The organism is Corynebacterium sp. (genome assembly GCF_030535495.1).
GTDB lineage: Bacteria > Actinomycetota > Actinomycetes > Mycobacteriales > Mycobacteriaceae > Corynebacterium.
In genome coordinates this window covers 1-40,755 of record NZ_JAUNRW010000011.1, presented here as the reverse complement: position 1 = coordinate 40,755, position 40,755 = coordinate 1, and the positions used below count along the sequence as shown (strand labels likewise).

Genomic DNA, 40,755 nt, shown 5'->3' with positions numbered 1-40,755 from the left:
CGCGATCCGCCTTCGAGTCCGGAAGAGACGACGACGATGCACTGGCGCTGGAGCCCTAGCTGGTCCACCAATCTCTCACTTCAAACGCTCTAGTTAACCCCGAACAAGCTCGCCCGGATCCGGGAAAGCCCCTATTGGGCCGAGGAGCGCAATGACAATGTCGAACATCGCCACCCCGCTTATCTTCTCTACGAGCTGGGAGCTGTAGGCTGCAGACCCATACCTGAACGCTGTTCAGATTCCTGCAGAATCCCTGTTCGCGAAAAGTCTGGATGTAATTGTCTGCAGGGGGCCCAGGGATAGACGAACCCCGCCACCAATCGGGTGACGGGGCGTCGATAAGCGGGGGGCCTACACAGCCTTCTGGGCCTCGGCGGCAGCGACCTTCCGACGCCACTCCGGGGTGCGGCCGGAGAAGTTGAGCACGGCCTCCTTGACGGTCGGGCGCAGCTCGGCGAGCAGCGGCAGGCCGGTGCGCAGGCCGGCGCGGCGGCCGTGCTCATCGGCTCCGACGTGCAGCTTCTCCGAGACCTCGGGATACTTGGTGAAGGCCGCGTTGGAACGCACCTCAGGGGCGTTGTCGCGGTCGGCGGCCAGGAACTTGTTCGGCAGGGTCAGCTTGAGCAGGGTCTTCTGCACCTTGAGCAGCTGGGCCGGGAAGGAGTCGATGTTGTAGGGCAGATCGAACTCCTCGCAGAGTGCCTGGACTCGCTGGGAGATCTCCGGCAGACGGCTCGACGGCATGTCCGGGTAGAGGTGGTGCTCGATCTGGTTGTTGAGGTTGCCCGACAGGATGGTGAGGATCTTGCCGCCCTTGAAGTTGGCGGATCCCAGCATCTGACGCAGGTACCACTCGTCGTGGGTCTCGTTCTTCCACTGCTCCTTGGTGAAGGTCTCGGCCTCATCCGGGAAGTGGCCGCAGAAGATGACGGCGTAGGCCCACACGGAGCGCGCGAAGTTGGCGGTGGCGTTGGCCGTGACGGTGTGGAGGAAGTTCGGGCCGGACAGGGCCGGGAAGAGCACATAGTCACGCAGGCCCTGGGTACCGGCCTTGCGCATGGTCTCCCAGAACTTCGGGGCGGTCTCCTTCCAGGTGGCGCGGCCGGCGGCGACCCTGCCCAGTTCGACGTCGTAGAAGCCGACGGCCCACTGGAACAGCGAGGCCAGGGTCATGTTGATCACCGGCTGGAAGGCGTGCAGCGGGGTCCACTTGCGGTCACGGGTCACGCGGAGGACGCCGTATCCGACATCGGTGTCCATGCCGAGGATGTTGGTGTACTTGTGGTGCGTGAAGTTGTGGGTGTGCATCCACTGGGAGGAAGGGCACACGTTGTCCCACTCCCAGGTGGTGGAGTGGATCTCCGGGTCGTTCATCCAGTCCCACTGGCCGTGCATGACGTTGTGGCCGATCTCGAGGTTCTCGAGGATCTTGGACAAAGACAGCAGGGCGACACCGGCCAACCAGGCCGGGCGGTAGCCGGAGAAGATGAGGACACCGCGGCCGGCGATCTCGATGTAGCGCTGGGTGCGGATGAGCCCCTTGATGTAGCGGACGTCCTTCTCGCCGAGGTCCGCCTCGAACTCCTCCTTGATGGCGTCGAGGCGACGGCCGATCTCGCGGATGTCCTCGTCGGTGAGGTGGGAGTATGCCTTGATGTTGTCGATAGCCATTGTGAAGTCTCCTTTAGGCGTCGATGACGACGTCGCCGGCGGCCACGCCGACACAGGTACGGATGCGGGAGCCGGGCTCCTTGGTGTCGCCGGTGCGCAGGTCGTGGACGTGGCCGTCGACAAGCTCGCGGACGCAGGTCTGGCAGATGCCCATGCGGCAGCCGAAGGGCATCTGCACGCCGGCGGCTTCGCCGGCCTCGAGGATGGTGGTCGCCCCGTCGACGGTGGTCTCGATGCCCCGCTTCGCGAAGGTGATGGTGCCACCCTTGGCGTCGGAGGCGCGGTCGAGGGTGAAGCGCTCGACGCGGATCTCCAGGTCATGGTCGGAGGCCCAGGACTCGAGCTCGTCGAGCATGGTGGCCGGGCCGCAGGCGTAGACGACACGCTCGCGGAAGTCCGGGACGAGTTCCTCGAGGACCTCCGGGGACACGCGCCCGTCCTCCGAGGTGACCTGGATGTGGGAGTCGTAGGACTGCAGGACATCCTCGAAAATGAGATCGGAGCGGTTGCGCACCGAGTGGACGACCTTGATGTCGGTCTCTTCGCGGTGGTCCTCCATGCTGCGCAGCATGGCGATGACCGGGGTGACACCGGAACCGGCGGTGACGAACAGCAGCTTCTCCGGCAGCGGATACGTCAGGTGGAAGTCACCGGCCGGGGCCGCCAGGCGGACGTTGATGCCGGGGCGTGCGGTACCGATGAGGTGGGTGGACAACTTGCCCTTCTCCACCGCGCGGATGGTGATGGAGAACAGGCCGTCGCGGGTGTCCGGGGTGTTGGTCAGGGAGTAGGAGCGCCAGGTGTAGCGGCCGTCGACGCGCAGACCGATGCCGATGTACTGGCCGGCCTCGAAGGTGACGGGCACGCCCCAGCCGGGACGGATGACCAGGTGGATGGTGTCGTCCGGGAAGCGCTCGACGCTCTCGATCTTGCCGCGCAGCTCCCGCTTCGACCACAGCGGGTTGGCCAGGACGGTGTAGTCGTCGGGCAGCAGTGGCGTGGTGAATCGGCGCAGAATGCCGCGGAAACGAGCGAGTCCATCGGGCGATTCGGTCATCGGCCTCTCCTTAAAGTGTTGGTTACGTCCGCGTAGCCTACGCCAACGTAACCTAAATGTCCATGAACGGACACAACAACTTCAGAGCAATTCTACGAGGAAAGGCAGTTCAGTGGGGTCGTAGAAGGCCATGAAATTGTCCTGGGCATCACCGACGGTCAGCTCCGCGTCCTCGTCGCCCAGATCGGCGGCGTCGATAAGCTCGACCGCGGCCTTCGTCGCCTCCTCCGATTCCTGGATGTCGATGTGGATCGCGGCGATGTCCTCCACCCGGATCTGCGCCGGGCTCAGCGACACGACGGATTCCCCGTTCTCCGGGCTCAGGGTGACCACCTCGTCGGCGACATCCACGGAGACCACCACCCGGCGGTGCGGGAAGGTGTCCTCGTCCCCGATGGCCAGCAACCGCAGGGAGGCCTCCGCGGCGTCGAGGAATGCGGCGTATCCGATCTCATCCTCGTCCCCGGAGGTGTAGAACTCCAGGAGCGCGGGCGTCGCGGCGAACCCCCACCCGGAACGCGCCGCCATCACCCCCGTCTCGTTGAGGGCGGTGAGCATGCCGAAGGTCGCCGGCAGGTAGACGCGCACGCTAGAACTCGCCCTCGATGTCGAAGATGGAGCAGATCTCGATAACCGCACGATCGAACACCTGGTAGAGCACACCCACCAGGCCGGCCTCGACGGCGCCGCGGACGTTGAGGATGGAGTCATCGACGTGGACACAGTCGTTCATCGGCAGGTCGAGGGCGGCGGCGGCAGCGGCAAAGGCCTCCGCCTGCGGCTTCTCCGCGCCGATCTCCCCGGACAGGACGACCGCGTCGACGATGCCCTTGTACTCCCACTCGCGAATCCCCTCTGCCCCCGGGCCCCCCGGATCGTTGGACAGGATGGCGGTGGACACGCCGTTGGCTTTGGCGGCGGCGAACAACTCACGCCAGCGGCGCTGATCCTCCTCCGGCCCATCCAGAACCCCGACAAAGTCCACGATCAGTCCACGCACTCGCTGCTCCCTCATGTCATATCGCTGTCTACGTGCCACAATGATACCCAGCCCACCCTGCGTCTGTCCCCGGTGACTCACTGGAGCAGCCATGTTGTCCCCTGTCCCCGGTCTCACGCACCTCAAGGTGCTCACCCCCCGACCCCTGCTTATCGACGCCACCCCTCCCCCACCGCCCCCGGAAACCGGCTCCCAGCGGCGGGTGGAGGCACTCACCCGAATCGCCCTCGAGGCCTGCTTCGGGATTCGCCCGGTCCTCCATCTGGCACCGGACCGCTTCGCCGGCCCGGTGCGCCTGCACGTCGCCGCGCGCCAGCGGCAGGGGTTGCGGGGCACCGTGCGGATAGACACACTGCATCTGCGCTCCGGCGGCGAGGTCTTCGGCACCGCCGTCTCCGGCGGGCGTGCCTACGCCTTCACCGGGCGCGCCCAGGAGGGACGGCTGCTCAGCTTCCGCGTGCTTTAACGAACCCTCCGGCCACTTTCTGTGCCGCGGCCACGGCAGCTACCTGCGTTCGACTGTCCCCAGCGTGGGCATTCCCCGCTGCGCGCAGCTGTAGCGTGAAGGAAGACTCCTCGCCGACGGCGTGGCGCTACGCCAGATCATCCTCTTCGACTGACCCACCCTAGGAGCCTTCCATGACCATCAACACCGACGCACTCCTCTCCCAGGTCCCCACCGGCCTGCTCATCGGCGGGACCTGGCGCGAGGCCGCCGACGGGGCCACCTTCGACGTCGAGAATCCGGCGACCGGTGAGGTTCTGCTCACCCTGGCGTCGGCCGGGTCTGAGGACGCCCGTGCGGCGCTCGACGCCGCATGCGAAGTGCAGCACGAGTGGGCCGCCACGGCACCCCGGGAACGCGCGGAACTGCTCCGTCGCTCCTTCGAGCTGGTGCACGCGCGGGCGGAGGAGTTCGCCACCCTCATGACGCTGGAGATGGGTAAGCCGCTCGCCGAGGCCCGCGGCGAGGTCACCTACGGTGCCGAGTACCTGCGCTGGTTCTCCGAGGAGACGGTGCGCGACTACGGTCGCACGTTCCCCGCCCCGGAGGGCACGCTGCAGATGCTCACGCGACGCAAGCCGGTCGGCCCCTGCCTGCTCATCACCCCGTGGAACTTCCCGCTGGCCATGGCCACCCGCAAGATCGCCCCGGCGATCGCCGCAGGCTGCACCATGGTGCTCAAGCCGGCCAAGCTCACGCCCCTGACCTCGCAGTATTTCGCGCAGACGATGATCGACGCGGGCCTGCCCGCCGGGGTTCTCAATGTGGTCTCCGGCTCTTCGGCCTCTGCCATTTCGTCTCCGCTCATGGCCGATCCCCGCCTGCGGAAGATCTCCTTCACGGGCTCGACCCCCGTCGGCAAGCAGCTTCTCAAGGCCGCCGCCGACAACGTCCTGCGGACCTCCATGGAGCTGGGCGGCAACGCGCCGTTCCTCGTGTTCGAGGACGCTGATCTGGAGGCCGCCGTCGAGGGTGCCATGGGGGCGAAGATGCGCAACATCGGCGAGGCCTGCACCGCCGCCAACCGCTTCCTGGTCCACGAGTCGGTCGCCGAGGAGTTCGCCGCGCGTTTCGCCGCGCGCATCAGCGAACTCACCCTGGGCAACGGGCTGGATGAGGGCGTGACCTGCGGTCCGCTCATCGACGACAACGCCCGCGACTCCATCACCGAGCTTGTCGACGACGCCGTCGCCCAGGGTGCCCGCATCCTCACCGGAGGCGAGCGCGGCGAGGGACCGGGTTACTTCTACTCCCCGACGGTGCTTGTCGACGTCCCCGCCTCCGCCCGCGTCGCGCAGGAGGAGATCTTCGGACCGGTGGCCCCCATCATCACCTTCCGTGATGAGCAGGAGGCGCTCGAGATCGCCAACAACACCGAGTACGGGTTGGCATCCTACGTGTACACCGAGTCGATCGACCGTCTCTGGCGCCTCGCCGACGGCCTCGAGTTCGGCCTCATGGGTGCCAACGTCGGCGTCATCTCCAACGCCGCAGCTCCCTTCGGCGGAGTCAAGCAGTCGGGCATGGGCCGCGAGGGCGGCGCGGAGGGCCTGGCCGAGTACACCACTCTGCAGTACATCGGCATGCGGGATCCTTACGCTTCCGTGTAACCGCGACGACGGGCCCCGCAGGTGCATCAGCACCCGTGGGGCCCGTCGCCGTAGGCAGCAGCCGGGATTAGACCTCGGTGGTCTCCGGGGCCTCCTGCGGAGCGAACTGCTTGCGCAGCATGAACAGGTTGCGCACCGTGTCCTCCTTGATGCCCTCCTTCATGCCGTCGAACATGTCGCCGCCCTCCTTCTGGTACTCCACCAGCGGGTCGCGCTGCGCCATGGCGCGCAGGCCGATGCCCTCCTTGAGGTAGTCCATCTCGTAGAGGTGCTCGCGCCACTTGGTGTCGATGACCGGGAGGATGACCATGCGCTCGATGTTGCGCATCTGGGCCTCGCCTCCGATGGCCATGACGTTGGTCTCCAGTTCGTCGTACTGGGCGTTGGCGTCGGCGACGAGGGCGTCCCGGAGCTGCTCCGCGGAGACCTCGCCCCCGTGTCGCTCGAGCAACGACTGCCAGGTGAACGTCGGGCCGTAGAGGGACTCGAGGGCGTTCCACAGCTGATCCAGGTCCCAGTCCTCCACGTAGCCGACGGCGGTGGCGCCGTTGACGTAGGCGGTAACGGTCTCGTCGATCATGTTGCGGATGTACTGCTGGATGTCCCGGGCCTCGAGGATCGAGCGGCGCTCGGCGTAGATGACCTTGCGCTGCTCGTTGAGCACCTCGTCGTACTTGAGGACGTTCTTGCGCATCTCGAAGTTTTGGTTCTCCACCTGGGCCTGCGCGCCCTTGATGGAGTTGGTGACCATTTTCGCCTCGATCGGAACGTCATCGGGGACGTTGAGGCGGTTCATCATGTTCTCCATGGTCTGGCCGACGAAGCGGACCATGAGCTCATCACGCATGGACAGGTAGAAGCGGGTCGCTCCGGGGTCACCCTGGCGGGCGGAGCGGCCACGCAGCTGGTTGTCGATGCGGCGGGACTCATGGCGCTCGGTGCCCAGGACATAGAGTCCACCGGACTCGCGGACCTTGTCACCGAGCTGCTTGGCCCGCTCGCGGGCGCGCGGCAGCTCCTCGTCCCACGCGGCCTGGTACGCCTCCTCGTCCTCGAAGGGATCGAGTCCGCGCTCGCGCAGCTTGATGTCGAGGATGACCTCGGGGTTGCCGCCGAGGACGATGTCGGTACCACGGCCGGCCATGTTGGTGGACACGGTGACGGCACCCGGCAGACCGGCCTGGGCGACGATCTGGCCCTCCTGCTCGTGGTACTTCGCGTTGAGCACCTTGTGCGCGATGCCGCGGCGCTGCAGCAGCTCGGAGAGGTATTCGGAACGCTCGACGGAGGTGGTGCCCACGAGGATGGGCTGGCCGTTGGCCACGCGCTCGGCGATGTCGTCGGCGACGGCGGCGAACTTGGCCTCCTGCGTCTTGTAGACGCGGTCGGTGAGGTCCTCGCGCACGTTCGGGCGGTTGGTGGGGATCGGGACGACGTCGAGCTTGTAGATCTGGTGCAGCTCGGCGGCCTCGGTCTCGGCGGTACCGGTCATGCCGGCCAGCTTGTCGTAGAGGCGGAAGTAGTTCTGCAGGGTGACCGTGGCCAGGGTCTGGTTTTCGTTCTTGATCTCCACCTGCTCCTTGGCCTCGATGGCCTGGTGCATGCCCTCGTTGTAACGGCGGCCGCCGAGCACGCGGCCGGTGAAGGCGTCGACGATCATGACCTCGCCGTTGCGGACGATGTAGTCCTTGTCGCGGGTGAACAGCTCCTTGGCCTTGATGGCGTTGTTGAGGTAGCTGACCAGGGTCGAATGCTCCGGCGCGTAGAGGTTGTCGATACCCAGCTGGTCCTCGACGTAGCCGACGCCGTCCTCGAGCACACCGATGGTGCGCTTGCGGTGGTCCACCTCGTAGTGGATGCCCTCCTTCATGCGCGGGGCGAGCTGGGCGAAGACGTTGTAGAACTGCGAGGAGCCGTCCACCGGCCCGGAGATGATGAGGGGGGTACGTGCTTCGTCGATAAGAATCGAGTCCACCTCATCGACGATGGCGTAGTGGTGACCACGCTGCACGAGATCCGCCAGGGAGCGCGCCATGTTGTCGCGCAGGTAGTCGAAGCCCAGCTCGTTGTTCGTGCCGTAGGTGATGTCCGCGGCGTAGGCCTTGCGCCGCTGCTCCGGCTGCATCTCGGAGAGAATGACGCCGACCTCCAGGCCGAGGTAGCGGTGGACACGGCCCATCATCTCCGCGTCACGCTTGGCCAGGTAGTCGTTGACGGTGACGATGTGGACGCCCTTGCCCGACAGAGCATTGAGGTAGGCGGGCAGCACCGAGGTCAGGGTCTTGCCCTCACCGGTCTTCATCTCGGCGACGTTGCCGAAGTGCAGGGCCGCGCCACCCATGACCTGGACGTGGTAGGGCTTCTGGCCGAGCACCCGCCAGGCGGCCTCCCGGGCGGTGGCGAAGGCCTCGAGGAAGATGTCGTCGAGGGTCTCACCGTCGGCCAGGCGAGCCCGGAACTCCTCGGTCTTTGCCTTCAGCTCCTCATCGCTGAGCGCGGTGTACTCATCGTCGAGGGCGAGCACCTGCTCAGCCATCTTGTTGAGACGCTTGACGGTGCGCCCTTCACCGGCGCGAAGCAGCTTGGACAGTCCGAACACGTGCAGTCGTCCTTAGGGGTGAGATGATCATGAGGTTCTTCCGGGTCATTGTACGCAACGACGACGATGCCGCCGCCCCCGGGAGGGGAGCGGCGGCATCGGTACGGGTGTGACAGCGAGAACTACTTCTCCTCGTCAGCGAGGGAGATCAGACCGTAGTCGAACGCGTGGCGGCGGTACACCACGGACGGACGGCTGTTCTCCTCGTTGATGAACAGGTAGAAGTCATGTCCGACGAGCTCCATCTCCGACAGGGCGTCATCGACGCTCATCGGGGTGGCGGTGTGCTCCTTGGTGCGGACCACCTGACCCGGGACGACATCCTGCACGGACTCGGCATAGGGATCGACGTCGTACTGGTTCTCCTCGCGGGCCTTCTGGGCCTCCGCGACCATCTCGGCGGCGGCGACGCCGGTCGAGGTGGGGGCGCGGTGGCCGGAACGCGAGATGGAGCGACGTGCCTTGACCTTGCGCAGGGAACGCTCCATCTTGGCCAGAGCGGTCTCGAGTGCGGCGTAGAAGCTGTCCTCCTTCGCCTCGGCGCGTGCCAGGTGGCCCTTGCCGGTGGCGGTGATCTGGATACGGTCGGACTCCGACTCACGACGCGGGTTCGGCTCGTGCTGGAGTTCCACGTGGAAGAAGGTCAGGGTCGGGTCGAGCCGCTCGATCTTGGCGAGCTTGGAGTTGACGCGCTCGGCAAAGTGCTCCGGCACCTCAACGTTGCGGCCCGTGATAGTGACCTGTGCCTCGGGGCTCAGGACATCGGTGTTCTCAGCAGGTGATGTCATCTGCTTCCTCCCTACTAGTGGTGGGACAACTTCAGTAACCCCCATCGTACATCTGGTCATAACCGGGTGGCCATCACCCCCGCAGTTTCATGCGTGACAGATCACAATCGCCCCACTCACGGTGCAGCCGGCCGCGAAAAGCACCTCTGAGCTGGCAGCGAGCGTTGCCCCGGTGGTGGCGACATCGTCGATAAGCAGCACCGGAGCGCCCGGAACACGGCGCAATTCCACTGCTCCGGCGAGGTTGTCGCGGCGCTTATCGACGCCGAGTCCCACCTGGTCCGCGACTGAGTCCCGGTGACGCAGTGCGCTGCTCACCGTCCACCCGCTGGCGCGACACACGGCGGTGACCGGGTCACCGCCGCGTAGTCGCGCGTTCCGGGCGCGGGTCGGCGCCGGCACGAGAACGGGGGCCGGGAACCCCTCCAGCTCTCCCCGGGCAACCAGATGCCGGATACCCGCCGCGAGCACGGCACCCAGATGCGCGCGGACGGCCATGTTCTGCTGCTCCTTCATAGCGAGCACCACGCGGCGGTGGGTGTCGGCATAGGGTCCGAACGACCACACCGGGACATGCGGATCGATGCGGGTGTGGATGCGCTGCGGCGGGGTAGCCAACACCTGTCGGCACCGGGCACACAGGTGCGCGCCCGCAGCGCCGCACCCGGCGCACCGCCGCGGCAGGAGGAGATCCATGTCAGTTGGCGGCCACCGGCGCCGCACGCTGGCCCTGCAGACCGGAGACCTCACGCCAGAAGACGCTGTCCCCGCCGGTGGTGGGCAACTGGAGGGTGGCCTGCGCGTCGGTGAGGTAGAGCATCGACGGGGTGGCCGCCACCGCCACCACGGGGGCGGTGATGTTGCCCGAGGGCAGCGAGGTCGCCGCGGACCCGTCCTGCTCGACCCGCCACACCGGGGTCTCCGGCGTGGAGGTGCCCACCAGGAGTGACCCGTCCGGCTGCCAGTCCAACGACAGGGCGGTCCCACCCAGCTGCGGGGCCAGCTCCCGGACGTTGACCACCCGTCGCTCCGCCGGCCCCGGGCGCTCCACGACACCCACATGGACACGGCCTTCGATGATCATCGCGATTCGGGCGCCGGAGCCGGAGAGGCGGATGACCGAGATCTCTCCTTCGGCATCCGAATCGATGACGACCTCGGAATCACTGACTTCGCCCGAGGGGCCCGACTGCACCACCCGCACCAGCCGCTCGCCGTCGACGACCACCCATTGGTTCTTCGAGTCCACCTCGAACGTGGGACGGGAGATCGTCTCGGCCCGCAGGACCTCCGTGAGGTCACCGTCGAGAACTCCGGTGAGCAGCACCGACTCGTCACCCTCCCGCCGAACCACCGCCGCGTTGGCTTCCGCGGAGATGTCGACGGACTCGATCCCGCCGATCTGCCCCAGCTCCCCTTCGACTGCGGTGACCTGGTTGGAGGCGACACGGCTGACCACCCCGTCGGTAAGCGCGTACAACGGCACCGGAGCGGTCTGGTTGACCCGCGGGTTGAACTCGGCGACGTCATCGGTGCTCAGGGTCTCATACCCGGGCTCGAGGGGCTCCCCGTCCACCACGACGGAATAGGGTTCCGGCACGTTCGCCACCGCCAGTGTCCACACCAGCTGGGCGGCGAACAGCAGCCGGGCATCGGCGTCGACATCCGCGAAACCGGTGAAGTGGTACGCCCCGTCGAAGACACCCGCGAAGGTCGCCTCCGGGGGCAGCACCTCCCGGACGCCGGGCTCCAGCGAGGGCGAGGGCCCCTCCATGAACAGTGTCACCAGGGCGGTGTCCAGGGACTGGTGTCCGGAGTAGATCCAGCGGCGATCGGAGACGAGCACCTGACCGGTGGGGTCCAGGAAGAACAGCCGCTGCGGCTGGAACTGGTTGCGCAGCTCCGTGCGCTCGAGCACCACACCCGAGGGCAGCGACTCAATGCGCCACTCCCCGTTCGCCCGCACCATCTCGACGGTGGCCTCATAGACCCCGTGCTCCGGTTCATAGGCCCCACCGGGGGCGATGCGGCCGACGACCGCGCCCCGGACATTAAAGGTGCGTTCCTCGCTGGTGGCGCCGGCCGCAGTGACCAGATCGATGCGGTTGACCACCAGGACGGAATCATGCGGGTTCCACTGCTGGGCGGTGTCCTTGGCCAGGTAGGAGCGGGCCACCTGATAATCCTGGGTCGGATGGGCGTTGGCGGTGTAGAAGTCACGCAGCAGCAGATCAGGCTCCCGCCCGGGCTGCGGGCCGAGGTTGGAGTCCTCCTCGATCTGCGGCTCGAAGGATCTCACGGCCTGGGGTTCGGTGTTGTTCGGCAGGGTCGTACAGCCGACCAGGAGGGCCAGGGAGGCGGTCACCGCGGCCAGGGTGCGCAGGCGGGAGTGTCGGGGCAGATGTGTCATGACGTCGGAGCCTCCAGTTCGAGGGGGCTGGTGGCCACCGGTTGCCGCGGTTCACGGGGCAGCACCATGCGGAACTGCGATCCCACCCCCGCGGTGCCGGTGGCGTCCAGGAGCCCGCCGTGCAGGACCACGTCCTCGCGGGCGATGGCCAGGCCCAGGCCGGTGCCGCCGGAGTGACGGCGACGGGAGGCGTCGGCGCGCCAGAAGCGGTTGAACACCAGCTCCTCCTGCCCGGGTTTAAGCCCCACTCCGTGGTCGGTGACGGTGATGGCGATGGCGTCGTCGTTGGCGGCCAGGGCCACCACGACGGGGTTGCCTTCGGAGTGGTCGATGGCGTTGGCGATGAGGTTGCGCAGGACGCGCTCGATCCGGCGGGAATCCCCGGTGATCATCACCGGCTCATCCGGGGTGTCGAACTGCACGTCGACCTCCAGCTTCTGCGCCAGGTGCCGGGTCTGTTCCCAGGCGGAGGTGATGCACGAGCGGACGTCGATACGCGCCTCGGAGAGGTCGGCGACGCCGGCGTCGTGACGCGAGATCTCCAGCAGATCCGCCAGCAGTTCCTCGAAACGGTCCAGCTCGCGGATCATCAGCTCGGATGCCCGCCGGGTGTGCGGCTCGAGGCTGTCCGGGTCCGAGGCGATCATGTCCGCCGCCATGCGCACCGTGGTCAGCGGGGTGCGCAGCTCATGGGAGACATCCGAGGTGAACTGGCGCTGCAGATTGCCGTACTCCTCGAGCTGGTGGATCTGCTTCGACAGTTTCTCCGCCATGTCGTTGAAGGACAGTGCCAGACGGGCCATCTCGTCCTCACCGTCGACGATCATGCGCTCCCGCAGGTGGCCCGCGGCCAGGCGCTGGGCGATGCGGGAGGCGGAGCGGACCGGTGCGGTGACCTGCTGGGTCGCCAGCCAGGCGATGCCCACCAGGAGGACGACCACCACCACTCCGGCGGCGGAGAGCAGGCCGCGCAGCAGAGCCAGGGTCGATTCATCCGATTCCATCGACATGACGAGGTAGACCTGCAGGTCCGGCACATCAGCGTCGGTGGGTGTTCCGATGACCAGCGCGTTGTAGGCCGAGCCATCCGTCCGGTCGACGGTGGCGAACTGGAAGGACACCTGATCCTCGGAGACGAAGCGGCGGAGTTTCTCCGGGATCCGGTATCCCTCCGGGGAGGTGAGCGTCGACCCGTCCTGCTGGGTGACCACCAGGACCGGCTCATACACGGCAGACGCGCCGGTCTGGTCCGTCTGCTGGGTGAGGGAGGCGCGGGCGGAGTTGAGCCTGACCTGCAGCGTCGACGTCGCGGAGGTGGCGTCGATCTGCTGCTCCACGGCCACCCGGGCGCGGTCGATCTCGGAGTTGGCGATGTCGAACTTGGAGTCCACCAGGCGTGAGGTGACCACCGAGATGAGCGCCATCCCGAGGATGAACATGACGACCGCGGACGCGACGAAGATCGAGCCGATGACGCGGACCTGGAGCGAGGTCCGCCACATCTCGCTCACACGGTCATAGGCCCGGTTGAAGTAGGCGGCGATCGTCGACAGTATGGGGTGCCTCCCCTATTCGGCCAGACCCGTCTTGTAACCCACACCGCGCACGGTGAGCACGATCTGCGGGTTCTCCGGATCCTTCTCGATCTTGGCGCGCAGTCGCTGCACGTGGACGTTGACCAGGCGGGTGTCCGAGGCGTGACGGTAGCCCCAGACGTTCTCCAGCAGCTCCTCGCGCGTGTGCACCTGGCGGGGCTTGCGGGCCATCTCCAGCAGCAGGTCGAACTCCAGTGGGGTGAGCGAGATCTCCTCGTCGCCACGCTTGACGGTGTGCTCGGGAACGTCGATGGTCAGATCGCCGACCTCGAGGTTCTCGGTGGGCTCGGAATCGGTCCGGCGCAGGCGGGCGCGGATACGCGCGATGAGTTCCTTCGGCTTGAAGGGCTTGGTGATGTAGTCGTCGGCACCCGTCTCCAGTCCGAGGACCACGTCGACGGTGTCGGTCTTGGCGGTGAGCATGACGATCGGCACGCTCGACTCCTGGCGGATGGCACGGCAGATGTCCACGCCGTTCATGCCGGGGAGCATGAGGTCCAGGAGAATGAGGTCCGGCTGATGCTCGCGGAATGCCGCCACAGCCTCGTTGCCGTCCATGACCGGGACCGGATCGAATCCTTCCGTCTCCAGGACCAGGGTGAGCATGTCGGAGATCGACGGATCATCGTCGACAACGAGAATCTTGGGTGCCATGGAAACTCACATTCTTTGAGTAATGTTCGCGATCTCTTGCAATATTACGTCCGAGTCAGTGGTCACTATCCAGCGACCCGCCCAGCCCTGCTCGGCCAGCCTCAGATACGCATCATAGGTCCGCTGCTGCAGTCCCGCGTCCCGCTCGTAGCGGTCACGCTCCCGGGAAGCGTCGAGCTGCTCCCGGGACTGCGCGCGCAGCGACGCCGTGTCCGGTTCCGTCGCCAGCAGCACCTGCAGGTCAGGTCGGGGGAGCCCGAGGCGGCCGAACTCCAGATCGTGCACCCAGTCCATGATCCGGTCATCCCCCACCCGGGCGGCCGAGTACGCCGCATTCGAGGCGACGTAGCGGTCCAGCAGCACGATCCGCTCGCTTCCGACGTAGGGTGCCAGGTCCTCGCGGGCACCGTGGCGGTCCAGGGCGAACAACGTCGCCATGGCGTAGGCGGAGTCGGTGAGATCGCCCATGCGGCCGTGCAGGGCCTCCTGCACGAGTTGGGCGGGCGCGGAAACCTCATACCGCGGGAACGCGAGGACGTCCGCCGCGACGTGCTCCCGGATGGCACGGACGAGGGTGTTCTTCCCCGCGCCGTCGATCCCCTCAATGGCGATGATCATCTAGGACAGTGCCTCGGTGAAGGCGTCGATGTCCTCGTCGACCTCGACCGACTCGAGCAGTTCCGCAGCGGCCTCGTTGAGGGCCTCGTCGCCGGAGCCGATGAGCTCACGGATGAAGGGGTGGGAATCCGCCACGTCGCCGGACGAGAAGGGAGCCCCGGCCCAGATGGCGGCGATGGTCGCTGCCGCCAGTCCGTTGAGTCGCTCCACGTCGGAGACGTTGGGTTGCTTGAGCACGAGCAGGCAGGCGTCACGCACCGCCTCCACCACGTCGTCATCGTCGAGATCGTTGAGCTCATCGAGGAAGTCGATGTTGTCGTCTTCATTAAAGATGGCGACATCCCAGGTGCTCATGGCATTGTCCTCTCTCATGCGGGTGCGGATTCCCCGTGCACAATCAGTACGGGCCGCAAAACTATTCGAGTCCTACTTATTCATCTGCTATGTTGTTATCGAGTTGTTACCGATACAGGAAGGGACGGGCAGATGAGAACGGAAACGCGTCACGTCTACATCTTCATCCTCGTCGGCCTGCTGGTTGCCGCCGCCGTCGGATACGGAGTCTGGCAGGCCAGCACGCCCACGACCCCTTCCGCCTCTGATATTGCCACGCAGACCCCCGAGGTAGCCACAATTTCGGAGGAGACCACGCTGCCGCAGGTGACCACCACCTCGGCCGAGCCCGAAACGACCACCGAAGCTGCCGCGCAGGCGCCGACACCCCCGCTTGTCGACGATCCCTTCCTCGCCCCCCACGCCTTCGTCCAGGCCGCTCCCACCTCCATCACCCCGACGACCGTCTATCGCCCGGAGAATGTCCGTCCCACCGCAGCGCTGCCCGCTCCGGCAGAGCCGACGCCGCTCTCCCCGGAGAACGCGGACCCGGAGGACGCGACCGGGACCACGGGGACCACGGGGACGACGGAGACTACCGGGCCGGCGGAGACCACTGAACCGGGTCAGCCGGGTCAGCCGGGCGAGCCCACTGAGCCCACCGAAGGTACTGAGCCTTCCACCCCGGACACCCTCGTCCCGGACAACGGCGACGCTGACCCCCAGGATCCCGCATCTGCGCCGGTTCCCACAGAGCCCACGGCGCCCGCCGCGCCGACCCCCTCCCCGGACCAGCCGCAGACCGGCGAGCCGCAGGTCGAACAGGCGACCACGCCCAATGGCTCCGCGTGGTGGCATCCGTCCCGCTGGCTGCCCTTCCGCCCCTGATGTGGTGACGGGCCGCCGGTCAGCGCCCGGTGGCCTGTCAGACGCAGGCGATGAACAGCTGGCCGCCCTCGACGCTGGACACTTCCCAGGCGGGGTCCGACGCCGGGATCCAGGCGGCCTCCCCGGGGCGCAGCCCCAGGTTGCCCAGCTGAACCTCGCCGGCGGTACACAGTGCGATGGCGGGGCCGTCATGGGTGAAGGTGAAGGCCTCCGCGGCAGCGAGGTCGTGGCGGAACAGACGGAACTCGGCCGCCGGCACCTGGTACTCCCCCTCCACCCGCGTGACCACCGGATCATGGACGGAGTGGAAGTTGAGGATGCGCACGAGTTCCGGGACATCGACATACTTGGAGGTCAGTCCGCCGCGCAGGACGTTGTCGGAGTTGGCCATGATCTCCACACCAAGTCCGGAGACGTAGGCGTGCAGGTGGCCGGCGTCGAGGTAGAGTGCCTCACCCGGTGCCAGCACCAGGTGGTTGAGCAGCAGTGCCCCGAGGACGCCGATGTCACCGGGGTAGCGGTCCTGGAGCTCCAGGACGGTCCGCAGGACATCGGAGATCCAGTCGCCGCGGTCGAGTTCCGACTGGGCGGCGGCGATGACGGCGTCGATAAGCGCGATCCGCGCCGCAGACGGGATGGTGATCCAGGTGGTGAACAGGCCACGGAGGCTGTCCTCCTCCGAGCGGGGATCGAGGATCGTCAGGTAACGGTCCAGCTCCGGGCACTGCAGCGCGGCGAACAGCTCGCGCGTCTTCTCCAGCGGACGGAAACCGACCATCGCGTGGAAATCGGTCAACGCCACCACGAGCTCCGGCTTGTGCGAGGGATCCCGGTAGTTGCGGTTGGGTGCGTTCAGCGGGATCCGCTGCTCATTCTCCCGCTCGAACCCTTCCCGGGCCTGGGCGGCGGACGGGTGGGCCTGGAGTGACAGGGGCTCGGCGGCACCGAGCAGCTTGAGCAGGAACGGCAGGCCGTCGCCGAAGTCACGGAGGACACGATCGCCGAGCGCAGCCGCCGGGTCGGCGGCGATGATGTCGGTCAGGGGGCGGTCGTCGATAAGCGAGGTGCCGGTGGGATGCGCGCCGAACCACACTTCTGCCTCGGGACGGGAGGAGGGGGTCGGCTCTCCACGCAGCTCGGGGATGAGGGTGCGTGAACCCCAGGGATAACTCCGGGGAGTGCCGGTGAGTTTCTGCATTCAGTAGTCCTCAGTTGGTGCGTCGGGCAGGTCGTACGTGGTGGCTGCCAGTCCACGTGTGATCAGCTGCAGGGCAGCGGCCAGTTCTCCGATGCCGGGGGTCTCGCAGGTGACGGCGAGGGCATCAGGCAGCGCGGCTGCCACGTCCGGGTCCTCTGCCCAGACAACAGTCCTCAAGGGTACCAAATCGACCGGGCCATCCAGGAAGGGGTCGTGGAACACATCGCGGACCGGAGCCTGGGGAGCGAACTCCAGTTCATCCCACGCCACCACGCCGGAGGGCAGGCCCTTCTGGGACCACAGCACGGACATGAGCTCCGCGACGGCGAAGCCGTGACGGGAGCGGCCGGTGTGCACCACGCGGGCCATGTCGGCGTATCCCCGCAGTTGACGGCCGGGGTTGACCACCACGTCGCGCTCCGGGGACAGCTGTTCCAGCTCCTCGTCGATTCTCCCGGCGATGTCCTCCAGCCGCTGGGCGACGAGGTCGGGGTCCTCCTCGAGCAGGTCGAGCACGGTGGCGACCGCGATGATCGTGCGGGCCGGCGAGGCCCCGGCCGCGGTGGGCAGCGCCGGAATGATGACGGTCCCCGCGGGCGCGTCCTCGAGGATGGGACCGCGCGGGGGCCCGACGAGCAGGGTCGTGGCGCCGCGGCGGTCGGCGGCGATGAGCCCCCGGGAGGTGTCCGGATCATCGGCCCGGTCGCCGACCACCATGACGATGTCCAGGGCTCCGACATAGGACGGCAGAGTGTCGGTCACGACGACCGGCACCCGCAACGGCGCGCGCATCCGCACCACGACACGCGCGGCGGCGGCCGCGACCTGGTCGGTGGCCAGCACAACGAGGCTGCGCGGCTGCAGGCGGTACAGGCCCTCCATGCGTTCGATGGCCCCGGCGACTGCTCTCACCTGGGCGCCCTCGTGAGCGACGTCGTAGAACCGCACCGTCTCCCGTTGATAGGTGGAGCCGTCGAGATAGGCGTCGAGAGAGCTGTCATCCATGCGATCCAGGATAGTGCGCGTGCTCTGTGAGGACCCTGTGTGTCACCATGGGGTCATGTCGGACGTCATCTATCTGATCGCGCCAGCCGGACACCCGAACTTCGGGGACGAGTTCATCGTCTCTGCATGGTTACGCGAGCTTGCTTATCGACGCCCCCGTGCCCGCGTCATCCTCGACTGCCACTCCCCCGGCATCGCCGCGGTCCTCCATCACAACGTCCACCCGGATCTCACCGTGACGGACACCCTGTGGCGCCTGGCCGACGGCTGCGATTCCCCGGCGGAGGTCTCCACCGCCATCGCGGACCCGACCCGCCGCCCCCGCCTCATCTCGGGTCTCAATCTGGCCAAGTCGGCCGATGTGGTGCACCTGCTCGGCGGCGGGTGGGTCACCGACCTGTGGCCGCAGCACATCCGGATCGTCACCGCCGCCGCGTCGATCGGTCACGCCGCTGCGCTGCGGGTGGCCACCGGGCAGGGGCTGCACCCGGGCCGGGGAATCGCCGGTGAGCTGAACCACTGGTGGTCCCTGTTCGACTCGATCACCGTCCGCGACACCCCGTCCCGGGATTACGCCCCCGCTGAGGCCGGGCAGGACGACTCCTGGTTGGCGGCCGCCGATCCCCGTTCCCACCACGGGCTCGGGCACGGCCCCGAGGATGCCCGCCTGCGCGGCACGGTCGTGTCCGCGCAGTCCGACCTGCTGGGCATCGGGGTGGAGGAACTGGCCGGGCGTCTCGTGCGGCAGTTGCGGGAGCTCGGCACGACGGGGGATGACCTCGCCTTCGTCGAGTGCATCCCGGCCGGCGACTGGGTCGTGTGGGACGCCATGTGCCGGCTGGACCCGGAGCTGACGAGGGAGGCGCGCTTCGTCGGTTTCGATGAACTGTGGACCCACGGGCTGCCGGCGCGGGCCGGTCAGACGTGGATCTCCACCCGCTTCCATCCGCATCTCATTGCCGCCGCCCGCGGCGCCCGGGGCATCGCGGTATCCGTCCACGACGGCGACTACTACGAGGTCAAACACTCCTCCGTCGGGTCGGGATGGCCGGTGAGCACCCTGGAGGAGCCGACCCACCCGGGCCCGGGTGTCGCGGATGTCGGCGAGCGCCGGGAGGCCGCGGGGGCGCTGGCCGATGAGCTCTACCCGGCCGCGCGCCGCGAGCGTCTCCGGCGCGACGTCAAACGCGCTCTCAGGCGCGGATGACGCTGAGGATCTCGGCGACCAGCTCGTCGACCTCGGCGCGCGTCGGGGCCTCCACGTTGAGGCGCAGCAGCGGCTCCGTGTTGGAGGCGCGGACGTTGAACCACGCCTTCGAGTCCTTGAGATCCACGGTGACCCCGTCCATGTCGTCGACGGCTGCGGTGCGGTCGGCGAAGGCATCGAGCACCGCCTGGGTGCTGGCCGCCTGGTCCACCACGGTGGAGTTGATCTCCCCGGAGGCCTCGTAGCGCTCGTACTGCGCCATCATCTCGCTCAGCGGGCGGTCCTGGCTGCCCAGTGCCGCCAGGACGTGCATCGCGGCGAGAATGCCGGAGTCGGCGTTGAAGAACTCGGTGAAGTAGTAGTGGGCGGAGTGCTCACCGCCGAAGACGGCACCGGTCTCGGCCATCTTCGCCTTGATGAAGGAGTGGCCCACGCGGGTGCGCACCGCCGTGCCGCCGTTCTCGGCGATGATCTCCGGCACTGAGCGCGAGGTGATGAGGTTGTGGATGATCGTCGCCCCCGCGTGGTCCTGCAGGTAGCGCTCGGCGACGACGGCCGTGATCGCCGAGGGGCTGACGGGGTCACCGTTCTCGTCGACGACGAAGCACCGGTCGGCGTCGCCGTCGAAGGCCAGTCCGATGTCCGCCTTCTGCTCGACGACGAACGTCTGCAGGTCCTTGAGGTTCTCCGGATCCAGGGGGTTCGCCTCGTGGTTGGGGAAGGTGCCGTCGAGCTCGAAGTACAGGGCGCGCACGTCCAGCGGCAGACCCTTGAACACCTCCGGCACCGTGTGCCCGCCCATGCCGTTCGCGGCGTCGACGGCGACCACGAGCGGGCGGATGCTGTGCAGGTCCACCAGGTCGCGGAGGTACTCGCCGTAGACCTCGAGGCAGTCCTGCTGCTTCTCGACACCGGCCTCACCGCCGTACTCCGGAACACCGTCGACAAGCATGTCGGTGACGTCACGCAGGCCCGTGTCCTGGGAGACCGGGCGGGCGCCGGAACGGCACAGCTTGATGCCGTTGTACTGCGCCGGGTTGTGGGAGGCGGTGAACATCGCTCCGGCGCACCCGAGGGTGCCGGCGGCGAAGTAGAGCTGATCGGTGGACGTCAGGCCCAGCATGATCACGTCCAGACCCTGCGAGCGCACCCCTTCCGAGAATGCGTCGGCCAGTTCCGGGGAGGAGGGACGCATGTCGTGGCCGATGGCCACGGTGGTCTCACCCTCTCCGCGCAGCAGGTGGGCAAAGGCGGCTCCGGTGTCCCGGATGAATGCAGGGGTGATCTCGTCGCCGACGACGCCGCGGACATCGTAGGCCTTGATCACGCGGGAGACATCGTCACGGTTGTGCTTGGTCATGGGCCCCGATGATACTCCCTACTCGGATTCGGCCTCATCACTGCTGATGATTCGCAGATGCGCGCGGCGGCGCTGCTTCTCGTCGTACACGCGCCGGGCGCGGTGGACCGGGTGCGGGGACGAGTCGGGGTCGGCCGGATCCTCCGGGTGCAGCTCCGGGCCGGCGGAGTCGACGAGACCGCTGGTGACCCGGCCGGCCTCCCGGACGGCCTCGGCCAGCGCGGTGAGGTCCTCGTCATCGTCGATGTCGATGTGGTTGACCCGGAGCATCTCCCAGCCCAGCGGCGCGGTGATCTTCTCGGAGTGGTGGTCGCACAGATCCCAGCTGTGGGGCTCGGCGGCCGGTGCCAGCGGCCCCACCACGGCGGTGGACTCGGCGTAGGCGTACGTCATGGTGGCGACGGCAGGCTTGCCGCAGCCCGGGCGGGAACAACGTCGGAACTGGCTCACGGCCACCAAGTCTAAACCCTTCCTTGAGAATCCGGTACCCCTGGCGCGCGCCGCCCCCGCCCCGCCGTGCGCACTGCCTAAGATCTGGGACATGCACACCAGGACCTTCCGCGACCGCCGCGGCCGCGGACTGCGTGGACCGCTGCTACCCATGGAGGCCCCGCGCTACCGCACCCGCGGCGAGTCCTTCGACGTCGCGGTGCTGGAGGCCTACGCCCCCATCCAGCACTCCTACCCCGAGCAGCTGGCCCACCTGGACATCGCGGTCGACACCGTGCCCCGCATGCGCCTGCGGGCGGACAGCATCCTGCCCGACGAGATCGTCGCCGACGGCCCCGTCCCCCTCGGCCGGGTGATCCCGGCGGGCATCGATTCGCAGGGGCGGCCCACCCGAGCCCGCCTGGTGGTGTTCCGGATGCCGATCGACCAGCGCTCCGCCACCCCGCAGGAGCGCGAGGAACTGCTCACCACCATTCTCACGGCCCTGGTGGCGCACTACCTCAATCTGGATCCCCGCGACATCGACCCCGATTTCCAGCTCTAGGATCCCCGGGGCCCGGAATCGCGAAAGCGACCCCGCAGGGTCGCTCAGGTCACCGGGAATGTCAGCCGATCTGCTTCTTCAGGCGGCGGCGCTCTCGGTCGGACAGTCCACCCCAGATCCCGAAGCGCTCATCATGCTCGAGGGCGTACTCGAGGCAGTCATCGCGCACCGCGCAGGCCTGGCAGATGCGCTTGGCCTCGCGGGTGGATCCGCCCTTCTCCGGGAAGAACGCCTCCGGGTCCGTCTGGGCGCACAGAGCCTGGTCCTGCCACTCCTGCTCGACGGCGCCGAAGAGTTCATCAAGGCTCATCTCTGCAGCCGATCCATTGATACTGGCCACTCCTCCACGGAGAACGGCCCCGTTAGCCATGTCTTCCACGGTGTCCCCCTTCTCCGATCGGTGGTTGGTTGTGGTGCTTCTTACACTGATGTGATTACACACGTGATCACTAAATGTCGTCAACCGAAATCGGGGGGAATATCGCGCCGCCCGCCGTTTATGCAGGCGGCTAATCCCACTAGTCACACCAGTAACAGCAAAAACCTCCGGGGGGTGGGCGGAGGGGGTACTACATGTAGTGGTGGGCAGATTCCCTGGCAACAACTGACAGGAATCTCAGGCCCCTATCGGCGTGTCGTCATGCATCCGAGGAGAAACGCACTCCATTGTCCGGAATGATCACACCTGGCCAGACACGCATTCCGCCCTCCAGCTCACAACGGGCGCCGATCTGCGCACCCTCACCGATGACACACCCCGTGATCCGGGCGTTGGCACCGATCCGCGCGCCGGCGGCGATGATGGAGTCCCGGATGACCGCACCCGGCTCGATGGTGGCGCCGTCGAAGACCACGGTGTCGTCGAGACGGCAGCCCGCCCCGATCTCCGAGCCCCGGCCGACCCACGTGCCACCGACCAGGATCGTGCCGGCGGCAACGCCCGCGGTGTCGTCGACAAGCGACTCACCGGTCCGGCCCTCCAGCAGCGGGGAATGCGCGATGCCGCGCACCAGGTCAGAGGAACCACGGACGAAGTCGTCGGGGCGGCCCATGTCGCGCCAGTAGGCGTAGTCGACGTGGCCGAACACCCGGCGCCCCTCGGCGAGGAGCTTGGGGAAGGTCTCCCGCTCGACAGAGACCACGCGCCCCTCGGGGATGTCCGCGATGATCTCGCGGCGGAAGACGTAGCAGCCGGCGTTGATCTGGTCGGTCGGCGGATCCTCGGTCTTCTCCAGGAACTCCAGCACCCGGCCGTCCTCGGAGGTGGGCACGCAGCCGAAGGCGCGCGGGTCCGGGACACGCACGAGGTGCATGGTCACGTCGGCCTCCTTCTCCGCGTGGGTCGCCAGGATGGCGCGCAGGTCCGTGCCGCCCAGGACATCGCCGTTGAACACCATGACGGTGTCGTTGCGCAGCTTGTCGTAGACGTTGCGGATACCACCGCCGGTGCCCAGCGCCTCCTCCTCGACGACGTACTCGATCTCCAGACCCATCTCGGAACCGTCGCCGAAGTACTCCTCGAACACCTCGGCCCGGTAGGAGGTGCCGAGCACGACGTGGGTGATGCCCGCCGCCTTGATGCGGGCGAGCAGATGCTGCAGGAACGGATAACCGGCCGTCGGCAGCATGGGCTTCGGCGTGTTGACGGTCAACGGGCGCAGCCGGGTGCCCCGGCCACCGACGAGAATGACGGCATCAGTACGCGAGGGATCAACACTGAGTTCAGACACTGGAGTCCTTTCGGTTGGTACGTGCCCGGGCCACGGCAATGATGCTGCGCCCCTGGAGCCCGAGCCGGATCAGCCCCCGGAGGGGCGCTTGCCACCAATGGGGGAGGCGGTCCGCCTGGAAACGATAGGCCGACTCGTGGTGGGCGGGCAGCATGGTGTCGGAATGCAGGCCCGCCACATGCCCCTTGTCGTGGGTGATGTGGGCTGTGGGGCAGTAGATGTTACGGAACCCGGCGCGCGTGAAACGATCGCCGAGGTCCACGTCCTCCATGTACATGAAGTAACGCTCGTCGAAGCCTCCGACGGCATCGAAGGCCTCCCACCGCACGAGCAGGCAGGAGCCGGACAGCCAGCCCGCCGCCCGTTCCCGGTCCATGTCGGTGTTGTCCCGGTAGGACCTGGTCCAGGGGTTGGAGGGCCAGATCTGGCCCAGCAGGGCATGCCCGATACCGTTGCCCAGCGTGGGCACCGCCCGCGCACTGGGATAGATGGTGCCGTCGGGTTCGACGATCTGCGGGCCCACCGCCGCGGCCTCCGGGTGGCGCTCCAGGCAGTCGATCAGCTTATCGACGGACCCTTCCCCGAAGACCACGTCCGGATTGCTCAGGAGCAGGTAGCGGGAGTCGATCTCTCCGGCGTCGCGCGCCGGACGCAGGTGGCGGGCGCCGACATTCATGCCGGTGCCGTATCCGAGATTGCCGCCGGTGGGCAGGAACTCGACATTGCCGCTCATCGACGCCGCCTTCTCCGGCACCCCGTCCGTGGAGCCGTTGTCCGCGAGCACGACATGGACTCCCCTGTCGGTGGCAGCGGGCAGGCTGTCGAGGAAGGCCTGCAGATGGCGGCCCGGGGAGTAGGTCACCGTGATGACGGCGACCGGCGGTGTCGGCGAGATAGTCACAATGAGTTGAGCATAGTGGGATTCGATGTCGTGCGACCGCTACGCCACTCCCGATGACCTAGACTTAGGCCCCGTGAGTGAGAAGTACCGCCGCGTGCGCGACATCCAGGCCGCCCCAACCGCTGCGTCTCCGGCGCGCCAGTACGGTCCGGCCCCGGTGAAGACCGTGGTGGCGGTACTGTCCGTGCTCACCCTCCTGTTGTCCGGGATGGGGTATTTCGCCGTCGGACGCCTGGGGACCGAGGTGGCCTCGGCCGGCAACCTCACCCTCGGCGGCGGTCAGGGGCTCAAGGGCAAGCCCGACGACGGTGCCACCGACATCCTCCTCGTCGGCTCCGACTCGCGTACCGACGCCCAGGGCAACCCCCTGTCCGCCGAGGAGCTCGAGCGCCTGCGCGCCGGTGTCGATGACGGCGAGGAGAACACCGACACCATCATGGTCATCCGCGTGCCCAACGACGGATCCTCCGCCACCGCCATCTCGATTCCCCGCGACACCTACGTCGCTGATCCGGACTTCGGGAACATGAAGATCAACGGTGTGTTCGCCGCCCACAAGACGAGCACGATGGAGGAACTGGTCACCGGCGGTGCGTCCGGCCAACAGCAGATGGAGTCCATGGGCAACGAGGCCGGACGCCAGGGGCTCATCAGTGCGGTCTCCGATCTCACCGGCGTGGAGGTCGACCACTACGCCGAGATCGGACTGTTCGGCTTCGTCCTGCTCACTGACGCCGTGGGAGGCGTCGACGTCTGCCTCAACGAGGCTGTCCAGGACGAGTTCTCCGGGGCCGATTTCCATGCCGGAGTGCAGACCCTCGACGGCGCCCAGGCCCTGGCCTTCGTCCGCCAGCGGCACGGCCTGCCCCGCGGCGACCTCGACCGCATCGTCCGCCAGCAGGCCTACATGGCCTCCCTGGTGAGCAAGGTGCTGGCCACCGGTACGCTGACGAATCCGCAGAAGCTCGGCGACATGGGCACCGCCGTCGAGCGTTCCGTGGTCATCGACGACAACTGGGACATCATGTCCTTCGCCAACCAGCTGGCCAATCTCGCCGGCGGCAACGTCGTGTTCAACACCATCCCGGTCACCTCGATCGACGGTGTCGGCGACTACGGCGAATCCATCGTCACCGTCGATGTCCCCACCGTGCACGCCTTCATGGAGGAACTGCTCGGCGCGGAAGAGGAGGAGCCGGCAGACGACGGTGGCACCGAGGACGCTCCCCCCGCAGAAGTCCAGCTCGCGGACAAGGACATCCACGTGCTCAACGCCGGTGTCACCACCGGCCTGGCCGGCAACGTCGGCGGCTGGCTCACCGAGGAGGGCTACGACGTCGTCGAGGTCACCAACGCCCTGGCCGGCATCTACACCACCTCGCAGGTCGTCGCCGCTGATCCCACCGACCCGGATGCCATCGCGCTGGCTGAGGCCCTCGGCGGCCTGGAGGTCACCGCCAACGACGGACTCACCTCGGACACCCTCATCGTGGTCACCCACGACGACTGGAACGGCCCCCTCGGTGACGCCTCGCTGGTCGGCGACTCCTCCGTCGGCCCCGATTCCGGGGCGGGCGTGGGTACCCCGGGTTCCGATTTCAGCGAGGAGGACGTCACCCCGGAGATCGACGCCGGCGGCGACGGCCCGCGGTGTGTGAACTAGGGTTCACTCCCCCACGTACGCGATCGCGTCGATCTCCACGCTGGCCCCGTAGGGCAGGCGCGCGGCCTCGAGGAAGGTCCGGGCCGGGCGGGCCTGCGCGAAGTACTCGGAGAACTGCTCGTTGGCCTCCTCCCGCAAGGTGATGTCGGTGACGAAGTAGGTGAGCTTGACCAGGTCCGTGAGTTCTCCGCCCTCGGTGGCCAGGCGCTCGGTCAAGCGCTCCAGTGCGGCCGCGAGGGCCTCCCTGCGGCCCTCCACCGGCTGGTAGTCCCTGTCCACGGACAGAGCCCCGGAAACGAAGATGAAGTCCCCGGCGCGCTTGGCCATCGAGTAGGGGTGGTCGGAGGTCGGCTGCATGACGGGTCCTTACTGGTCGGGGCGTTGAGGGCTCGGTGACCCCATGATGGGCGGCTCCCGCGATACCCGCCACGCTCACCCCTGAAAGGGCCTACGGGTGGAGGGGATCACCGAGCTCTGCGGCGTAGCACCCGTCCCAGTAGTTCTCCTCCAGGGGCCACTCCTCGATGGGTCCGTGGAGGTCGAGGAGCACGTCGTTGAGCTGGACTCCGCGGGGGCCGATCACCTCGTGGAAATGCCCTTGCTGCACGTGGAAGATGCTGGGCGAGAGGGGTTCCTTCGATCCGCTGAATGTCCCCGCCGTGCACTCAATCAGCGCAAGAAACATGGAGGCCTGCGTCGCCGGCACGATGAACACGTGCTCGCGGGTCGGCATCGAGACGAAGTAGCCGTGTTCGCACGGATCGAGCTGGAGGTTCTTGCGGCAGGCGTCGACAAGCAGGGCGATCGACGGCGTCTGCTTGAGACCCCGGACCATCACCCCGCCCATCTCACGGAGGACTTCGGGGCCGCGCGAGTAGGCCTCGATCGTAGCGTTGGCGGCGGCGTCGAGGACCTCGAGGTCGACGAGCTCGGTGAGCTGCCGCAGTGGGAGCAGCCGGATGGCGTCATTCTCGCGCAGTGCGTAGACGAACATGAGGTCCTCGGTGAAGGGGAAGCCGTCGACATCCCCCGGCAGTGCGTCAATACGGTGGACGACCTTGGTCACCGTGGCCAGCACGCGGCGCCGGTCGAGTCGCAGCCCGTCCGGATTGCCCGTGGCCTCCCGGACAGGACCGAGCAGCGTACCCCAGTAGTAGTCGATGACCTCGTCCTCGACGGCGTCGTCGTTGTCCTCGATCATGCCGAGGAGTCTGCTGATGTCGGCGGTGGCACCGGTGGTGGCGTCAAGGATGATCTCAGTGTCGTCCAGGAAACGGGCGTCGGGAAAGTGCGGAGTGAGGCGGGTGAGGCATTCGTCGTGGATGCGTGACAGGCGGTCGGCGGTGATCGTGGTCAAGGTGGTTCCCCCAGGGTCGGCCCGCGCCGGATGCGCGGGGGCACCTTACTTAGACTGCGCGCAGGGCCGAAAGGTTCCCGGGAGCAGGGGGGCAATATTGCTTTGCCTACCCGCGACCCCTAAACTGAATCATAGTTTCCATAATGATTCAGGAGGTGACGGTATGGCGACATCGAACACTACATGCCAGGCAATCGATCGGGCCCGTGCCGAAGCCGGATTGAGCCAGCGCGCGCTCGCCCACAGGACCGGGATCGCGCAGGCCACCCTATCGCGCATCATCACCGGGTCCCGACAGGCAACGATGCCGGAGATCATCCTCATCGCGGAAGCAACCGGATGGACACCTGGTCAGCTCACGGGCCACGCCGACCTCTCACACCGCGTACAAGAGGCAGCGCGGGCCACCAACAGCTCCGATATGCGAGCCATGCGAGACAAGCTCATGTTCTACCTGGAGCTCAATGACTTCCTCCACGATTATGCGATCCCCGAGGTCGATTGACGTGGGCTACTACCCCAGCAAGTCGGAGCGCGCCGGCAGGGTGGCAGCAGAGTCCTTCCGTCGGGATCATGGGCTCGGACAGCAACCGCTCGGTGACCTGGTGAGCCTCATCGACCAGACTCTCGGATATGACGTCGCTGTGGTTGATATCGGGGCACATCCAGACCAGCACGGGATGAGCATGCGGGATCCCCTCACCGGTGCTGTCTTCATCGGCGTGGCCGCCACGCCCCACCCGATGCGCCAACGCAGTACCCTCGCCCACGAAATGTGCCATGTTCTCCACGACGACTGGGGTATCAACTACGACGGCGATCTTTCTGCCCGCCCTTTCGAGGAAAAGCGGGCAGATGCCTTCGCCCGACACCTGCTCATCCCTCAGCAGGGCATCACCGATTACCTCGACATCACTCGCCGTCGAGGAACAACGATGTTGACTCCTGTCGAGCTGTCCGCGATCGTGCAGCATTTCCTCGTCTCCCCCGCTGTCGCCTCCATTGCCTTGTGCGAGCACGGTTCCATCGACGAAGCCACGAAGGAGGACTGGATGCGCCTGACCACTCCGCAACTGGCAACGCGTTTCGGTTGGTCCGATCGCTACGGGGCATTGTCAGCGGAATCCCGGGCTCCGCGAGTCCCGCAGCGCTTACTGGCCCGCGCCATTGCCGGCTACGAGGCCGGAGTAGTTACTGTCCGAACCGTGGCAACGCTTCGGTCGGTTCCCGTCGAGCAGGTGGAGGCAGAGTTTGGAGAATCCGGGATCGCCAGGCGCGAATCACCGGCAGGGAGTTTTCGGGCCACGGAGGACGACATTCTTGCAAATTCCGAAGACATTGACCGTGCGATCGCCGAGTTGAGCGACGAATGACCTCACACCCGACGATCATGGATGCCGGACCGGGACTCACCTTCTTCTCTGCCCGTCAGGAACGGCTCCTCTTCCAGATCGTCGGCCCTGTGAGCATTCCCGAGATCGTACGGGCAGAGATTGCCGGAAAAGCCCGCAGAGATTCCCGCTTTCACCCCGCATCCACAGTCATGGGGCGTCTTCCGGACACGCTCCTGCGGGTGTTGTCCGATACCCCGACTCCTGAACTAGCCAGGGCTGTGCATCGCCTGTCGGGCCAGAAATTCGACCAGCGGCAGCTCGAGAAGAAGGACCTGGGCGAGACCATGGTCATCGCCCACGCCGTCGTCAGCGCTGAAGCTGGCGAGAATGTCATCGTCATGATCGATGAAGGGGAAGGCACCAGGGTCGCGATCCGCGAGGCGGAGCGCCTCGAGAGGCTGAGGACAGCCGGGGCACATTGTGGTTCTCTCCGATTGCTATCGACACTAGACATCCTGAGCACCGCGATCAGGCGCCAGGTGATCACGGACCGTGGACACCTTCGGAAGATTTATGCCCAGTTCCGAACGCTCGACGACGGCCTGGTACGCATCGAGGACACACCTCTACTCTCCCCACAACTGTGGTCTGGGAACTGACATCGATCTCCTGGCTCTACAGGTACACCGTCGCCAAAGACACCGTGACAATGGCGCCGACCAAGTAATTGAGCCACAGGAACACCCGCCAGGCGCGGTTGACATCCTCGCAGGTGTCGTCGGTGATGTTCCAGAAGCGCAGGGTGTTGGCCACATATCCCAGCCCGGCCAGGGCCACGATCCAGCCCGGCGCGGGCAGCAGGAACAGCAACACGGCCGCCACCAGGTAGGCCCCGGCGGCCAGACGGGTGACCGCCCGGGCGCCGAAGGCGGTGGCGATCGACGACAGCTCCCCCTCCCGGTCGGCCTTGACGTCCTGCACCGCGCCGAGGGCGTGGCTGGCCATGCCCCACAGGAAGAAGGAGCCGACGGCCACCCAGAAAAACCCCGGTAGATCCCCCACCCGGATGCTGGCGCCGACAATGGCCGGGGTGACGAAGTGCGCCGAGGAGGTGAGCGAGTCGAGCACCGGGCGTTCCTTGAAACGCATCGGCGGAGCCGAGTACGCCACGACCGCCAGCATCGACACCGTCAGCCAGAACGCCGACTGCCAGGTGCCCGAGGCGTACATGACCACCAGGAACGGTGCGGTGGTCACCACCGATGCCCACAGCAGCGGGGCGTGCATGGACCTCGGCAGCACCGCGCCCTCCACGCCCCCCTTGCGGGGATTGCGGATGTCGGACTCGTAGTCGAAGACGTCGTTGATCCCGTACATGGCGATGTTGTACGGGATGAGGAAGAACACCACACCGACCCAGAACAACCAGTCCAGCCCTCCCCCGACCAGTAGGTAGGCCAGGCCGAAGGGGAAGGCGGTGTTCACCCAGCTGATGGGTCGGGAGGCGGCCAGGATGCCGCGGAGCGTTCTCACGTGTCACGTCGTTTCCGCGGCCACAGGGCCGGGATGAGCAGGGCGGCGAAGATCGGGTAGAAGAAGTCCTCGACCGGAACCAGTCCCAGGTGCAGGCCGAGTCGCTGCTGCTCCCCGTAGCCGACAAGATCGGCCCAGATCATGAGGTTGTCGAAGACGGCGGTGAGCACCAGGAGCACCGCCATGACGAGGGCGGTGACGGTGAACTGGCGGGGGGCGATGTCCCGGCGCCACCAGGCGAGTGCCAGGCCGAGGGCGAGGAAGGGGAGGCTGATGAGCAGGTACATCACGCGACCGCCTGGCGGGACCGGGCGTCGAGAAGCAGGCGGGCCCCGGAGGTGAGGTTGATGCTCAGGTAGGTGAGGAAGAACAGGAAGATCGGCTCCTCGATGGGCATCTCCGGGGCGAGTTCGATGCCGGTCATGTACGGCGAGGCGCCGCGGTAGAAGGAGCCGGTGACAATTCCCAGGGCATCCCACACCAGAAAGGCTCCGACCATGAGCACCGAGATGACGGCGGCGCGGCGGGCATCCCAGAAAAACGCCAGTTTCCAGCGCCAGTCGCACAACACCATGCAGACCAGCGAGACCAGGAGAATGCTCAGATACGCAAACGTCATGGGTGCTCCTCGGGCAGGGGTCCGGGGCTGGTGTCGCCACGCAGCCTCTTGATCACGTTCTCCGCGGAGATGAGACACATGGGCACACCCACCCCGGGCACGGTCGTCGCACCGGCGTAGTAGAGGCCCGCCACCTTCCCGGAGACGTTCTTCCCGCGGAAGAAAGCGGACTGCCCCAGGGTGTGCGCGGGGCCGATGGAGCCGCCGCTCCAGGCGTGGTAGCGCTCGGAAAAGTCCGCCGGCCCGACGGTGTGGCGGGTGACGATGCGCTCGGCCAGATCCGGGATCCCGGCCCAGTCGGCGATCTGGGCGACGGCGGCATCCGCGATGGCCTCGACCGCGGGGGATCCGGAACCACGGAACAGGCTGCCGTGCCCGAGTGATTCATCAGCGCGCACGGGGACGAGGACGAAGAGGTTCTCATGCTCCGGCGGGGCGACGCCGTCCTCGGTGGCCGAGGGCATGGACACGTAGATCGACCGGGAGGAATCCAGCGGCCGCTCCTCCTGCGGGCCGTCGAAGACCGCGTCGAAGTCGGTCGACCAGTCCTTGCTGAACAGGAGATTGTGGTGGACGAGCTGCGGCAGGCGCCCGCGCACCCCGAGCATGACCAGCACCGTGCCGATTCCCGGATCCCGCCTGGCGAAGTATTTCTCCGGGTAGGTACGTAATTCGGCCGGCAGGAGGCGGGTCTCCGTGTGATGGAGATCCGCACCGGAGACGACGATGTCGGCGGCGAGTTCCTCGAGCCGGCCGTCGCTGGTGCGGACCCGTAGCCCGCGCACCTGCTTATCGACGCTGACGATCGCCGTCACCTGCGTGGACATCCGGAAGCTCACCCCCTGTTCCAGCGCCAGGCGGTGCAGGGCCGCGACGACGGAGGTGAAACCACCCACCGGGTAGCGCACGCCCTGGACCAGGTCGGTGTGGCTCATGAGGTGATAGAGCGCCGGGGTGGTGTCCGGGCGGGAGGAGAGGAAGACCGCCGGGTAGCTGAGGATCTGGCGCAGGCGGGTGTCCCGGAAACGCTTGTTCACGAAGTCCTGGAGGGAGCCGGTGAGCAGCCTCGCCAGGCGGCCGGTGCGGGTGAGCACGTCGCGGTGGACCAGGGGCCGCAGAGCCGAGAAGGTGGTGTAGAGGAAGCGGTCGAGGGCGATCTGATAGCTGTCCCCGGCGCTGTCGAGGTAATCGCGCAGCTTCTGCCCCGCGCCCGGTTCGATGGACTCGAACAGGGCGGCCGCCTCGTCCACGCCGCTGGGGACGTCGACCGGTGCATCCCCCTCCGGGAACACGCGGTAGGCGGGCGTGAGGTCGACCAGGTCGAGCTCTTTCTCGCTGGTGGTGCCCAACAGGCGGAAAAAGTGCTCGAAGGCGTCGGGCATGAGGTACCAGGAGGGTCCGGTGTCCCAGCGGAAACCGGGATGCTCCTCCACGGTGAGGTCCCCGGCGCGCCCGCCGACGGTGTCGAGCTTGTCCACCACCGTCACCTCGTATCCCTCCTTCGCCAGCAGGGCGGCGGTGGCCAGGCCGGCGACTCCGGCTCCGATGACCAGGGCGGTCTGTGAGGTCATGTGTTGCCTGCTTTCATTCGGGAGGAACGCGCCACGGCTTTCGCCAGGATGGCGGCCTTGGTGCGGCGCGGCACGCTGACGCGTCCGCGCAGGAGCGCGGGGGCCGGGGTGGCGTCGATACGCTCGTTGAGTTCGGCGAACAGCTCCGTTGCCGCCAGCACCCCGGTGCGGGCGGTCAGCGGCAGGAGCGGGATGACGGCGGTGGCGGTGGCCAACTCCTCCCGGATCTGCGACACGAGCCGCGTTTTCTCGACCTCGCTCAGCGCGGTGAGATCAATATCGGGGAAGTAGCTGCGCCCCAGGATGCCGGCGTCCTCGCGCAGGTCGCGCAGGAAGTTCACCTTCTGGAAGGCCGATCCGAGGGCGCGGGCCCCGGCCTGGAGGCGCTGTCGCTCCGCGGCCCCGACCGGGTGATCGACCAGGAAGGCCTGCAGGCACAACAGCCCGATGACCTCGGCGGATCCGTAGACGTATTCGTCGAAGCTGTCCTGGTCGTGGCTGGACTGGGTGAGATCGCGGCGCATGGAGGCGAAGAAGGCTCGCACATGCTCCGGGTCGAAGTCGCAGCGCCGGGCGGTTTCGGCATAGGCGTGGAGGACCGGGTCAACGTGGAATCGTAATTCGGGGGCGGCGAGGACGGCGGACTCGTAGGCGTCGAGAAGCTCCCGGCACTGGGCCGGGCTGGCGCCGGAAACCTCGCAGGTGCCGTCGACGATCTCGTCGGCGATGCGCACCATGGCGTAGAGGTTGCGGATGTCACGTCGCACACTGGGCGAGAGCAGGCCCGTCGCCAGGGAGAAGCTCGTGGAGTAGGAGGAGATGACCTGGTGGGCGGCCTTGACGGCCATCCGGTCATAGCGGCGGAGATAGTCGGCGTCAGGCATAGGTGCGCAACATCCCTTCGATCCGGTCGGTCACGTCGTGCAGATCCTTCCGGATGCCGGGTTCCAGGGCAGCTTTGTCGATGAGCGTGCGCGCGACGTCCAGGTGGGCCTGCCCCTCCCCCACCACGTCGGCGATGATGTCGGCCAGACGGAGCGGATCGACGTCCGTGTCATCACCCATACGCATGGTGACCAGGGTGGCCCTGCCGTGCAGGACATCGCCGCCGGCGAGCTTGCCGGTCTGCCCGCTGTGCCCCACGGTGCCCGCGATGTCGTCGGCGGCCTGATAGGCCCGGCCCAGTTCGCGGGCGATGGGTTCCATGGGTGCCGGGTCCCGGCCCGCGGCCAGCGCCCCCAGTTTCAGTGGCGCCCCGAAGCTGTAGTCGGCGGTCTTGAGGTGGTTGCTCAGACGAACGAGCTCCGGGTCGGGAACGGTGATGGAATGGGCGATGTCGAGGATCTCCCCGACGATGGTCTGCTGGGCGGCGGCATTGAGGATGCGCAGCGCCTCCCGCACGAGCGTGTCCGGCAGCGTCGAGTGGATGAGGATGCCGATCGAGCTGTTGAGCCCCAGGTCACCGGCGGTGATGCCGATGGAGGTACCCAGGTGCTCGTCGCCGAACTCGTCGCGTACGGCCGCATGCACGGTGGGATGACCGCGGCGGGTGTCATCCCGGTCGATGATGTCGTCGTGGATGAGAAACGCGCCGTGCATCATGTCCACGCACGCACCGAACACCGTGGCCGCCTCCAGCTGCGCGCCACTGACCTCACCGGCGGACAGGTGGACCAGGCGGGCGCGCAGATGCTTGCCTCCCAGCGCGAAGGTGGATACTCCCTGGTAGGCGTGATCGAGCAGGCGGGAGGGCGCCGGCGCCACTGTGCTTATCGACGCCAGGTGATCGTTGAGCAACGCCATACTGGCGTCGACCCGTTGCTGGAGATTCATGTCAGAGCCTCCTGCAGGCGAGCCCCGAGCACCCCGCGCGCGGCCAGGCGCCGCTGCGGGGGGTGGTGCCGCCAGGCACGGAGAATGGTGTGCATCCCCCGGCGAAAACGCCGGATCATCTGGCGTCCGCCGTACAGCGGTCGGGCGTCCATGTCGAGGGTCAGGTCCGGCTGGAACCACACCGTCTCGTCCGGGCCCACCTCGAAGGACATCTGCATGTCCTCGTGCGCGAAGGTGTCGGCCGAATCGAGGCGGGTGCGGATCTTTCGCCACCACTCGGCCCGCACCGAGTAGTTCGTGCCGAACAGGGGGTGGTGGCCCAGGGCGGCGCCGACGCTGCGTCGATAAGCACGCAGATACAGCGCGCTGGCGAGATCCCCCCGCCACCCGGGCAGGGCGAAGCGGGCCACGCCCGTCACCCCGACGACGCGGCGCCCCGGGGAGCGCTCCGCGGCATCCCACGCCGCGTGCAGACGGCGGACGTAGTCGGGGGCGGCGATGACGTCGGCGTCGATACGCGCGAGAATGGCGCCCGTCGCGGCGTCGAAACCGGCGTGCGTCGCCCAGGTGATACCGCGGCGGGGTTCGGTGATGACGCGCGCTCCGGACCGGGCGGCCACCTGAGCACTTCCGTCGGTGGAGCCGTTGTCCACCACGATGATCTCCTCCGGCGCCACCTCCTGTTCCGCGAGAGAGGCCAGGCAACGGCGCAGCAGTTCGGCGTCATTGAGACAGGGAATGACGATGCTGATGGTGCGGGTGGAGGGGGCGCTCACGCAGGGGCTCTCTACTAGTCTTCAGTGCCTTATGGGGCCTTATGGGCCGGATCTTTCTCCTCAAAGGTACGCGAACAACAACATGCACGGGTTCTTATGTCAGACACCAATTCCGCCACCTGCCTACGATGGGGCGGCATGGAGCTTCTCGCACATCTGCTTCGGACCGACCCTTCCGCCCCGCGACTGACCGTCTACAACGAGTCGACCGGCGCCCGCCTCGACTTCTCCGCCCTCACCCTGGACAACTGGGCGGCGAAAGTGGGCAACATGCTCATCGAGGAACTCGACCTCGACTCCTCGTCCCGCATCGTCCTCGACCTGCCCGTGAGCTGGCAGTCCGTGGCCATCGTGCTCGGAGCCCTGGCCGCCGACGTGGAGTGGGGTTTCGACGGCGACGGTGATGTGGTGTTCACCTCCCCCGACAGCTTCGAGGAGTGGACCGGGCCGGGCCGTGACATCGTCCTGGTCACCGACGACCCCTTCGGCCGCGGTGTCGTCGAGTCCGGCGGCACACTGCCCGCCGGCGCCATCGACTTCGGGCCCACCGTCCGCTTCTACGGCGATGACTTCTTCGGGCCCGCGCCCGCGCTTTTCGACGTCGTCATCGCCGCCGGCACGCCCGAGCGCGTGCTGTCGACGGGCTGGACCACTGAGGAAGGGATGGTCTCGGCGGTCCTGCAACCCCTCTCCGCCGGGGGCTCCGCCGTGGTCGTGGCCGGCATGGTCGACGCTGCTCGCCTCGCGGAGATCGCCACCGCGGAGAAGGTCACGGCGCGGTTGTAGCGCCGCGACACCCGTCTCCGGTGTTATCGTTTCCCCATGGCAACGGTCACATTCGACAAGGTGTCCATCCGTTATCCCGGCGCCGAGCGCCCGACGGTCCACGAGCTGGACCTGGAGATCGCGGACGGTGAGTTTCTCGTCCTGGTGGGCCCCTCGGGCTGCGGCAAATCGACGACTCTGCGGGCCCTCGCCGGCCTGGAACCCGTCGACTCCGGGCACCTGCTCATCGACGGCACCGACGTCACCGGCGTCGAGCCCGGCGACCGCGACATCGCGATGGTCTTCCAGAACTACGCCCTGTACCCGCACCTGAGCGTGGCGAAGAACATGGGATTCGCCCTCAAGCTGGCGAAGATGCCGGCCAGCGAGATCAACCAGCGCGTCCAGAATGCGGCGGAGATGCTCGGCCTGGAGGAGTTCCTCGACCGCAAGCCGAAGGACCTGTCCGGCGGCCAGCGCCAGCGGGTGGCCATGGGGCGGGCCATCGTGCGGGATCCGAAGGTCTTCCTCATGGACGAGCCTCTGTCGAACCTCGACGCCAAACTGCGCGTGCAGACCCGCGCCGAGCTCGCCGCCCTCCAGCGTCGCCTGGGCACCACCACGGTCTATGTCACCCACGATCAGGTGGAGGCCATGACCATGGGTGATCGCGTCGCCGTCCTCAGAGACGGCATCCTGCAGCAGGTCGCTCCCCCGCGCGAGCTTTACGACGCCCCCGTCAACGACTTCGTCGCCGGCTTCATCGGCTCGCCGTCGATGAATCTCTTCCCCGGCGACGGCGTCACCCTGGGTGTGCGACCGGAGGCGATGCGGGTCGTCGTCGACGAGCAGCTCCCGGACGGATGGGTGAGACGCGAGGGAGTCGTCGACCTGGTGGAGGAGCTGGGCTCGGAATCCTATGTGTACGCCTCCAGCGATGGTGTGCGTCTGGTTGCGCGTCTGGGCCACGAGGAGGTTCCTTCGCGGGGTGCCCCCGTGACGTTCGCCTTCGATCCGGCCCTGGCCCACCGCTTCGATCCGGGCACCGGCGAGCGCCTCGGATAACCACCCCCGACAAGGGGTGATCGGGGCCATTCCGGGCCGGAGGTATTACCTGCGTCACTACATTTGGGGGCACACACTGCTTCCGAAAGGTGAATCACAGATGAACATCGCATTGAAGCGCCCGGGTCGTTCCCTGGCGGCCATCGCCATCGTCTCCACCGTGGTTCTCGCGGGTTGTGCCGATGACGGCGGCACCGACGAGACCACCACCGCCACGGCGACGGACACCGCCACCACCACCACGGAGGCGGCCTCCGATTCGGAGGAGGGCCGCGGCCCGATCACCTTCGCCATGGGCAAGAACGACACCGACAAGATCACCCCGATCATCGAGAAGTGGAACGCCGAGAACCCCGACGAGGAGGTCACCCTCTCCGAGCTCGCCGGTGAGGCCGACGCGCAGCGCGAGACCCTCGTGCAGTCCCTGCAGGCCGGCAACTCCGACTACGACGTCATGGCGCTGGATGTCGTCTGGACCGCCGACTTCGCCGCCAACCAGTGGCTCGCCCCGCTGACCGGCGACCTGGAGGTCGACACCTCCGACCTGCTGCAGTCCACCGTGGAGTCCGCCACCTACAACGGCACCCTCTACGCGCTGCCGCAGAACACCAACGGCCAGCTGCTGTTCCGCAACACCGAGATCATCCCGGAGGCCCCCACCAACTGGGCCGAGCTCGAGGCCTCCTGCGCCGACATCGAGGGCGACTGCCTCACCCTGCAGCTCAAGCAGTACGAGGGCCTGACCGTCAACACCGTCGGCTTCATGGAGGGCTGGGGCGGCTCCGTCCTCGACGACGCCGGTGAGGTCACCGTCGACTCCGACGAGTCCAAGGCCGGCCTCCAGGCCCTGGTCGACGCCTACGAGAACGGCACCATCGCCTCCGCGTCCACCTCCGCCACCGAGGAGGAGACCAACCTGGCATTCGTCGCCGGCGACACCGCCTACGCCATCAACTGGCCGTACATGTTCACCAACGCCGAGGACGAGACCTCCGAGATCGCGGGCAACTTCGAGGTCCAGCCGCTGGTCGGCCAGAACGGGGTCGGCGTGTCCACCCTGGGTGGCTACAACAACGGCATCAACATCAACTCCGAGAACAAGCTCACCGCTCTCGACTTCATCCAGTTCATCATCAACGAGGAGAACCAGACCTCCTTCGCCGAGGCCTCCTTCCCGCCGGTGCTCGCCTCCATCTACGAGGATGACGCCCTGGTCGAGCAGTTCCCGTACCTCCCGGCTCTCAAGGAGTCCCTGGAGAACGCGGCACCGCGTCCGGTCTCCCCGTTCTACACCGCCATCTCCAAGGCGGTCCAGGACAACGCCTACGCGGCGCTGACCGCCGGTAAGTCCGTCGACGACGCCACCGCCGACATGAAGGCCGCCATCGAGCAGGCCTCCAACTAAGCGACCGCGTCAGTCTCGATAGGCAACACCACACCAGACCTGCCCCCTCGGGCGGGTCTTTTGTGGTTCTGTGTGATGTAACACTTATCCGAAGGAGCCGCACATGAACACACGTGCCGGCCAGGCCCGTTCAGCGGCCTGGCTGATCGCCCCGGCGCTCATCGTCCTGGCCATCGTCATCGGCTATCCGATCCTCCGCGCCGTCTTCCTGTCCTTCCAGGCCGACCGCTCACTCGATCCCACGACCGGGCTCTTCGTCGAGGGCGGCTTCGCCGGATTCGACCACTACCTCTACTGGCTGTCCAACCGGTGCATGTCACCCTCCGGCAACGTCACCACCTGCCCCCCGGGTGTGCTGGCCACCGACTTCTGGCCGGCCGTCCGCATCACCCTGTTCTTCACCGTCGTCACCGTCACCCTGGAGACCATCCTCGGCATGTTCATGGCCCTGGCGATGAACCGCGAATTCCGCGGCCGCGGTATCGTCCGCGCCGCCGTGCTCATCCCGTGGGCGATCCCCACCGCCGTCACCGCCAAGCTGTGGCAGTTCATCTTCGCCGACCGGGGCATCGTCAACTCCCTGTTCAACACGAGCATCTCCTGGACGACCGACCCCTGGGCCGCCAGATCCGCGGTCATCATCGCCGACGTATGGAAGACCGCCCCCTTCATGGCGCTCCTCATCCTCGCCGGCCTGCAGATGATCCCCAAGGACGTCTACGAGGCCGCGCGTGTCGACGGCGCCTCCCGCTGGCAGCAGTTCTGGCAGATCACCATGCCGCTGGTTAAACCCGCGCTCATGGTCGCCGTGCTCTTCCGCACCCTCGACGCGCTGCGCATGTACGACCTGCCGGTCATCATGATCTCCGCCTCCTCCAACTCGCCGACCGCCACGATCTCCCAGCTGGTGGTCGAGGACATGCGGCAGAACAACTTCAACTCCGCCTCCGCCATCTCCACGCTCATCTTCCTGCTCATCTTCGGCGTCGCCTTCATCATGATCCGCTTCCTCGGCGCCGATGTCTCCGGACAACGCGGGGTCAAGGGTCGCAAGGTCCCGGGTGCGAAGAAACGCAAGGAACCCGATCGCCGCGCGGAACTGGGTGGGGAACCGGTGGACGGGGACGTCGATAAGCAGGCAGAGGAGGTTTCACGATGAAGCGCGCAACACTGTGGCACTACCTGGGAGTGCTGTTCATCATGTTCTGGGGCCTGGCGCCCTTCTACTGGATGGTCATCGTCGCCCTGCGCGACAAGCGCTACACCTTCGACACCACGCCGTGGCCCACCCACGTCACCCTGGAGAACTTCCAGGATGCGCTGGCCACGGACAAGGGCAACGACTTCCTCGGGGCCATCGTCAACTCCCTGTTCATCTCCGTGGCCACCACCTCCCTGGCCGTCATGGTCGGCGTGTTCACCGCCTACGCCCTGGCCCGGCTGAACTTCCCGGGCAAGGGCCTGGTCACCGGCATCATCCTCGCCGCCTCCATGTTCCCCGGCATCGCGCTGGTCACCCCGCTGTTCCAGCTGTTCGGTGACCTGGGGTGGATCGGCACCTACCGGGCGATGATCATCCCCAACATCTCCTTCGCCCTGCCGCTGACCATCTACACCCTGGTCTCCTTCTTCCGGCAGCTGCCCTGGGAGCTGGAGGAGGCCGCGCGTGTCGACGGCGCCTCCCGCGGCCAGGCCTTCCGCCTGGTCCTGCTGCCCCTGGCGGCTCCGGCCCTGTTCACCACCGCGATCCTGGCGTTCATCGCCACGTGGAACGAGTTCATGCTGGCGCGTCAGCTCTCGACGACCGCCACCGAGCCCGTCACCGTGGCCATCGCCCGCTTCTCCGGACCGAGCGCCTTCGAGTACCCGTATGCCTCGATCATGGCCGCGGGTGCCCTGGTGACCGTGCCGCTCATCATCATGGTGCTCATCTTCCAGCGCCGGATCGTCTCCGGCCTCACCGCCGGTGGTGTGAAGGCGTGATACGGGCCGCGGCGCTGTGGGTGGCGGCCCTGGCCGGTGTCATCCACGGCGCCTTCAGCCTCTACTGGGCGGCGGGTGGCACCTGGTTGCTGGAGACCGTCGGTGAGGCGGTCACCGACCAGTTCGCGGGCCTGTCCTGGGTGCTCGCGGTCGTCGGTGTCCTCAAGCTCGCCTTGGCCTGCGGCCCCCTGCTTATCGACGCCCCCTGGGCCCGCATCCTTTATTGGCTCGGCGCCGCCGCCCTCATCGTGTGGGGTGGGGTCAACACCCTGACGACGAACCTCATGCTCGCCGGCGTGCTTCCGCTGCCCGCTGCAGTGGACCGACCGGCGCTCATCGGCCACGCCTGGATATGGGATCCGTTGTTCCTGGTGTGGGGCGTGGCGCTGGCGGTGGGGCTGTGGCAGCGACGGAGGGTGCGCCGTGGACGATAGCTCCCGGGGTCCGCGCCGGAGACTGCAGCACGAGACCCTGCTGGGATTCCTCGGATTCTTCGCCTTCCTCTCCCTGGTGCAGGCGGTGGTGAACCTCTTCTCCCCCGAGCCCGCGCTCTGGCCGGGGCTGCTGGCGGCCGTGTTCGTGGGCCTGACCTGGTGGGTGTGGCGGCGACGCTGAGCGGGGTCATGCCTGGAGCGCGTTCACCGGCTGTTGTGCAACATCCCTCCTGTACAGCGTTCAAGTTTCTGCACAACGCCTGTTCGCGTTCTGACTAGACGTAATCTCTTGCA

The 40,755-nt window shown here is 67.2% G+C and carries 44 protein-coding genes; 16 read left to right on the top strand and 28 right to left on the bottom strand.

Annotated features, from left to right (window positions below; translation table 11 throughout):
* Nucleotides 1-351: 351 nt before the first annotated feature.
* The 4 genes from Q4F73_RS02920 to Q4F73_RS02905 form a co-directional block, all read right to left on the bottom strand.
* Complete coding sequence (locus Q4F73_RS02920) at nucleotides 352-1,671, bottom strand: acyl-CoA desaturase (RefSeq protein ID WP_303357849.1); 1,320 nt, start codon at nucleotides 1,669-1,671, stop codon at nucleotides 352-354.
* 13 nt (nucleotides 1,672-1,684) lie between these two features.
* On the bottom strand, nucleotides 1,685-2,728 hold the full coding sequence (locus tag Q4F73_RS02915) for a ferredoxin reductase (RefSeq protein ID WP_303357848.1): 1,044 nt from the start codon (nucleotides 2,726-2,728) through the stop codon (nucleotides 1,685-1,687).
* A gap of 81 nt (nucleotides 2,729-2,809) precedes the next feature.
* Nucleotides 2,810-3,316 (bottom strand): hypothetical protein, encoded by a 507-nt coding sequence (locus tag Q4F73_RS02910; protein WP_303357847.1) that lies wholly within the window; start codon nucleotides 3,314-3,316, stop codon nucleotides 2,810-2,812.
* 1 nt (nucleotide 3,317) lies between these two features.
* Entirely contained in the window at nucleotides 3,318-3,728 is a 411-nt protein-coding gene (locus tag Q4F73_RS02905; RefSeq protein WP_303357853.1) for an HAD-IA family hydrolase, read from the bottom strand.
* Nucleotides 3,729-3,819: 91 nt separating this feature from the next.
* On the opposite strand from Q4F73_RS02905, the gene Q4F73_RS02900 reads away from it, so the two are divergent.
* Nucleotides 3,820-4,194 carry a hypothetical protein gene (locus tag Q4F73_RS02900; protein WP_303357846.1) on the top strand — a complete coding sequence of 125 codons (375 nt, stop codon included), beginning with the start codon at nucleotides 3,820-3,822 and terminating at the stop codon, nucleotides 4,192-4,194.
* A gap of 173 nt (nucleotides 4,195-4,367) precedes the next feature.
* Nucleotides 4,368-5,843 carry an NAD-dependent succinate-semialdehyde dehydrogenase gene (locus tag Q4F73_RS02895; protein ID WP_303357845.1) on the top strand — a complete coding sequence of 492 codons (1,476 nt, stop codon included), beginning with the start codon at nucleotides 4,368-4,370 and terminating at the stop codon, nucleotides 5,841-5,843.
* A 67-nt stretch (nucleotides 5,844-5,910) separates the two neighbouring features.
* Here the strand turns inward: Q4F73_RS02895 and secA are convergent, their stop codons facing one another.
* The 8 genes from secA to Q4F73_RS02855 all read right to left on the bottom strand — a co-directional run bounded on the left by secA (nucleotide 5,911) and on the right by Q4F73_RS02855 (nucleotide 14,861).
* Nucleotides 5,911-8,442 (bottom strand): preprotein translocase subunit SecA, encoded by a 2,532-nt coding sequence (gene secA / locus Q4F73_RS02890; RefSeq protein ID WP_303357844.1) that lies wholly within the window; start codon nucleotides 8,440-8,442, stop codon nucleotides 5,911-5,913.
* A gap of 122 nt (nucleotides 8,443-8,564) precedes the next feature.
* The gene (raiA, locus tag Q4F73_RS02885; RefSeq protein WP_303357843.1) at nucleotides 8,565-9,230 is read right to left on the bottom strand and encodes a ribosome-associated translation inhibitor RaiA; all 666 of its coding nucleotides are present in this window, start codon (nucleotides 9,228-9,230) and stop codon (nucleotides 8,565-8,567) included.
* Between the two features lie 87 nt (nucleotides 9,231-9,317).
* A complete protein-coding gene (locus Q4F73_RS02880; protein WP_368660509.1) occupies nucleotides 9,318-9,851 on the bottom strand; it encodes a ComF family protein in 534 nt (177 codons plus the stop codon).
* Nucleotides 9,852-9,927: 76 nt separating this feature from the next.
* Nucleotides 9,928-11,640 carry an MtrAB system accessory lipoprotein LpqB gene (lpqB, locus tag Q4F73_RS02875; RefSeq protein WP_303357841.1) on the bottom strand — a complete coding sequence of 571 codons (1,713 nt, stop codon included), beginning with the start codon at nucleotides 11,638-11,640 and terminating at the stop codon, nucleotides 9,928-9,930.
* Nucleotides 11,637-13,142, bottom strand: a complete 1,506-nt coding sequence (gene mtrB, locus Q4F73_RS02870; RefSeq protein ID WP_303357852.1) for an MtrAB system histidine kinase MtrB — start codon at nucleotides 13,140-13,142, stop codon at nucleotides 11,637-11,639. Before mtrB ends, lpqB begins: the two co-directional genes overlap by 4 nt.
* A 66-nt stretch (nucleotides 13,143-13,208) precedes the next feature.
* Nucleotides 13,209-13,889 (bottom strand): MtrAB system response regulator MtrA, encoded by a 681-nt coding sequence (gene mtrA, locus Q4F73_RS02865; RefSeq protein WP_303357840.1) that lies wholly within the window; start codon nucleotides 13,887-13,889, stop codon nucleotides 13,209-13,211.
* A gap of 6 nt (nucleotides 13,890-13,895) precedes the next feature.
* Nucleotides 13,896-14,507: a dTMP kinase gene (locus Q4F73_RS02860; RefSeq protein ID WP_303357839.1), complete on the bottom strand. Its 612-nt coding sequence runs from the start codon at nucleotides 14,505-14,507 to the stop codon at nucleotides 13,896-13,898.
* Nucleotides 14,508-14,861, bottom strand: a complete 354-nt coding sequence (locus Q4F73_RS02855) for a DUF4259 domain-containing protein (protein ID WP_303357838.1) — start codon at nucleotides 14,859-14,861, stop codon at nucleotides 14,508-14,510.
* A 132-nt stretch (nucleotides 14,862-14,993) separates the two neighbouring features.
* On the opposite strand from Q4F73_RS02855, the gene Q4F73_RS02850 reads away from it, so the two are divergent.
* Entirely contained in the window at nucleotides 14,994-15,728 is a 735-nt protein-coding gene (locus Q4F73_RS02850) for a hypothetical protein (RefSeq protein WP_303357837.1), read from the top strand.
* 37 nt (nucleotides 15,729-15,765) lie between these two features.
* Here the strand turns inward: Q4F73_RS02850 and manA are convergent, their stop codons facing one another.
* Together manA and Q4F73_RS02840 are read right to left on the bottom strand one after the other, a co-directional pair.
* Nucleotides 15,766-16,926, bottom strand: a complete 1,161-nt coding sequence (gene manA, locus Q4F73_RS02845) for a mannose-6-phosphate isomerase, class I (protein WP_303357836.1) — start codon at nucleotides 16,924-16,926, stop codon at nucleotides 15,766-15,768.
* Nucleotides 16,927-17,931, bottom strand: coding sequence for a hypothetical protein (locus Q4F73_RS02840; protein WP_303357835.1), 1,005 nt, complete (start codon nucleotides 17,929-17,931; stop codon nucleotides 16,927-16,929).
* 55 nt (nucleotides 17,932-17,986) lie between these two features.
* Here Q4F73_RS02840 and Q4F73_RS02835 point away from each other — a divergent pair, with 55 nt between their 5' ends.
* Nucleotides 17,987-19,138 carry a polysaccharide pyruvyl transferase family protein gene (locus Q4F73_RS02835; RefSeq protein WP_303357834.1) on the top strand — a complete coding sequence of 384 codons (1,152 nt, stop codon included), beginning with the start codon at nucleotides 17,987-17,989 and terminating at the stop codon, nucleotides 19,136-19,138.
* On the opposite strand, the gene Q4F73_RS02830 is transcribed toward Q4F73_RS02835, so the two are convergent.
* On the bottom strand, nucleotides 19,125-20,498 hold the full coding sequence (locus Q4F73_RS02830) for a phosphomannomutase/phosphoglucomutase (protein ID WP_303357833.1): 1,374 nt from the start codon (nucleotides 20,496-20,498) through the stop codon (nucleotides 19,125-19,127). The two genes, Q4F73_RS02835 and Q4F73_RS02830, sit on opposite strands and share 14 nt — an antisense overlap.
* 18 nt (nucleotides 20,499-20,516) lie before the next feature.
* On the bottom strand, nucleotides 20,517-20,954 hold the full coding sequence (locus Q4F73_RS02825; RefSeq protein ID WP_303357851.1) for a DUF3499 domain-containing protein: 438 nt from the start codon (nucleotides 20,952-20,954) through the stop codon (nucleotides 20,517-20,519).
* Nucleotides 20,955-21,039: 85 nt separating this feature from the next.
* Between Q4F73_RS02825 and Q4F73_RS02820 the strand changes: the two genes are divergently transcribed.
* Complete coding sequence (locus Q4F73_RS02820) at nucleotides 21,040-21,492, top strand: metallopeptidase family protein (protein ID WP_303357832.1); 453 nt, start codon at nucleotides 21,040-21,042, stop codon at nucleotides 21,490-21,492.
* A gap of 61 nt (nucleotides 21,493-21,553) precedes the next feature.
* Here the strand turns inward: Q4F73_RS02820 and Q4F73_RS02815 are convergent, their stop codons facing one another.
* The 3 genes from Q4F73_RS02815 to Q4F73_RS02805 all read right to left on the bottom strand — a co-directional run bounded on the left by Q4F73_RS02815 (nucleotide 21,554) and on the right by Q4F73_RS02805 (nucleotide 24,126).
* Complete coding sequence (locus Q4F73_RS02815) at nucleotides 21,554-21,871, bottom strand: WhiB family transcriptional regulator (RefSeq protein ID WP_085549571.1); 318 nt, start codon at nucleotides 21,869-21,871, stop codon at nucleotides 21,554-21,556.
* A 259-nt stretch (nucleotides 21,872-22,130) separates the two neighbouring features.
* Nucleotides 22,131-23,222 (bottom strand): NDP-sugar synthase, encoded by a 1,092-nt coding sequence (locus tag Q4F73_RS02810; protein ID WP_303357831.1) that lies wholly within the window; start codon nucleotides 23,220-23,222, stop codon nucleotides 22,131-22,133.
* Nucleotides 23,215-24,126, bottom strand: coding sequence for a glycosyltransferase family 2 protein (locus Q4F73_RS02805; RefSeq protein ID WP_303357850.1), 912 nt, complete (start codon nucleotides 24,124-24,126; stop codon nucleotides 23,215-23,217). The genes Q4F73_RS02810 and Q4F73_RS02805 overlap by 8 nt, the downstream gene beginning before the upstream one ends.
* A gap of 70 nt (nucleotides 24,127-24,196) precedes the next feature.
* Here Q4F73_RS02805 and Q4F73_RS02800 point away from each other — a divergent pair, with 70 nt between their 5' ends.
* Entirely contained in the window at nucleotides 24,197-25,786 is a 1,590-nt protein-coding gene (locus Q4F73_RS02800) for an LCP family protein (protein ID WP_303357830.1), read from the top strand.
* Nucleotides 25,787-25,789: 3 nt separating this feature from the next.
* Here Q4F73_RS02800 and Q4F73_RS02795 read toward each other — a convergent pair whose 3' ends face one another.
* Nucleotides 25,790-26,143, bottom strand: coding sequence for a RidA family protein (locus Q4F73_RS02795; RefSeq protein WP_303357829.1), 354 nt, complete (start codon nucleotides 26,141-26,143; stop codon nucleotides 25,790-25,792).
* A gap of 91 nt (nucleotides 26,144-26,234) precedes the next feature.
* A complete protein-coding gene (locus tag Q4F73_RS02790) occupies nucleotides 26,235-27,143 on the bottom strand; it encodes a hypothetical protein (protein WP_303357828.1) in 909 nt (302 codons plus the stop codon).
* A 163-nt stretch (nucleotides 27,144-27,306) separates the two neighbouring features.
* On the opposite strand from Q4F73_RS02790, the gene Q4F73_RS02785 reads away from it, so the two are divergent.
* From Q4F73_RS02785 to Q4F73_RS02775, 3 genes are read left to right on the top strand one after another with little or no spacing between them, the layout of a single operon-like run.
* Complete coding sequence (locus tag Q4F73_RS02785) at nucleotides 27,307-27,648, top strand: helix-turn-helix transcriptional regulator (RefSeq protein WP_303357827.1); 342 nt, start codon at nucleotides 27,307-27,309, stop codon at nucleotides 27,646-27,648.
* A 1-nt stretch (nucleotide 27,649) separates the two neighbouring features.
* On the top strand, nucleotides 27,650-28,516 hold the full coding sequence (locus Q4F73_RS02780) for an ImmA/IrrE family metallo-endopeptidase (protein ID WP_303357826.1): 867 nt from the start codon (nucleotides 27,650-27,652) through the stop codon (nucleotides 28,514-28,516).
* Nucleotides 28,513-29,136 carry a hypothetical protein gene (locus tag Q4F73_RS02775; protein WP_303357825.1) on the top strand — a complete coding sequence of 208 codons (624 nt, stop codon included), beginning with the start codon at nucleotides 28,513-28,515 and terminating at the stop codon, nucleotides 29,134-29,136. Before Q4F73_RS02780 ends, Q4F73_RS02775 begins: the two co-directional genes overlap by 4 nt.
* Before the next feature lie 16 nt (nucleotides 29,137-29,152).
* Here the strand turns inward: Q4F73_RS02775 and Q4F73_RS02770 are convergent, their stop codons facing one another.
* From Q4F73_RS02770 to Q4F73_RS02740, 7 genes are read right to left on the bottom strand one after another with little or no spacing between them, the layout of a single operon-like run.
* Nucleotides 29,153-30,010, bottom strand: coding sequence for a prenyltransferase (locus Q4F73_RS02770; RefSeq protein WP_303357824.1), 858 nt, complete (start codon nucleotides 30,008-30,010; stop codon nucleotides 29,153-29,155).
* Nucleotides 30,007-30,297: a lycopene cyclase domain-containing protein gene (locus Q4F73_RS02765; protein ID WP_303357823.1), complete on the bottom strand. Its 291-nt coding sequence runs from the start codon at nucleotides 30,295-30,297 to the stop codon at nucleotides 30,007-30,009. The genes Q4F73_RS02770 and Q4F73_RS02765 overlap by 4 nt, the downstream gene beginning before the upstream one ends.
* A complete protein-coding gene (locus Q4F73_RS02760; RefSeq protein ID WP_303357822.1) occupies nucleotides 30,297-30,629 on the bottom strand; it encodes a lycopene cyclase domain-containing protein in 333 nt (110 codons plus the stop codon). Before Q4F73_RS02760 ends, Q4F73_RS02765 begins: the two co-directional genes overlap by 1 nt.
* Nucleotides 30,626-32,200: a phytoene desaturase family protein gene (crtI, locus tag Q4F73_RS02755; protein WP_303357821.1), complete on the bottom strand. Its 1,575-nt coding sequence runs from the start codon at nucleotides 32,198-32,200 to the stop codon at nucleotides 30,626-30,628. Before crtI ends, Q4F73_RS02760 begins: the two co-directional genes overlap by 4 nt.
* The gene (locus Q4F73_RS02750) at nucleotides 32,197-33,084 is read right to left on the bottom strand and encodes a phytoene/squalene synthase family protein (RefSeq protein ID WP_303357820.1); all 888 of its coding nucleotides are present in this window, start codon (nucleotides 33,082-33,084) and stop codon (nucleotides 32,197-32,199) included. The genes crtI and Q4F73_RS02750 overlap by 4 nt, the downstream gene beginning before the upstream one ends.
* Nucleotides 33,077-34,033 (bottom strand): polyprenyl synthetase family protein, encoded by a 957-nt coding sequence (locus Q4F73_RS02745; RefSeq protein ID WP_303357819.1) that lies wholly within the window; start codon nucleotides 34,031-34,033, stop codon nucleotides 33,077-33,079. The genes Q4F73_RS02750 and Q4F73_RS02745 overlap by 8 nt, the downstream gene beginning before the upstream one ends.
* Nucleotides 34,030-34,809, bottom strand: a complete 780-nt coding sequence (locus Q4F73_RS02740; protein WP_303357818.1) for a glycosyltransferase family A protein — start codon at nucleotides 34,807-34,809, stop codon at nucleotides 34,030-34,032. The genes Q4F73_RS02745 and Q4F73_RS02740 overlap by 4 nt, the downstream gene beginning before the upstream one ends.
* A gap of 138 nt (nucleotides 34,810-34,947) precedes the next feature.
* Between Q4F73_RS02740 and Q4F73_RS02735 the strand changes: the two genes are divergently transcribed.
* The 7 genes from Q4F73_RS02735 (at nucleotide 34,948) to Q4F73_RS02705 (ending at nucleotide 40,642) form a co-directional block, all read left to right on the top strand.
* Complete coding sequence (locus Q4F73_RS02735; RefSeq protein WP_303357817.1) at nucleotides 34,948-35,595, top strand: TIGR03089 family protein; 648 nt, start codon at nucleotides 34,948-34,950, stop codon at nucleotides 35,593-35,595.
* 36 nt (nucleotides 35,596-35,631) lie between these two features.
* Entirely contained in the window at nucleotides 35,632-36,639 is a 1,008-nt protein-coding gene (locus Q4F73_RS02730) for an ABC transporter ATP-binding protein (RefSeq protein ID WP_303357816.1), read from the top strand.
* A 100-nt stretch (nucleotides 36,640-36,739) separates the two neighbouring features.
* Complete coding sequence (locus tag Q4F73_RS02725) at nucleotides 36,740-38,044, top strand: ABC transporter substrate-binding protein (RefSeq protein WP_303357815.1); 1,305 nt, start codon at nucleotides 36,740-36,742, stop codon at nucleotides 38,042-38,044.
* Between the two features lie 103 nt (nucleotides 38,045-38,147).
* A complete protein-coding gene (locus tag Q4F73_RS02720; RefSeq protein ID WP_303357814.1) occupies nucleotides 38,148-39,203 on the top strand; it encodes a carbohydrate ABC transporter permease in 1,056 nt (351 codons plus the stop codon).
* Entirely contained in the window at nucleotides 39,200-40,027 is an 828-nt protein-coding gene (locus Q4F73_RS02715; protein ID WP_303357813.1) for a carbohydrate ABC transporter permease, read from the top strand. The genes Q4F73_RS02720 and Q4F73_RS02715 overlap by 4 nt, the downstream gene beginning before the upstream one ends.
* Nucleotides 40,024-40,461 carry a DUF3995 domain-containing protein gene (locus tag Q4F73_RS02710; protein ID WP_303357812.1) on the top strand — a complete coding sequence of 146 codons (438 nt, stop codon included), beginning with the start codon at nucleotides 40,024-40,026 and terminating at the stop codon, nucleotides 40,459-40,461. The genes Q4F73_RS02715 and Q4F73_RS02710 overlap by 4 nt, the downstream gene beginning before the upstream one ends.
* Nucleotides 40,451-40,642, top strand: a complete 192-nt coding sequence (locus tag Q4F73_RS02705) for a hypothetical protein (RefSeq protein WP_303357811.1) — start codon at nucleotides 40,451-40,453, stop codon at nucleotides 40,640-40,642. Before Q4F73_RS02710 ends, Q4F73_RS02705 begins: the two co-directional genes overlap by 11 nt.
* Nucleotides 40,643-40,755: the final 113 nt, after the last annotated feature.

Bases quoted from the DNA above. Each gene is read 5' to 3' on its own strand.
- Q4F73_RS02920 (WP_303357849.1), bottom strand. From the start codon at position 1,671: ATGGCTATCGACAACATCAAGGCATACTCCCACCTCACCGACGAGGAC.
- Q4F73_RS02915 (WP_303357848.1), bottom strand. From the start codon at position 2,728: ATGACCGAATCGCCCGATGGACTCGCTCGTTTCCGCGGCATTCTGCGC.
- Q4F73_RS02900 (WP_303357846.1), top strand. From the start codon at position 3,820: ATGTTGTCCCCTGTCCCCGGTCTCACGCACCTCAAGGTGCTCACCCCC.
- Q4F73_RS02895 (WP_303357845.1), top strand. From the start codon at position 4,368: ATGACCATCAACACCGACGCACTCCTCTCCCAGGTCCCCACCGGCCTG.
- raiA (WP_303357843.1), bottom strand. From the start codon at position 9,230: ATGACATCACCTGCTGAGAACACCGATGTCCTGAGCCCCGAGGCACAG.
- lpqB (WP_303357841.1), bottom strand. From the start codon at position 11,640: ATGACACATCTGCCCCGACACTCCCGCCTGCGCACCCTGGCCGCGGTG.
- mtrB (WP_303357852.1), bottom strand. From the start codon at position 13,142: ATGTGGCGGACCTCGCTCCAGGTCCGCGTCATCGGCTCGATCTTCGTC.
- mtrA (WP_303357840.1), bottom strand. From the start codon at position 13,889: ATGGCACCCAAGATTCTCGTTGTCGACGATGATCCGTCGATCTCCGAC.
- Q4F73_RS02860 (WP_303357839.1), bottom strand. From the start codon at position 14,507: ATGATCATCGCCATTGAGGGGATCGACGGCGCGGGGAAGAACACCCTC.
- Q4F73_RS02855 (WP_303357838.1), bottom strand. From the start codon at position 14,861: ATGAGCACCTGGGATGTCGCCATCTTTAATGAAGACGACAACATCGAC.
- Q4F73_RS02850 (WP_303357837.1), top strand. From the start codon at position 14,994: ATGAGAACGGAAACGCGTCACGTCTACATCTTCATCCTCGTCGGCCTG.
- manA (WP_303357836.1), bottom strand. From the start codon at position 16,926: ATGCAGAAACTCACCGGCACTCCCCGGAGTTATCCCTGGGGTTCACGC.
- Q4F73_RS02840 (WP_303357835.1), bottom strand. From the start codon at position 17,931: ATGGATGACAGCTCTCTCGACGCCTATCTCGACGGCTCCACCTATCAA.
- Q4F73_RS02835 (WP_303357834.1), top strand. From the start codon at position 17,987: ATGTCGGACGTCATCTATCTGATCGCGCCAGCCGGACACCCGAACTTC.
- Q4F73_RS02830 (WP_303357833.1), bottom strand. From the start codon at position 20,498: ATGACCAAGCACAACCGTGACGATGTCTCCCGCGTGATCAAGGCCTAC.
- Q4F73_RS02820 (WP_303357832.1), top strand. From the start codon at position 21,040: ATGCACACCAGGACCTTCCGCGACCGCCGCGGCCGCGGACTGCGTGGA.
- Q4F73_RS02795 (WP_303357829.1), bottom strand. From the start codon at position 26,143: ATGCAGCCGACCTCCGACCACCCCTACTCGATGGCCAAGCGCGCCGGG.
- Q4F73_RS02785 (WP_303357827.1), top strand. From the start codon at position 27,307: ATGGCGACATCGAACACTACATGCCAGGCAATCGATCGGGCCCGTGCC.
- Q4F73_RS02775 (WP_303357825.1), top strand. From the start codon at position 28,513: ATGACCTCACACCCGACGATCATGGATGCCGGACCGGGACTCACCTTC.
- Q4F73_RS02765 (WP_303357823.1), bottom strand. From the start codon at position 30,297: ATGTACCTGCTCATCAGCCTCCCCTTCCTCGCCCTCGGCCTGGCACTC.
- Q4F73_RS02760 (WP_303357822.1), bottom strand. From the start codon at position 30,629: ATGACGTTTGCGTATCTGAGCATTCTCCTGGTCTCGCTGGTCTGCATG.
- crtI (WP_303357821.1), bottom strand. From the start codon at position 32,200: ATGACCTCACAGACCGCCCTGGTCATCGGAGCCGGAGTCGCCGGCCTG.
- Q4F73_RS02750 (WP_303357820.1), bottom strand. From the start codon at position 33,084: ATGCCTGACGCCGACTATCTCCGCCGCTATGACCGGATGGCCGTCAAG.
- Q4F73_RS02745 (WP_303357819.1), bottom strand. From the start codon at position 34,033: ATGAATCTCCAGCAACGGGTCGACGCCAGTATGGCGTTGCTCAACGAT.
- Q4F73_RS02735 (WP_303357817.1), top strand. From the start codon at position 34,948: ATGGAGCTTCTCGCACATCTGCTTCGGACCGACCCTTCCGCCCCGCGA.
- Q4F73_RS02730 (WP_303357816.1), top strand. From the start codon at position 35,632: ATGGCAACGGTCACATTCGACAAGGTGTCCATCCGTTATCCCGGCGCC.
- Q4F73_RS02725 (WP_303357815.1), top strand. From the start codon at position 36,740: ATGAACATCGCATTGAAGCGCCCGGGTCGTTCCCTGGCGGCCATCGCC.
- Q4F73_RS02720 (WP_303357814.1), top strand. From the start codon at position 38,148: ATGAACACACGTGCCGGCCAGGCCCGTTCAGCGGCCTGGCTGATCGCC.
- Q4F73_RS02715 (WP_303357813.1), top strand. From the start codon at position 39,200: ATGAAGCGCGCAACACTGTGGCACTACCTGGGAGTGCTGTTCATCATG.